Here is a 57671-nt window from a genome sequence, read left to right as displayed (position 1 = left end):
TCGCCGGCTTCGCGGGCCTTGCGGTAGTAGGGTTCCAGCGGAATGGCATCGAGGGTGGCGAAGCCGAACACCAGTTTTTTGACCTTGCCGGCGGCGCACAGCATGCCCACTTCCGGACCGCCGTAGGCGACCACGGTCAGGTCCTTCACCGGTGAGCGCAGGATCTCGCGCACGATCGCCATCGGCTTGCGCCGCGGGCCCCAGCCGCCGAAACCGATGGTCATGCCATCGCGCAATTGAGCAACCGCATCGGCCGCTGTCAGTTGTTTGTTCATCATGACAATTCCTTAGTGTTGGCCGACCGAAAAGTCGTGCCCCCAAATGCTCACGCGGGTGAACTCGAAAGCCGAATGCTCGGCCCAGTCGACTAGCAACCCGCCAAAGCCGTACTCCAGATCGAAGCCGGACGGTGTCTTCATGTAAAAACTGGTCATGCGGTCGTTGAGGTGCTGGCCGAGGGTGGCCGACAGGTTCACCGCATGGGCGTGCAGACGGTCGTGGGCGCGGCCGACTTCGGTCATCGAGTCGACCTCGACCATCACGTGCACGCAACCGGACGGCACCGGGTACTCGGCCAGTGCCAGGCTGTGGTGGCGAGCGTTCTGGCAATGCAGGAAGTGAATGCGGATCGGTGCTACCGAAGGGTCGGGACGGAAGTTGAAAATGTCCGACAACTCGAAGCCGAGCACATCCTTGGCGAACGCCAGGGTGGCGTCGAAGTTCGGCGCCGGCAGCACGGTGTGGCCCAGGCCCATGTCGCCGGTGATGAAACGCGGCACGCCCTGGGGCGACACGAACGGCAGGCAGTCGGAGCGATGGCCCCAGCTCAGCTCATGGCAGTTGCCCGACGGGTCGGTCACCTTGATCAGCGCCTGGACGCCGCGCTGCTCGATCTCGGTGGCGGAGCCTGGCTGCCATTCGATGCCGGCAGCGCTCAGGTGCTCGAGGGCGGCCGTGAAGGCTGTCTCGTTGGCCAACTCCCAGCCAGAGGCCAGGTAACGCGCCTCGCTACCTTCGACGATCAGCATGCGAAACGGACGCTCGTCCATTTTCACGTACAAGCCACCGCCCGGCGCCGGGTTCACTTGCATGCCGAGCACGTCTTCGGCGTAACGCTGCCAATGACTGAGGTTTTCGATCTGCGAGACGAAATAGCTCAAACCGCGAATGTCGATCATGCCTGGGTCCTCGTTGGCTGAATGACTTTTGTGGGGAGCATTGTGCGAAGCACTGGCCGAGGCTTCATCGTCCGTTGAGACTAAGCAGGCGAAGGCGTGGAGTAGATGCCACATTGGCGGGCAGGATGGACGCCCACTGTAGGAGCTGGCTTGTCGGGTCGCCGCATCGCAGCGAAAGCGCCGGGTCAGGCAACACATGAGTTGCCAGGACGGACGCCTTCGCTGCCGTTCAGCGCACGCGAATCTTCGGGTCATCCGCCCCGCGGCGCAGGGTCTTGAGGAAGCCCTCCAGCGGTGCGGGTTCGGCGATTTGCGGCAGGGCGTCCTTGTCCGGGCGTTGCGCCCAGAAGGCATCCCAGGACGGAAACAGCTCGTGGAAGCTGCCGGCGTACGGCTCGCGCCCTGGCCAGCGCATTTTCAGGCCGCCGATCGGTGGTTTGTTGAGGTCGGTCGCGTACCAGTAGCACGGTAAGCGGCGACGGAAACACCAGCGCCCGTCGATCCGTTCGTAGTCGTCCCAGTACAGCATCTGCATGATCACCCACTCGGGACCGGTCTCATGTTCGTTCTTCGAATAGACCACGCCGGTGGCGTGATCGGCATCGCTGAACTCGATGATGTGCTGCCCCAGGTGATGGGAGGTGCCATGGAACTGCTTGCGCATGGTTTCGTCCAGCCATGCCTTGAGGTGCACACGACCGCTCTTGTCGCGACCCACGCGCACATCCGGGGCGAAGCAGTTGGCCATGGCATCCATGTCGCGCATGTCCAGGGCCAGGGCGTACTTGCCGGCCAGTTGGCGGATCGCGTCCAGCGACTCCAGGCGATCGATGCGCTCAAGTAAAGCGTTGGCGTCCTGGCTCATCAGTCGAGCACCGTGTACAGGTCCGAACCGCGTCCGCCGTCCACCGCCAGGCTGGCACCGGTGACATACGAAGCCTCGTCGCTGGCCAGGAACACGATGGCGTTGGCCAGCTCCACCGGCAGGCCGACCCGTTTCATCGGGATGACTTTTTCGGTGTTGCTGCGGGTCTTGGCGTCGGCCAGCATGCCGGCCGTGGCCGGGGTGTCGACCACCCCGGGAATGATCACGTTGCAGCGGATGTTGTGCGGTGCGCCTTCGCTGGCCGCCGCCCGGCTGAAGTTGATCACCGCCGCCTTGGCCGCCGAGTAACCGGCCATCCAGGCCGTGCCGAACAGGCCGCAGATCGACGCGATGTTGACGATCGAACCGCCGCCCTGGGCTTTCATCAACTGCATCGCGGTGCGGGTGCCCCAGAAGGTGCCGTCGACGGTGGTGCCAAAGTTGGCGTGCCAGTCGGCGGTGGTCATGCTGTCGATACCGCCCCAGGTGTAGGCCATCGCGTTGTTGACCAGGATGTCCAGGCGACCGTGACGTTGCGCGGTGGCTTGCAGCGCACCGACGTAGGCCTGTTCATCGCTGACGTCGGCCACGGCAATCTCGGCCTGCCCGCCTTGGGCACGGATTTTCTCCTGCACGCCTTGCAGCGGCTCAATGCGCCGCCCGCACAGCACCACCGTGGCGCCCTCTTCGGCGAACCGCAGCGCAGTGGCTTCGCCGATGCCGGAACCGGCGCCGGTGACGAAGGCGATTTTTCCTTGTAGACGCTTGCTCATGAGTGACTCCCTGATCAGATAAAGGCCATGCCGCCGTTGACGGCGATGTTCTGCCCGGTCATGAAACTGGCGTCTTCGCTAGCCAGGAACACCGCGACCCTGGCGATCTCGTCGGTCTCGCACATACGGCCCAGGGGCACGTTTTTCAGCAGCGCCTGCATGTAGTCATCGGGAATGCCGGCCATCATCGGGGTGTTGGTCGGCCCTGGTACCAGGGTGTTGACGCGGATGCCGCAGGCGGCCAGTTCACGGGCGATCGAACGGGTCAGGCCCATGACCCCGGCTTTCGAGGCGCAGTAGTGGCTCGGGCCTTCGCCGGTCAGCGCGGCGGTGCTGGAGAGGTTGATGATCGCGCCCTTGCGGCCACCCTTGACCATCAATTTGGCGCCTTCACGGCAGCACAGGAAGGTGCCGCCCAGGTTCACACCGATCACCCGCGCCCAGCTCTCGTCCGTGGTTTCGAGAAAGCTGTCCAGCCCGCCCACGCCGGCGTTGTTGACCAGGATGTCGAGGCCACCGAAGTGCTCCTCGGCCTGCCCCATGGCATCGGCCACGGAGGCGCCGTCACCGACGTTGCAGGCCAGGGCGAGCACCTTGTCGCCCAAGTCTGCCAGGCTCTCGGCCAGGGCCGCCTGGTTCAGGTCAACAGCCACCACCTTCGCGCCTTCGGCGACAAAACCACGCACGATGGCCTGGCCCATGCCTTGGGCGGCACCGGTCACGAAGGCCACTTTATCGAGTAACTTCATAGCAATCTCCAAGTGTGCGAATACGCTGCGGCCCGCTGTAATGGAGCCGTCACTTGCATGATTAGCGGCCAGGGCCTCGGCCCACATCGTCCGATGGGACTAGCGCCGCGTGGTCTGAACGGACGATGTAAATGACGGCGTCAGCGCCCAGCATTCGCTAGCGCGCACCACGCCAGGCGCTGTATTCCCCTTCAATTCACTGCAGCAATCTGCCGCAGCGCCTGGTGCGGTTGTGCCTCATGAATCCGCAGACAATGGAGAACCCCATGAACCAACCCGTAGACCTGCCCCTGCCCGTCGGCCATTACGCGACCCTGCCCAACGGCCTGCGCCTGCACTATCTGGATGAGGGCGCCGGCCCCGTGGTGCTGTGGCTGCACGGCAGCGGGCCGGGCGCCAGTGGCTTCAGCAACTTCAAGGGCAACTACCCGCAATTGGTCGCTGCCGGCTATCGCAATATCGTGCTCGACCTGCCGGGTTTCGGCCGTTCGGACAAACCGGAGGACGTGCAGTACAACCTGGACTTCTTCGTCGACTGCGTGGCGGCGTTTTTGGAGTCCGTCGGTGTGCGGCGTTGCACGCTGCTGGGCAATTCGCTGGGCGGCGCGATCGCCCTGGGCCTGGCCCTGCGCCTTCCACAACTTGCCCAGAGCCTGATCCTGCTGGCACCGGGTGGTGTCGAGGAGCGCGAGACCTACTTCAAGATGGAGGGCATCGTGCGCATGGTCAGCCTGTTCAGCGCCGGCCCCATCGGCATGGAGGAGATGCGCAGCATGATGAGCTTGCAGTTGTTCGATGCGTCGATCCTGCCGGAAAGCCTGCTGCAGGAACGCGTGGCGGTGGCGGTGACACAGCCGAAGAACCTGTTCAGCACGATGATGGTGCCGAACATGGAAGCGCGCCTGGGCGAGATCCAGTGCCCGATCCTTGGCTTCTGGGGCAGCAACGACCACTTCAACCCAATCAGTGGCGCCCAGCGCATCATCGACGGCGCACCGAATGCGCGGTTCATCGTGCTCAACCGGTGTGGGCATTGGGTTCAGGTGGAGCATCGGGAATTGTTCAACCGTAGCTGCATTGAGTTTCTGCAGCACGGTTGAACCGGCGACGCGTTGTGCGAGGCTTGCCATCGATGGTGGCATAAGCGTCACCACCGCCATCGCCGGCAAGCGGGCTCCTACAGATGTGTGTCACACCACAAACCCGACATACCCCCACAAAACCTGTAGGAGCTGGCTTGCCAGCGATGACGGCATAACGGCCACCACCGCATCGCCAGCAAGCCGGCTCCTACAGATGTGTGTCACACCACGAACCCAACATACCCCCGCAAAACCTGTAGGAGCTGGCTTGCCAGCGATGACGGTATAACGGCCACCACCGCATCGCCAGCAAGCCGGCTCCTACAGATTTTCGTACCGCCAACAATCCGCGTACACCCGCAATCCTGTAGGAGCTGGCTTGCCAGCGATGACGGCATAACGGCCACCACCGCATCGCCAGCAAGCCGGCTCCTACAGATGTGAGTCACACCACGAACCCAACATACCCCCGCAAAACCTGTGGGAGCTGGCTTGCCAGCGATGACGGCGTAACGGCCACCATCGCATCGCCAGCAAGCCGGCTCCCACAGGCAAACCAAACCCTGGTGTATCTGTTACCCTGCCGCCTTCTGGCTGTTCAACACTGCGTCGCCGGGCTTACCCAGTACGCAGGAGGTGCCGCCGGGGGTATACATCATGGCCACGCAGCGGTTGCAGGCGGTGCAGATCGAGTCGCGGCTGGCGCCAGTGGCGAGTTTGTTGACGTAGTCGTTTTCGGCCAGCAATACCCGACCCATGGCGACCAGGTCAAATCCCTCGGCCATGATTTTCTCGATGCTCGCCAGGCTCTTGGCACCGCCCAGATAGGCCAACGGCATTTTCACCGCCGCACGTACCTTGCGTGCATGTTCCAGCAGATACAGCTCGCGGAATTCCACGGTCGGCTCCTTGCGACGCTGGATAGCCATGGCCAGGGCGATGATCTTGTTCTTCTGCTGCACGCGGTTTTCCTTGGGGAAGGAGGAACCGAACATGGTGGTGATCGACTCGGCATTCATCCCCGCGCTGAGCACCAGCAGGTGCGCGCCCTCCTCTTCCAGCATGCGTGCGATCTGCGCGCCGTCTTCGGCGCTGTTACCGGCGCGCACGCCTTCGGTCACGCTGTATTTGCAGATGACCGCCATCTCCTTGCCGACTGCATCCAGCACCGCTCGCAACACCCGACGCGGAAAGCGCAGGCGGTTTTCCAGGTTGCCGCCGTATTGGTCGCGACGCTTGTTATACATCGGCGAAATGAACTGACTGAGCAGGTAGCCGTGGCCCATGTGGATCTCCACGGCATCGAAACCCGCCTGACGCGCCAGGCGTGCGCCTTGGGCGAAGTCGCGCACCACTTGTCGCATGTCGTCTTCGTTCATCGCCTGCTTGAGGAACATGCCGCTCATCAAGCCGATCTTGTTGAAGCCGCCGCTGGCTGACAGTGGGCGCTTGGTCGAGCGTTCGCGGATGAAGGTGAAGCAACCACCATGGGTGATCTGTGCGCTGGCCAGGCCACCGGCCTGATGCACCCCGTCGGTCAGGGCCTTGAAGTGCGGCAGGCTGGATTGGCTGAGGGTCAACTGGTTGGGCAAGGTGCGACCATCGCTGCTCACCGCGCAATAGGCCACAGTGGTCAGGGCGGTGCCGCCTGCGACCAGGGCCGAGTGCAGCTTGACCAGTTGTTTGGACGGCACGCCCTGGGCACTCATGCCCTCGTTGGTGGCGGCCTTGATGAAACGGTTTTTCAGGGTCAACGGACCAATTGCGATCGGGCTGAACGGTGATGGCGTCGGACGAGGATTCATGACAGGCCTCTCTTTATTGTTATCAGGCTAAAAGCGAACGACTGCGGCACCGGATCGCGACGCAGCCATGATCATCAGAAGGTGTACTTGGCGTTGAACGACAGGTAGTCGCGGTCGGCCAGCAAGCGGCCCTGGGCGACGTCCGGCGAGCTCAGGTAGGCGACATAGGTCATGCCGACCTGGAAGTTGCCCAGGTACTTGAAGTCGCCACCCACGGTCAGGCGCTTCTCGTCGCGCCCCAGGCCCTGGTAGGCGCTGCCGTCGACGTTCTGCGTCCACACTACCTTGGTGTTCAGGTCCAGGCCCGTGGCGATGGACGGGTAGTCCATGTAGGCGCCGACGCCCAGCAGGGTCGAGCCACGGGTCTGGGTCTTCGATTCGAACTGGTCGAAGGTGCCATCCACGCCGACTCCGCCGCCGGTGATCGTCAGGCTGTCCACTCCGTCGATGTGTTGATGCACCACTTCACCCATGAAGGTGGTCTGCTGGGCGAGCAGGCTGGGGCCGAGGATGTACGAGGCGTTGAGGTTGCCCTGCCAGATCTGCCCAGTGGTCGGCGCGCCATTGTTGAGGTAGACCGAGGCGCCATCGCGATAGCTCAGGTCACCGGCGTACTGCACCGAATCGCCGACCTTGGAGCTGAAGCTGACACCCGTCAGCTTGACGTCTTCGAAGTAGCCCAGGCGATAGGACGGCGCAGTGCCGTCATGCCCGATGCCCTTGAGCGAGGAGTATTGGGTGGTGCCGGTGAAGTCGAAGAACAGCGAGCCGACGCGCTCGTTATAGCGGTAATGAAACAGCCCGACTTCGGTGTTCTCGGTGATCCGGTAGCGCACACCCAGGCCCCATTGGCCGCTGTCCTTGGCGTCTTTCTCACCGGCGTAGCCGACTGCCAGGCCGTTGGGCAGACGGTCGACCTGGCCGGCACCCAGACGGAAAAACTCGGCGCCGGGACCGAAGGTGTCGCTGCCGAAATAATCGCCCACTGGATTGAGCTGGGTCTTTTCCCACTCGTACTGGTAGTAGCCCACCAGCGCCAGGTCTTCATTCAGCGACCATGATCCGGACACCTGCCCCACGGGCAGGTACGAGTCCTTGGCCTCGGTGCCCGGCACGTTGAACTTGGTCGCATCCACCGGGGCCTGGCCCTGGCTGATGTTGGCCCAGAACAGGCTCTCGCCCCAGGCCACCAGGTGCCGCCCGGCCTTGAGCGACAGGTACTGGGTCTCGCCGAGCTCGAAGTTGCCGTACACATACGCATCGAGCAGTCGCGCCGCGCTGCCGCTCATGCGCCGGGTCTCGTCGCTGAAGCCGTCGTTGTGGCCGGTCTTGTTCACCGTTTCCGGCGAGTCGTTGGCATTCTTCTGGTTGTAGACATCGTCGTAGAACTGACTGCCGCGCAGCACCGCCCCCAGGTTGTCGTGCCGAAGTTGCAACTCGCCGAACAGGCTCAGGCGGTTGTTGATCAGCGAGCCGCGCTTGAAGTTGCGTGTGCCGTCGTCGTTGTTCGGGTCGTTGAGGTATTGACTGGCCTGCTTGGCAGTGCGCATGGAGGCGGTGTAGTTGACCGTCAGCGACGAATCCAGGGTGGTGTTCTCCCCCAGTTCGATACTCGGTGCGGCGCTGGCCGTGGCGCTGGCGATGGTGATGGCCGTTGCCAACAGGCAGCGGCCACCGCTCAGGTTCCGCGAACGGCGCGCGACAGTATTTCCCGTGAACATACTCCTCTCCTTTTGTTGTTGTTTTTTTCGTGTTGGCGAGATGGCTGCGCCTTACGCCGGAACGCTGTTGGCCAGCGCCGCGCGCAGTTCGTTCTTCGCCACCTTGCTCGACGGATTAAGTGGCAAGGCGTCGAAGAAACGCACCTGGCGCGGCACCTTGTAATTGGCCATTTGCTCCCGGCTCCAGGCGATCAGTTGCGCCTCGTCGAGTTGCCGCCCTTCACGCAGCACCACACAGGCACAGCCGACCTCGCCCATGCGCTCATCGGCGATGCCGATCACCGCCACCTGGGCAATGGCCGGGTGCCTGATCAGCGCGGCTTCGATTTCCGCCGGGTAGCAGTTGAAGCCGCCGACGATGTACATGTCCTTGAGGCGGTCGGTGATGATCAGATTGCCCGCCTCGTCCAGTCGCCCGACGTCGCCGGTATGCAGCCAGCCTTCGGCGTCGATGGCTTCGCGGGTCGCTTCGGGGTTCTGGAAATAACCCTGCATGATGTGGAACCCGCGCAGGCAGATCTCGCCGGTCTGCCCGGCCTCCAGCACCTGGTTGTGCGGGTCGCGGATGCTCACTTCGGTGCCGGCGATCGGCCGTCCGCTGGTGCCGGCAATAACCTTCGCCGAGTCTTGGGGATCGCATATCGTCGCCAGCCCGCCGCATTCGGTCAGGCCGTAGGCGGTGGTCACCACGGCGAACCCCAGCTCGTTGCGCATGCGCTCGATCAGGCTCGGCGGGATGCTCGCCGAACCGGTCACCGCGATGCGCAGGCTCGACAGGTCGGTCTGCTGCAGCTGCGGATGGGCCAGCAGCGAGAGATACAGGGTCGGAGCACCGGGCAGCACGCTGATGCGTTCTCGGGCGATGCGCTGGAACACCTGCTCGGCGTCGAACACCGCATGGGGCAGGATGGCCGCTCCGCCGATCAGGCAGGTCAGCCAGCCGGCCTTGTAGCCGAACGCATGGAAGAACGGGTTGACGATCAGGTAGCGATCTTCCGGCAGCAGGCCGATGACCTTGACGTATTCGGTGAAGGCCCGCAGGTTCTGGCCATGGCCGCTCATCACGCCCTTGGGTTTGCCGGTGGTGCCGGAGGTGAACAACAGGTCGCACATGGCCTCGGGCTTGATCTCCATGGCCCGGCGCCTGGCGCTGTCTGCATCGATGGTCGCCGCGCCGAGCAGGAACTGGGCAAGGCTCAGGTCCGAAGGCAACCCGGGGGTGTCGCCATCGAGCAGCACCAGGTGTTCGAGGCTGGCCGGCCGATGGGGCGCGAGCAACGCCGGGTAGTCCACGTCGAGAAAACGCTGCTGGACAAACAATACTCGGCAGCCGCTGCGCTCCAGCACATCGGCGGCCTCAAGGCCCTTCATGCGCGTGTTGATCGGTACCAGCACCGCCCCGGCGCACTGGATGCCCAGCGCCGCGAGGATCCAGTCGCCGCTGTTCGGCGCCCAGATGCCAATCCGGTCGCCGGCCTGGATGCCCAGGGCCAGCAAACCCCGGGCAAAGCCCATGACGCGCTCGGGCAGCTCGGCGTAGTCGATGCATTGGCCGTTGTCCTCGATGGCCGTGCGCCCGGCAAAACGTTCGGCACTGCTGAAGACCAATTGGGCAAGGGTGGCAGGGGCGGCGCTCAGGGGCGCGGCAAGGTTCAGGCTCTGATTCATCGTGGGCTCGCGCTGGGCATAATTGAAGGCATCAATCGGGAAAGCGGATACGCAGTTGCGCGCTGGTGGGCACCGCCTGGCAGGCCAGGATCCAGCCTTCGGCCAGGTCGCCCGCGTCCAGTGCATCGTTGTGCAGCAGCTCGACCTCGCCGCTTACCAGGGTGCACATGCACGAGGCGCAGCCACCGACTCGGCAGGCGCTGGGCGGGTTTAGGCCGGCACGCTCCATGGCGGCCAGCACGGTCTCGCCGCTGTCGCAGGCCAGTTGGTGGTCTTCTCCGTCCAGGCGCACCGCCAATTGCGCGGCCACGGCCGCTTCGCTGCTGGTCGCCAGCGGCAGCTCGCCTTCACCGGGCAGCGAGACGAAGCGCTCGACGTGCACCCGGCGATCCGGCATGCCCAGGCCCTTGAGCGCGCTGACCGCCGCGTCCATGAACGGGCCAGGGCCACAGATGAATGCCTGAGCATCGATGAACGGCCGCGCCAGCTCCGCCAGTTGCCCGACGCTCGGGATGCCCTGCACCGAATCGAGCCAATGGACGATCTGCAGGCGTTGCGGATGAGCGCTGGCCAGCTGGCGGAGTTCGTCCTTGAAAATCACCGAGGACTCATCGCGGTTGGCATAGATCAGCAGCACCCGACCAGTTCCCGCGAGCAACGCCGAACGCAGGATCGACAGCACCGGGGTCACGCCACTGCCGCCGCCAAACAGCAGCAAGTCGCCGTCGAGACTGCGCGGCACGAACACCCCGGCCGGTGGCAGCACCTCCAGGGTCTGGCCGGCCTGCAACTCGCCGCACAGCCAGTTCGAGGCGCGGCCCTCGTGCACGCGCTTGACCGTTACCCGCAACGGCTCATCCAGCAACGGCGTGCTGGACAATGAATAACAACGGGGCAGCCAGCCGTCCTCGAAAGGCACGCGCAAGGTCAGGAACTGGCCTGGTTGATAGCGAAAACGTTCGCCCAGGTGCTCCGGCACGTCGAACACCAGGGAACGCGCATCGGCGGTTTCCTCGATCACGCGGGCCACGCGCAGGGCAAGATAATTGTTCATAGGTCAGCTACTCATGACCACCTGGCCGTGCAGCACGGACAGGTGTAAACCAGGGGTGTCGAAGCGCTCGCCATGGCCTCAGACGTAAGGGTCCGGGTTGGGCAGGCCGAGCAGCACCGCGCCGTAGCTGCGCCCGTAGGCCATGTAGTTGTTGGCGATGTGCCCGCGGGCCTGGTGCAGGTCGCGGAACAGCCGCGCCACCGGGTTTGTGTTGTACAGGCCGGAGGCGGCCATGCTGCGCAGCAGGTCGTTGGCCCGTTCGGCGCAGATGTTGGTCACATAGGCCGACTGGTAGCGATACAGCAGGCGGGTCTCGGTGTCCGGGTACTCGCCGGCACATGCCAGACTCATCAGGTGGTCATAGTTGCGCTCGAGCACCAGGCGCAGGCTGTCGACGGTGATCATCGCTTCGGCCACGGCGGTTTGCGCCACCGGATCGTCAGCGGTCCGGGCGCCGTGCTTGCCGATGTGTTTGGCGGCGTTGTCTCGGAACTCGTTGATCGCGCCCTGCAGGGCACCGAGGGCCGAGGTCGAGACGGCGCGGGAGAACACCTGGGCGAACGGGATCGCGTAGATCGGATTGGTGTTGACCAGACGCCCGGGAGTCGCTTCGAGGGTGCAGTTGTTGGTGCGTTGCACGCGATGGGCCGGGACGAATACATCCTCGACCACGATGTCATGGCTGCCGGTGCCGCGCAGGCCCAGCACGTCCCAGTTGCGTTCGATCTGATAGTCGCTGAGCGGCAGCAGGAAGGTGCCGTGCTCGGCGGGCATGTCGCCATCGGGCGGCAGGATGCCTCCCAGGAACACCCATTGGCAGTGTTCGCTGCCGCTGGAGAAACCCCAGCGCCCGCTGATGCGGTAACCACCTTCAACCACCGTGACCTTGGCCGCCGGCATGTAGGTCGAGCAGATCAGCGCATTGTGGTCATCGGCCCAGACTTCGCGCTGCGCTTCGATCGGGTAACGCGCCAGTTGCCAGGGGTGAACCCCCATCACGCCGTAGATCCACGCCGTGGACATGCAACCCTCGGCGAGGATGGTCTGGATTTCGAAGAAGGTCCGCGGATCCACTTCATAACCGCCGAACGCCCTTGGCTGCAAGGCCCGCAACAAGCCGGCGGACTGCAACTCGAGGACGCTCTCCACCGGCACCTTCAAGTCCTTGTCGGCCTGCGCCGTGCGCGCCTTGAGTGCCGGCACCAGGCTGCGTGCACGTTCCAGCAGATCATGTTCGTCCTGGGTCTTTTCTCGCATGCTGTGCATCACTCAATTCTCCCGATCTCACTGCGCCACTGCGCGAGTTGAGACGGATCATCGGATCGAGCGGGTAATCCTTCATCGTCAAAGCGGACTAGGGGTGGGGTTGGGTATCGGGGTTTGGCGGGTATATCCGTTTCTTCGGTAACGACGGCTCATGGTTGCGCCCTGACGGCGGGTCACTTGTAGGAGCGAGCTTGCTCGCGAAAAACCTGAGAACACCGCGGGGTGTCAGGCTGCCCGCGTCATCGTTAACCTCCATCGCGAGCAAGCTCGCTCCTACAAAGGGCGAAACCCTGGGTGGCCGTTACCGCAGGAATGGATATGCACACACCGCCCGCTAGTCCATTGAGACGATGCTGGCCACGGCCGTTGCGGCGATATTCAATCCATCGACAATCGACCCCACGGAGCAAGGGCCCATGAGTATTTTGCAGCGTTTCCAGATGCACGGCAGCGTCGCCATCGTCACCGGCAGCGGCCGGGGTATCGGGCGGGCGATTGCCCTGGCGTATGCCGAAGCCGGCGCCGATGTGGTGTGCTCGGCGCGTTCGCTGGACGAGGTAGAGGCCGTGGCCGAGGAGGTTCGCGGCCTGGGCCGGCGCGCGCTGGCCATCGCCTGTGACGTCAACGATGCCGGGCAACGCCAGGCACTGGTGCGCCACAGCGTCGAGCAAATGGGCCGCATCACGCATCTGGTCAACAACGCAGGCGGCGGCGGTCCCAACGATCCGCTGGCAATGACCCCTGAGCAGTTCGCCCAGGTGCTGAATTTCAACGTGACCACCAGCTACGACTTCTGCCAGTTGTGCGTGCCGCTGATGCGCGAGGCCGGTGGCGGCAACATCATCAATATCAGCTCGGTGGCGGCGCGTTATGCCCAACGCCATTTCAGCGCCTACGGTACAGCCAAGGCGGCCCTCAGCCACTTGACCCGCTTGCTGGCCCAGGACTTCGCGCCGCAGATCCGCGTCAACGCCGTCGCCCCCGGCCCGACCCTCACCGAAGCACTGAACGGCGTGATGCCCACCGCCATGCGCGAGGCCATGGAAGCCAACACCCGCTCAAATGCCTGGGCACCCCGCAGGACATCGCCGCCGCCGCGCTGTACCTGGCCAGCCCCGCTTCGGCCTGGGTGACCGGCAAGATCATCGATGTCGATGGCGGTGCCGACTCGTCGGTGTGGCCAGGCTGAACCACTCCTTTGGGCTCGCCCCTGATGATGTCGGGGCGGGCCTTTTTTTTCTCCCACCCCACTGGAGCCCTCGCCATGGACGCCCATTTGATCACCGCGCTCGGTGACGAACTGTTCAACGCCCTGCGCAGCCGGCAGACGCTGGCCCCCCTGACCCGCCGTTATCCGCAGATCACCCTGGAGCAGGCCTACCGGATTTCCCTGCACTTCCTGCAACGCCGCGAAGCCCTCGGCGAGCAAGTGATCGGCAAGAAAATCGGGGTCACCAGCCGCGCCGTGCAGGAAATGCTCGATGTCCACCAACCGGATTTCGGCTTCCTCACCAACGCCATGCAGGTCGAGGACGGCTGCGATGTCAGCCTGGCCCTCTACAACCTGATCCAGCCGCGGGCCGAAGGCGAAATCGCCTTCATCCTCGGTGAAGACCTGCAAGGCCCGGGCATCAGCGCCGAAGACGTGCTGGCCGCCAGCCAATGGGTCGTGCCGTGCTTCGAGATTGTCGATTCGCGGATCGACGACTGGCAGATCCGCATTCAGGACACCGTCGCCGACAACGCCTCCTGCGGCGTGTTCGCCCTCGGCAGCCAGCACATCGACCCGCGCTCGCTGGACCTCGCTGCCGTGCACATGCAAATGAGCAAGAACGGCCAACCGGCGGGTTCCGGCCTGGGCTCGGCGGTGCAGGGTCATCCCTGCGCGGCAGTGGCCTGGCTGGCCAATACCCTGGGCGAGCTGGGCATCCCGTTCCGCCGTGGCGAAATCATTCTGTCCGGTGCCCTGGCGCCGCTGGTGCCTGTGGTCGCCGGCGACCATATCAGCCTGTCCATGACCGGGCTCGGCGAAGCCAGCCTGCGCTTTGTCCCGTGATCGCCCTTCCCTTTCCAGGAGCCAGAAAAACATGAGCAAGAAGATCAAATGCGCGCTGATCGGGCCGGGCAACATCGGCACCGACCTGTTGTACAAACTGATGCGCAGCGAGGTGCTGGAGCCGGTGTGGATGGTCGGCATCGACGCCACCTCCGAAGGCCTGGCACGGGCCCGCGAGCTGGGCCTGAAAACCACCGCCGACGGGGTCGACGGCCTGCTGCCCCATGTCCTCGAAGACCAGATCCAGATCGCCTTCGATGCCACCTCGGCCTACGTGCACGCGCAGAACTCGCGCAAGCTCAATGCCCTGGGCGTGTTGATGATTGACCTGACCCCGGCAGCCATCGGTCCGTACTGCGTGCCACCGGTCAACCTCAAGGCGCAACTGGGCCTGGGCGTGATGAACGTCAACATGGTCACTTGCGGTGGCCAGGCCACCATTCCTTTGGTGGCCGCAGTGTCCAGCGTGCAGCCGGTGGAGTACGCCGAGATCATCGCCACCGCCGCGTCGAAATCGGTCGGCCCCGGCACCCGGAAAAACATCGACGAATTCACCCGCACCACCTCAAGCGCCGTGGAGAAAGTCGGCGGCGCGAAGAAAGGCAAGGCGATCATCATCATCAACCCCGCCGAGCCGCCGCTGATAATGCGCGACACCGTGCATTGCCTGACCGAGAGCGAACCCGACCAGCCGGCGATCACCGCCGCCATCGAGGCCATGATCGAGCAAGTGCAGCGCTACGTGCCCGGCTACAAGTTGGTCAACGGCCCGGTGTTTGAAGGCAACCGGGTGTCGATCTTCATGGAGGTCGAAGGCCTGGGTGACTACCTGCCCAAGTACGCCGGCAACCTCGACATCATGACCGCCGCCGCGGCGCGCACCGCCGAGATGTTCGCCGAGGAAATCCTCAAGGGCGAGCTGGTGTTGCAAGCCACCGTCCAACCCGCCCACGCATAAGGAGCCGACCATGGATCTTCGCGGCAAAAGCATCACCGTTCACGACATGTGCCTGCGTGACGGCATGCACCCCAAGCGCCATCAGATCAGCCTGCAACAGATGAAAGACATCGCCTGCGGCCTCGACGATGCCGGCGTTCCGCTGATCGAAGTCACCCACGGCGACGGCCTGGGCGGCAGTTCGGTGAACTACGGTTTCCCGGCCCACACTGACGAGGAGTATCTGTCGGCGGTGATCCCGCTGATGAAAAAGGCCAAGGTCTCTGCCCTGCTGCTGCCGGGGATCGGCACCGTCGATCACCTGAAAATGGCCCATGAATTGGGGGTCAACACCATTCGCGTGGCCACCCATTGCACCGAGGCTGACGTCAGCGAGCAGCACATTTCCCACGCCCGCGGCCTGGGCATGGACACTGTCGGCTTCCTGATGATGGCCCACATGAACAACCCTGAAGGCCTGGTCAAGCAGGGCTTGCTGATGGAAAGCTACGGCGCCAACTGCATCTACCTGACCGACTCGGCGGGTTACCTGCTGCCCCACGACGTCAGCGCCCGTGTGGCGGCGATGCGCGCGGCCCTCAAGCCGGAAACCGAGATCGGTTTCCATGGCCACCACAATCTGTCGATGGGCGTGTCCAACTCCATCGCCGCGATCGCCGCCGGGGCCAACCGCATCGACGCCGCCTGCGCGGGCCTCGGTGCCGGTGCCGGCAACACGCCGATGGAAGTGCTGGTGGCGGTATGTGACCGCATGGGCATCGACACCGGCGTCAGTGTGTTCGGTATCCAGGACGTGGCCGAAGACCTGGTGGTGCCGATCATGGACTTCCCGATCCGCAGCGACCGCGATGCCCTGACCATGGGTTACGCCGGGGTCTACGGTTCGTTCCTGCTGTTCGCCAAGCGCGCCGAGAAGAAGTACGGCGTGTCGGCCCGGGAGATCCTCGTTGAAATGGGTCGCCGCGGCATGGTCGGCGGTCAGGAGGACATGATCGAGGACACCGCCATGACCCTGGCCCGGCAGCGGCGGCAGGCATAAGACCCTGCTGGCAGATCCACCGCTTTCGCGAGCAAGCCCGCTCCCACATTTGATTCGCGGCGCACGACACAAACCTCCTGTGGGAGCGGGCTTGCTCGCGAAGAGGCCATGCCAGTCACCCTCCAGGGCGACTGGCACACCGCTTTCGTCAACGCCAATCGGCGACGATGCCGTGCTCCAACGCAAACGGCTGCGCCGCAATGGTCCGCCGCTGAAACCCCGGTGCCTGTTCGTCTGTAGCCAGCCACAACATCACCGCCGCCGGTACATGGGGCGGCGCACTGCCGGCGCGTAAGGCAATCAGCCCCTTGTCGCCGATGGTGGCCTTGAGCGATTCGGTGGTCACCACGCCCGGATTGAGGGTATAGGCGCGCACGCCAGCCTCGCCCAGTTCCGTGCTCAATACCCCGGACAACCGCGACACCGCCGCCTTGCCCGCGCCATACGCGTAACCCCAGCCACCCTTGCCCGCCGCCACCGGTGGGTCGCTTTCGCCGGCGCCGGAGGTGACGTTGATCACCACCCCGCCACCGCGGGTCACCATGTGTTCGGCCACCGCCCGGGTCAGCAGGAACGGGGTGAGGATGTAGCCCTTGAACATCCGCTCCAGGGTCTGGGCCTGCAGGTCCATGAACTCGGCGTTGAGGTCGCTGCCCTGGTAGATCGCATTGTTGATCAGCACGTCGATGCGCCCGTACTCGGCCAGCACCGCCTGGCAGGCATGCAGCGCCGAATCGCTGTCGAGCAGGTCCATCGGCACTACGAGCACCCGGCAACCGAGCTCGCGCAAGGTCTGGGCAGTGCCGTTGAGGCTACCGGCCAGCGGTGCTCCCGCGGCATCGCGCAGGGCATGCTCATGTTGTTCGCCCTCGTTGAGGGTACGGGCGCTGATCGCCAGGTCGAAACCGGCGCGGGCGAACGCCAGCGCCGCCTCGCGACCGATGCCACGGCTGGCGCCGGTGATGAATGCCACCTTGTTCATGCAAGTTCCTTTTTAGAAGCGTGGGGCGCGGACCATGGCGTCCATGCCGCCGTCGACGAACACGACGCTGCCATGGACAAAAGATGCCTGGGGCGATTGCAGGAAGGCTACCACTGCGGCAATTTCTTCAGGGTGCCCAGCGCGGCCCAGGGGCGCGACGAAATCGCGGGTCGCCTGGCCAAATCGGGCATCGTCCAGCGAGGCCTGGTGCAACGGGGTTTCTACCGCGCCCGGCGCCACCACGTTCAATCGCAGGCCCAGCTTTCCCCAGCTCACCGCCAGGCTGCGCACATGCTGGCTGATGGCATATTTGGAGGCGGCATAAGCGACGTGAGGCTGGCCGAGGGTGTTGGCCAAAACCAGCGCCTGGGCCTCATCGCCAGCGATCATCGCTTCGATCTGCGGTTGGCCGTCGGGGCCCGAATGGGTCGCCGCAACGGAACCGATCACCAGCGCCGCCGGTTGTTGGCCCTTGGCCAACGCCCCTTGCAGGCCGTCGAGCAACCCGCTGACGCCGAAGTAATTGACCGCCAGAATCAGGCCGCAGTTTGGCGCGGTGACACCGACGCCGGCGCAGCAGACCAACCCGTCGAGGACCCCGCCGCTGAGTTCAAGCACTTGCCCGATGGCGGCGTCGCGCCCTTGGGCGGTGGACAGGTCGGCGATGACTTCGGCGTTGCTGCGATCGATCCCGATGACCTGGTGGCCGGCGGCGCGCAGGGCGGCGGATACGGCGGCGCCGATTCCCGAGGCACTGCCGGTGATGGCTGTAATTGGCATGGTGGTTCTCCGTGATGGGTCCGCCCAGTATCGACAGGGCGATCACGGGACGGCATCGTCCGTGCGGACTAAAATCAAGCGGCGTCAACGACCGCGCCGCAGGGCAGGATGGCCCGGCGGCGGGTCTGCAGGCTCAGGCCTGGCGATAGATCGGCACGGCCAGTTGCAGCGGGGGCACCTTGATTTTCTCGGTCATTTTCAACGCCAGTTGCGGCTTGCCCAAGGCCACCACGCTGTTGAGCATGATGCGCACCAGTTCGGTCTGGCGCCGCACGCCGGTCTTGGAGAAGATCGAGCGCAAGTGCGCCCGCGCAGTGTTACGGCGGATATTCAGGACCTCGGCCGCTTCCTCAAGGGACAAACCGTTGGCCAGCTCCATGGCCAGGGCGGTTTCGGCCTTGGTCAGGTTGAACAGCTGCTTGGTCACCACTTCGCTGGCCAGGGATTTGCTCGAGGCATCGCGGATGTACACCAGCGCCGCCGGCTGGCCCTTCTCCTCGGCCCAGTCCAGGGACGGAATCGATTCGACCACCACGCCAAGGTTGACCAGCCCCGACGGCCGCGTTACCGACATGGCCTCGGCGCTTTTCGGCGCGTCCGGGCAGAATGCGCCGCGAATCAGGCGCTGCAATTCACGGTTGTCGCTGGGATACGTCGCTTCCAGGCGCCCGCCCACCAGTTTCAAGCCGTCGGAGCGGGCCAGGATTTCCTGGGCCACCGGGTTGATCTGCAACACGCTGCCGCTCTCGTCGAGCACCAGGGTCGCCACCGATAAGCGGCTGATGGCCTGGGAGTACAACTCACTCAGCGATTCGCTGCGATCCAGCAGGTTATGCAACTGCGAGGCACGCCTCAGGTGTGGCAGGAAACTGGCGCACACTGCCCGGTCATGGGCCGAGAAGTTGGGAGCCCGTTTCGGGCGGGTTATGCGAAAGCGCAGCTTGCCCCCGTCCGGGGTTGAAATGTCGGCCAGCATCAGGTGGTACACGTCATGGGGCTCGCAGAATGTCTTGAAGTAGCCGTTCTGCTCCCACTGTGAGGAACTCATGATGTCGTCCACGGTGAATACGTGGTCCAGCGGCTGATTGGAGAAAGGCGAATTGGTTTGCGGGTAGGTCATGTAGCAGACATCGCCGGCACCTTCGATGTCGCCGACGATGATCATCACACCGACATCGGGTTGATCCGGCACCCGCAGGATCAGGGTGACGAAGTTGGCATCGTAGAGTTTGAGAAAGCTCCTGAGGGCCGTGGCCATCAGTTTCGGATCGAGGGCGCCTTCGTAGATTTCGCCCACCAACTGGTTGTAGCGCACGAGGTCGAGGCCAAGACTGGCCAGGGCTTCATGGGTCAAGTCAGCGTTCTGCATAGTCTTATCTCGCTCGGGTAAGGACTGCGCCCTTCCCTTGTTATTTTTATAATTTCGGCCGGGGGAACCCTGGGTTCCCCCCTCTCGACTGCTACTTGCCTGCCAGTTTTCACTAGCGCCTGCGGACTCCACAATAGGTCCGGCAGGTTTATTTTTCGTGCGCGGTATCACGCGCCGCCGGGCTGTTTTTCAGGCGGAACTGCCCTTGTGCCGGCGCAGGCGCGTGTACCCGTTCAGTCACCAGTGGGCGCCCGCGATTGAACCAGGCGGCCAATGCCGGCAGGAGGAAAATCGCTCCCAGCACGTTGACCAGGAACATGAACGACAACAGCACACCCATGTCGGCCTGAAACTTCAGCGGTGCGAACGCCCAGGTGCAGACGCCGATCGACATGGTCACGGCCGTGAACACCGCCGCAGTACCGCGTTGGCACATGGCCTCGTAGAACGCCTCCCGCAGGTTGGCGCCGCGCAGCATCTCGTGCTGGATACGTTCGTACAGGTAAATGCCGTAGTCGACGCCCACGCCCACCCCCAACGCCATCACCGGCAAGGTTGCGACTTTCAGGCCGATCCCGAGCATTGTCATCAGCGCGTTGCACAGGATCGCGACAATCGCCAGCGGCACCAGAATGCACAGCACCGCGCGGATCGACAAGAAGGTCAGCCAGCAAAACAATGCCACCGATCCGAATAATGCGCCGAGCATGATCACTTCGGCGCGCTTGACCGCCTCGTTGGAGGCCGCCATCACCCCGACGTTGCCGCCGGCCAGGAGGAATTCGACTTGCGGCGAGCTGACTTCGGCAATGATCCGCTTGGCTTCGGCGATCGCATGGCTGACGGTGCTGCCTTCGTGATCGGCCAGGAACACCAGGATCTGCATCTGCTGGCAACCGTCGGTAACCAGTCCGTCATCCGGCATATAGGCCCGCGCGCCCTGGCTCAGGCCCCTGGGCGATCCCGGAATCGCCGCCCAGCGCGGGTTGCCTTCGTTATTGCCGGCGATCACCCGCTTGCCCATGTCCGCCACACTCTGGATCGACTGCACGCCGGTGACCGTGCGCATGCGGAAATCGAAAGCTTCCACCGCACGCATCACATCCGGCGACAGGCAACCTTCTTCGACGCCATTGACCTGGACGAACACCGACATCACATCAAGCCCGATGGAGTAGCTGCTGATGATCCTGGCGTTGTCCTGGTTGTAGCGCGAATCGGCCCGCAGCTCCGGCGCACCGGCGCCAATGTCGCCCACCGCCAGGTCGCGGGCCTTGTAGGCCCCGGCCGCCAGCAGCAACAGGCTGACCACAAACACCCCCAGGGCCGGCCCCGGTTCGGCCAGCGCCGACAGGCGCCACCACAGGCGGTGCCTGCCCGCCGGACGCGATTGCGCCCGACGCAACAGCGCAGGTTCCAGGCGCAAGTACGAAATGATCACCGGCAGCATCAGTTTGTTGGTGATGATCATCAACATCACGCCGATGCAGGCCGTCACCCCCAGTTCGTGAACGATGGGAATGTCGATCAGCATGATCACCGCGAAGCCCAGGGCGTTCATCAGCAAGGCCAGGGAACCGGGGATGAAGATCTTGCAGAACGCCGATCGCGCCGCGTCCTTCGATGTACTGCCGGCCAGCACGTCCTGCTTCCAGGCGTTGGTCATCTGCACCGCATGGGACACGCCGATGGAGAAGATCAGGAACGGCACCAGGATCGACATCGGATCGATACCCAGGCCCAGCAGCGGCAACAGGCCGAGCAACCAGACCACCGGAAGCAACGCCACCACCAGCGCCACCACCGTCAGGCGCAGGGAGCGCGAATACAGCCACAGCAGCAACCCGGTAATGACGAAGGCCACCACAAAGAAGCCGATCACCGTGTTCAGCCCTTCGACCACATCCCCCACCAGCTTGGCGAAGCCGACGATGTTGATCTCGATATCCGCGCTGTTGTATTTGGCTCGGATGTCTTCCAGGCGCTTGGCGATCTCGACATAGGACACCGGCTGGCCGGTCTTGGGGTCGATGTCCTGCAAGTCGGCGCGGACCATGGCCGACTTGAGGTCGTTGGCCACCAGGCGACCGACCTGTCCGGAGGCAGCGGTGTTGCTGCGCACCTGCGCCAGGTCCTCCGGGGTGCCGGCGAAGCGCGGTGGCACCACCACGTCGCCGAAGAAACCTTCCTCGGTGATTTCGATGTAGCGCACGTTGGCGGTGAACAGCGACGTCACACTGGGGCGGCTGACCCCGGAGATGAAAAACACGTCGTCGGTGACTTTGCGCAGGGTCTCGAGGTACTCGGTGTTGTAAATGTCACCCTCGCCCTTCCAGCGTACGCTCACCAGGAAGCGGTTGGCGCCGGTGAAGTAATGGCTGAACTTGAGGAAGTTGATCATGAAGTCATGACGTACCGGGATCTGTTTGTTGAAGCCCGGATCCAGTTGCGTGTGGGTGGCGCTGTAGCCCAGGCCCAGCGTTACCAGAACGAATAGCAACAGCAGTCCCTTGCGCCAGGCCATCAGGTAGTCCGCGCACGTTTCGACGCAGCGCGTCACCCAGTGTTTACCTTGATTCATTGCCCCGCCTCTCATTTACTGGGTGGCCTGTGTGGCCACTAGGGCAGCGACGCTGCCACTTGAACCCTGCAATACGCCGCGCTCGCCACCGACCAGCAGCCGCGAGCCGACCATCGTCGCCGAGGTCAACGTACCGAGGCCGGCCAGGCGTCCGACGCCGACCAGCGCACCCTGTGCATCCAGGCGCACCACCGAGCTGCCGGCACCGACGATCACCAGGCCCGATTGGTCGGGCAGCAATGCATGGCCATACAACGGCAGTTGATTGCCGACCTTGACCTGGGTCCAGCTATCGCCGAAGTCGTGGCTGACGAACACGTGCCCGCGCATGCCATAGGTCACCCAGTCCTTCGCGCTCAAGCGCACGATGCCGAACAGCGAGCCGCTGTAGAACGCCGGCAAGCTCTGCCAGTGCTGGCCGGCGTCGGTAGTGCGCAGGACCAGGCCCTGCTCGCCCACCAGCATGCGCCGGCCATCGTCGCCACCGGCCATGCTGTTGAGGTGGGCGTTGTCGATGTCCAGGGATTGCGGCGTCCAGGTCTTCCCGGCGTCAGCCGATTGATAGAACTTGCCGAAGCTGCCGAACGCCATGACGCTGTCGCCACCGCCGGTCCAGATACCCAGCAGCGGTTCGCCCAGGTCGCTGTCGTAGCGCATTTCCTGCCAGTTGCTGCCGGCATCCTCGGAACGCAGGATCCAGCCGTCATGCCCGACGGCCAGCAAGCGCTTGTCGTCCAGTGCCACCACGGCGGTCAGGGTGGCGTTGCGCTGGGTGGCGACGCTCGCAGGCTGCCAGCTGACGCCCTGGTCATCGCTGAGCAGGACGCTGCCCCGCTCGCCCACGGCGACCACGCGCGCGCCAAGATTGAGCAGGCCGTTGATCTGCACACGGTCCGGGCGCGTGGCCAGCAGTTCCGCTTGCGGTGGGGATTTGGGGGAGAAGGTGTAGCCAATGGTCAAGGCGACCACCAGGCAAACCGCGTAGCCGATCACCGAGCGCATGGGCAGCGCTCCTGCTCGGGGTTGGCGTGGATAAGGCAAGTCATAGGGCCGATCCTCTTGTTTTTGTCACGCGCCAGGGCATGCGAGGCAATCGAGATGGGCGTTGCCTCTGGGGCAATAGTCGGCGCAAGGGAGGGGGGGCACATCGTCCAAATGGCTTATGCAATGGCGGGAATGGCGTGGGGTGGGATGTTGTGTTCGGCGCAGGACAACTGTGGGAGCGAGCTTGCTCGCGATGGGGCCATACCTGCCTGCATCATTGCCGACTGGTCTACGGATGCCATCGCCGGCAAGCCGGCTCCTACAGGGGATCTTCGGCGGGAATCAGGCCATGTACAGGATCACCAAATCGTTGATCACCGACGGCCGGTCCTGGCCCACCACATGGATGTTGAGCTCCAGGGTCAGTTGGGTACCACGGGCGAGGATTTCGACTTTTTTCACCCGCGCCCGCGAATGGATGCGCGAGCCGGCCGGTACCGGCGCCGGGAAGCGCAGGCGGTCGGAGCCGTAGTTGATCTGGGTGCTGAAACCGCTGATCTCGAAGCCCAGCGCCAGTTTCATCCGCGACTGCAGCACCTGTACCAGCGCGCCATGGGCGATGGTGCCGCCGAACGGGCTTTGCAGGCGCGCCCGCTCCGGATCGGTATGGATCCAGTAATCGTCGCCCGACAATTGGGCGAAGGCGTCGATCAGTGCCTGGTCGACCACCACCACGTTGCTCCAGTCACTGAACTGCTCGCTGACCAACTCTTGCAGGGCCGGGCCATCGTTGAGGTCAATCTGCCGGGCGACAGGCTGTTGCGAGGTCGCAGGTTCCGGTTCACTGTCCTGCGCAGGCAGCGGCTCAAATGCTGCTGCCTCCTTGTCCACGCCAGTAAAGCGCAGCAGGCGATTGCCCTTGGCGTCGACTTCGGCAAACACCGGCCGCAAGGGCATGCCGATGCGGATCTCGGTTTCGTCGAGGCCGACCAGGTTGGTGTTGATGCGCACCCCTTCGGCCAGTTCGACCACCGCCAGTTTCTGCGGCATCTCATCGATGAAGTCGGGCAAGGTGGCGATGCGCGTCACGGTGTAGCTGTACAGCGTTGCGGCGCCGTCGACTTCGCGCCAGGCCAGGTCATGCTCCAGGCATACCGGGCAATGCCGGCGCGGGTAGAAGTTCCAGTGCGCACAGGCGTTGCATTGCTGGATCAGCAGGCGGCGAGCCTTCAGGCCCTCCCAGAAGGGCGCGGAAATCGGCGTCGCAACCGGCATCGGTTTGTTGTTGGACATGTGCTTATGCTCCCTGAAGTATCAATGCGCCCTGCTCGCTCATCACGCCACCGGTGCCGGAGACGTAGACGCTGTCGCAGCGGCCCAGTTGGCGTTCACCGGCGGTGCCGGCGATCTGCGTCACCGCCTCGATCACCTGGCTCATGCCACCGGCGGAGGCCGACTGGCCGAAACTGAGCTGCCCGCCATGGGTGTTCATCGGGAAATCGCCACGCCAGGTCAGGTCGTGTTCGCGCACGAACGCCATACCCTCGCCCTTGCCGCAGAAACCGGCATCTTCCAGGGTGAGCAACGTGGTGATGGTGTAGCAGTCGTAGATCTGCGCGGCATCGACGTCCTTGGGCTTGAGCCCGGCCATGGCAAAGGCCCGCTGCGAAGCCGGGCCGATGGGCGTGTGCAGCATGTCCTCGGCATAGGACGGCGACTTGAATGCCAGGTGTTCGCCAAACCCGGTAATGAACGCCGGACGCTTGCGCGCCCTCGCCGCCACTTCCTTGCTGGTGATAATCAGCGCGGCACCACCGGCCACCGGCATGACGATTTCCAGGACGTGCAACGGGTCGGCGACCATTTTGCTGGCCAGCACCTGCTCAATGGTCAACGGCTGGCCATAGAACATCGCTTGCGGGTTGGCCAGGGCGTTGGTGCGCTGGTCGACGGCGATCTTGGCCATCGCCCGCTGGTCGTAGTCGTACTGCGCGGCATAACGCTGGGCGATCATGGCGTAGCCGGTGTTCTGGCCCATGTGCCCGTATGGCAGGTCGAATTCGGCTTCGGGCGCACCGAATGCCGTGCTGTGCCCACCAAAGCGCATGGAGCGGGCCATCCAGCCAGGATCCTCGTCGGGGCCAAATGGCGCCATGCGCGCGGGGATGACGCACAGCACGGCCTGGCACAACCCCAGTTCGATGGCGGCGGCGGCGCGCCAGACCATGCCCACCGAGGTACAGCCACCCAGGTCCACCACTTCGGCGAAGTTCAGGCGCAGGCCCAGGTACTCGGCAGCCATAGCCGGTACGAACACCGAGGCTTCATGAAAATGCGGGCCGTTGATCACCAGCCCGTCGAGGTCCGAGGCCTTGAGCCCGGCATCGCGCAGCGCCTGGGCCGCGAGGTCGGCGACTTGTTCAAGGTGAAACATCTTGGGTGCGGTGGAGTACTTCTCCGGTTTGTACTGTGCGCTGCCAACAATGGCCGCATGCCCCTTGAGCCCCATAGTGCCTCCATGCCGAAGCGTTACGCTGCGGCTTTTTCCAGGTTGTATTTGAGGTCCGGGCGCCATCGAGCGCCGCGGAGCTTGAGTGGTCGGTCAGAAGGTGTATTTCATCGAGAACGTGGCGTAGTCGCGGTCGGCGAACGGACGGTCGATCGCATCGGCTTCACCCAGGTAGGCGATGTATCTCAAGCCGAGTTCCAGGTTGCCCAGGTACTTGAAGGTCGTGCCCGCGCTCAGGCGTCGGTCGCCGGCGACGCCGGAGATGCTTCCGGCCATTGGCGTGGAGCCGCTGAAGACGTTGGAGAAGCTGAGGGGGACTTCCAGATCCCAGCCTTGGAAAACTCCCGGATAACTGAACGATGCGCCCACGGTGTAGGCACTTGAAGACTTGGTGCGGTAACCCGCGGCTGTGCTGTAGGTATAGTCATCGGAAGGAGCCACCAGGGGTGCCAGGGAAGGTAACAGGTTGACGCCTTGCAGGTTGGGCGCCGCCGAAGTGGACTCGACGCTGTCGACCTGCACGCGGATGATTTCGGCAGTCAGGCTGGTCTGGCTGGCCCACGGGCGATCGCCGAGGATTCGGATCGCCGACAACTGCATCTGCTGGCCCTTGCCCTTGGCCGGCACCGCGCCGAGGCCGGTATTGACCATCACCGGCGCCCCGTCGCGGTACGACCATTCGGCGCCGACCTGGGTGTCGCCAATCTTGGTCGAGGCGCTGATACCGGTCAGCTTGATGTCTTCGAAATACTTGATCTCGTAACCATTGCTGACGAAGGCGTTGCGGCCACCGCCCACTGGCAGCGGGTCGTAGCCGACCAGGGCGGTGGCCGGGTTCTTGTCGTGGTAGTTGACGTGAAACAGCGACAGCTCGAGGGCCGGTACCGGGCGGTAGCGCATCTGCACGCCCCACTGACCACCATCACTCGGCTTGTCGGTGCCACGGTAGGCGATCTTCTGGCCGTTGGCGTAGATAAACTCGCGACCTGGCCCAACCACGTCGCTTCCCGACAGGTAGCTGCCCACCGGCGGCAGTTCCGTGCCCTTCCATTCGTATTGCACGTAGGCACCGAAGGTCAGTTGGGGGTTCAGTCGGAACGAGCCGGAGAACTGGCCCACCGGCAACAGGACTTCCTTGACCTCGACACCCGGCTGCGACGCTTTTACCGCGTCGGAAGGGTTTTGTACGCCGTTCACACCCGGGTAGAACAGACTCTCGCCCCAGGATTCGATGTGCCGCCCGGCCTTGACGTCGAGCATGGTGTCGTTGTCAAAGCGCCAGCCGCTGAACACATAGACGTCCAGCAGTTTGCTGCGGCCGCCACTGTAGTAGCGGGTGTCACTGGTGAACTCGTCGTTGTCGCCGTTCTTGTTCACAGTGGCAGGCGAGTCGTTATCGTTCTTGCGGTGGTAGACGTCGTCGTAGAAGGTACTGCCGCGCACCACGGCGCCGTAGTTGTCCTTGCGCAGGATCATTTCCGCCAGCGCACCCACGCGGTTGGTGGTCAGGCTGCCACTGTCGAAGTTGCGGTTGGCATCGTCGGCGTTGACCGTCAGCAAGCGATCGCTCTGACTGCCAGTGCGCACACCGATGCCGTAGCTGGTGGTCACCGACCAGTCGATGGTCGCGCCATTGTCGAACTCGATCGTATCGCCCGCCCACACCGGTGTTGACACCAGCGCAATGGCCGCCGCCAGGCTGGTGAGCTCAAACGCACGCGAACCGATGACCGTGGAGTTATTGTTGTTCTTGTTGATCACACTGACTCTCCTCAATGACAACCGGCTGGCTGCCTGGAATGTTCAACACTGCTGCCGTGCTGCCCGCTCAAAAAACCTTGAGCGGGGTAACAGCGCACGCTCCCCTTACAGCACGCCGAAAGCGATATCGCCCCCGGTCCTCTTCCCGTTCCAGCGACCCTTCGGCCACCAGGTAGTTGGCATGGGCCAACGTTTCGCCCAGCGCCATCAGTTCGTCGAAACGACCCGACAGCTTGGGAAACAACACGGCCATCAGTTCGAGCACGGTGCGCGGCTCGTCACAGTTGGCCAGCACCTGCGCCAGATGCCCTTGGTGGTGGGCATGCAGTTGATCCAGGCGCTCATGCAAATTGAAAAACGGCCGCTCGTGCGCCGGCAGCACCAGCACGCTGTCGGGCAAACTGCGCAGGTGCTCGATGGAATCGAGCCAGTCACGCAGCGGGTTGGCCAACGGCTCCGTGGCATGCACGCCGACGGTGGAGGTAATGCGCGGCAGCACCTGGTCGCCGGAGATCAGCAAGCCGTCATCGGCGGCGTACAGGCAGGCATGTTCCGGCGAGTGGCCGCGACCGATGACCACCTGCCAGGTGCGGCCCCCGATAGCCAGGACGCTGCCCTCGCACAAACGGCGGTAATGGTTGAGTGGCGCCGGCAGGAAATGCGCATTGCTCATCACCGCGAACATCTCGCTGCTGTGCTCGTCGGTCACGCCGGCCTTGCGGTAGAAATCGAGGAAATCCCAGCCCGGTGGCTGTTCGGCGGGAAACTTGAGATGCAGTGAGTGGAACTCGCTGGCGGTCATGTACACCGGGCAATGAAAACGTTCGCTGAGCCAGGCGGCGACCCCGGCATGGTCGGAGTGAAAGTGGGTGCAGACCACCGCCAGCACGGGCAGCCCGCCGCACACTTCACTGAGCACCCGGTCCCAGACCTCCCGGGTTTGCGCGGTGTTCATGCCGGTGTCGACCACCACCCAGCCATCGGTATGGCGCAGCAGATAGAGGTTGATGTGGTCCAGGCGAAACGGCAGCGGCATGCGCAGCCACCACACGCCCGGCGCCACTTCACGCACCTGCCCGGAGTCCGGCGCCTGCGGCCAGGGGTACCGCAGGCCGCTGCGCAGTTCGTGACCGTTGGCGTCGAGATCAGCCATGGTCGGCCACCGCGAAGGGGGTCAGGCCGGCACGAGCCAGGGCTTCTGGCGAATAGGGCACATAGCTGCGGGCCTGTTCGTCGCGGATGAACAGCGGATCGCTGCATCGAGTCGGGCAGTAACCCTGGCGCTGCAGATCGACCTTGCGCAGCTTGTAGCTGGCCGTCAGGTCTGCCGCCTGGGTGACCCGTACGAACACCGGTGCCGCATAACGCGGCAGGCGCGCTTCACTGAGGGCGTACAGGGCGGCGGGATCGAAAACCTGGCCTGCCTGCATCAGCACGGCGGCCATGCCGGCGCGTCCTTCATGGCCCGGCACCTGGACGCCATAGATGTTGATCAGCTCCAGGCCCGCCAGATCGCCCAGGGCGTCGGCCACTTCCAGGGTCGAAACGTTTTCGCTTTTCCAGCGATAGGTATCGCCGATGCGGTCGACGAAGTAGCAGTAACCGTCGGCGTCCTCACGCACCAGGTCGCCGGAACTCCAGTAGGCATCGCCTTCGCGAAACACATTGCGGCGGATCTTGCTCTCGGTCGCCTCGGCCGAGGTGTAACCCTCGAAACGCCCGCCGCCGATCTCTGGGTGATCGACGATAAAGCCCATGGCCTCGCCAACCTCACCCACTTTGCAGACTTGATAGAAGCCGTTTTCATCCCGTGGATGGCAGTCGTTTTCAATGTCGTAACGCACCAGCCGCAGGTTGGTCTTGTTCCAGTCCGGCACCCGTCCGCAGGAACCAAAATAGTTGTCGACGTTGATCAGTGCCGAATTGGCTTCGGTGGCACCCCAACCCTCGTACACCTGGATCGGGCCGAAGCGTTCCAGCCAGCGCTGCCAGGAGTCCGGCGACAGCCCGGCGCCGAGCATGCAGCGCAGGCTGTGTTCGCGCTCGCCCGCCTGAACCGGCTGATTGAGCAGATAGCGGCAGATCTCGCCGATGTACTGGAAGATGCTGATCTGGTGTCGCGCCACATCCTTCCAGAACTCGCGCACGCTGAACTTGCGGCGCACCACGATGGCGGCACCTGCGCGCAGCGCGGTAGAGGTCACCGAGGTGGCCGCGGCGCCGTGGTACAGCGGCAGGCAGCAATAGAACACGTCCTTGCAGGTGGCTTGCAGGGTGACTTCCATCACATCGCCCGAGGACATCCAGCGCATGTGGCTGTAGCGCGCAGCCTTGGGCAAGCCGGTAGTGCCCGAGGTAAAGATCAGCAGCATCGCGGCCTGGGCTTCGATGCGCGCGCGGATATCCCGGGGAAACGGCGTGCGCGGGGCTTTCTCCAGGCGTGCAGCGAAATGCCCGTCGATGCCCTTGGGCAGCGGGCCGCTCCAGGGATTTTCCGCGTCGCGAATCAGCCAGCACGGCAGGTCCGGAAAACCTTCGGTGGCCTGCACATTCGCCAGGCATTCCTCGCCGATCACCAACGCCCTGGCGTCGGTGGTTTGCAACGCATGCAACAGCGCACGGCCGTTGACCTGGGTATTGATGAAGGCCACCACCACCCCGAGCTTGACCAGGCCGAACCAGGTGCAGAAGAACGCCGGGCGGTTTTCCATGGCCAGGGCGCAGACATCGCCGGCGCGCAGGCCATTGGCATAAAAGGTGTGGGCCATCTGGTTGGCCCGGGCATCGACCTCGGCGTAGCTCAGGGTCTGCTCGCCGTAGATCAGAAACGTGCGCTCACCCTGCTCGCTCGCCCGTTGTTCCAGGCGGTCGGCCACGGTGTAGTGATCACCCGGCTTGATCAGCCCGGCGGCGGCCGAGCGCTGGTCGAGCAGTGCCTGGGTCTGTTCCCGTGGGACCGCGCGTGTCGGCAGGCCGTGGCTCAAGTCATTCAGGTTCATTGCGCCACCTCCTGGGCATTGGCTTGATAGGTGCTGTAATCCGAGTAGCCCGCCGGGCCCGGCGTGTACAGGGTCTTGCGGTTGAAACCCGACAGCGGCAGGCCACGCCGCAAGCGCTCCACCAGATCGGGGTTGGCAATAAAGTGACGACCAAACGACACGGCAGCCCCCTCGCCCGACGCGAGAGCGGCACTGGCCGAAGGGCCGTCGAAACCATCGTTGAGGATCAAGGCATGGGGACTGTGCTGGCGCGCCAGGGCGAAGGCATCGAGCTCGGCCAGGGGCGAGCGCATGATGTGCAGGTACGCCAGGCCCAACGGTGCCACGGCTTCGCACAGGGCGGCCGCCGTCTCGGCCGGATCGCGGTCGTCGATGTCGTTGTAGGGGTTGCCGGGGCACAGGCGAAAACCGACACGGCCGGAGCCGATGGCGCTGGCCATGGCCTCGATCACGTCCTTGGCGAAACGCACCCGCCCCGTCACATCGCCGCCGTAGACATCGCTGCGCTGGTTGCTGCCGGAGGACATGAACTGCATCGGCAGGTAACCGCTGGTGCAGTGCAGTTCAACGCCGTCGAAGCCGGCCAGGCGCGCATTCAATGCAGCCTGGCGGTAATCTTCGATGACCTCACCGATGCCTTGCAGGGTCAGCGCCTGTGGCTCGTCAGTGTCCACCAGCCCGGCAGCGTCGCTGAACACCTGGGTGCGTGCACGCAATGCCGAAGGTGCTACCGTGGCCGCCCCGGCCGGCTTGTTGTGGCGGCTGGCGGCGCGGCCGACGTGCATCAGCTGCAAAACGATGCGCCCACCCTCGGCATGCACCGCCTCGGTGACCCGTCGCCAGCCGACGATCTGCTCGTCGCTGTAGATGGCCGGGGTGCGACAATAGCCCAGGCCGCTGGCGGACGGCGCAGTGCCTTCAGCCACGATCAAGCCGGCACCGGCCCGCTGGCGGTAGTATTCGACCATATCGCCGCCGGGTATCGCATCGGCAAGGGCACGGCTGCGGGTCATGGGGGCCATGACGATGCGGTTGGCCAATTGCAGTTCGCCCAGGGCGATCGGCTCGAACAAGACGCTCATTTCAATTCCTCAGCTTCTTATTGTTTTCAGGCTGTCCCAGGGCTTGCCACAACGTGGGCAAACGCTGGCAAGGCAGCGGATACGGGCTGAATGATTGACGTTGGGCGCGAGCGAAACATCGTCCGACAAGACTAGGTTTGCCAACGTGCGCGGCGGCTTGGCTGCAAAGCCGAAAATGGTCTGAATGGACGATGAAAAAAACCCGGTGCACGTAGAGCATCGCGCCAACTAGAACAAAACCGGGAGCACCCGCAGTGAACCAGTCCACCCCCGTCACATGGCGAACGCACTACGCGCTGTTCGTGCTCGCCAGCATCTATGTGTTCAACTACATCGACCGTCAGTTGATGGCGATCCTGATCGAGCCGGTCAAACTCGAGTTCGGCATTTCCGATACCGGCATCGGCTTGCTGTCGGGGGTGACTTTCGCGGTGTTCTACACCGTGTTCGGCTTCCCGCTGGGACGCCTGTCGGACCGCATCGGGCGCAAGCCGGTGATCGCCTTCAGTTGCATCGCCTGGAGCCTGATGACCATGCTTTGCGGCATGGCCGGCAACTTTCTGACCCTGGTGCTGGCGCGGATCGGCGTGGCTGTGGGTGAGGCCGGCGGCACGGCGCCATCGGTGGCGATGGTCTCGGATTTGTATCCGGCCAATCGCCGCTCCACAGCCCTGGCATTCCTGATGCTCGGTTCCAGCCTGGGGGCGGTTGTCGGCCTGGGGCTGGGCGGCTGGATCGCCCAACACCATGGCTGGCGCTACGCCTTCCTGTTGATCGGCGCTCCCGGCATTTTCCTCGGCCTGCTACTGCTGTTGACTGTGCGTACGCCCAAGCGAGTCGTACCGCTGAGCAGCGCCACATTGCCACATGACGGCTGGCTCAAGACCCTCACTGAGCTGTTTCGCATGCCCTCGTTCCTGTGGCTGGTGCTCACCGGCGGCGCGGCGGCGATTGCCGGCTACGCCATCGGTACCTGGAGCCCGAGCTTCCTGATCCGTTCCCACGGTCTGAACATGCAACAGGCCGGATTCCTGGTCGGCGTGGTAGGCGGCGGTGGAGCGGCCATCGGTACGCTGGTCTGCGGCATGCTCACCGACCGCATGGCACGGCGCGATGTCGGCTGGCAAATCGGCGTGCCGCTGCTGGGCACGTTGATCAGCATCCCGTTCGCCCTGGCGTACTTCCTCTGGCCGCAAGGCACGGCGTTCCATATCGGCAGCATCGCCGTGCCGCAGGCGTTCCTGTTCTACAGCGCGTTCGCCTTCTTTGGCGTGTGGTGGGCAACACCCTGCCTGAGCGCCATTACCCATCTTTTCCCGGCGACACGCCTGGCCCAGGCCACGGCGATTTTCGTCATGTCCATGACCCTCCTGGGCGTGGGTATCGGGCCGCTTTTCGTTGGCATGCTCAGCGATTTCTTCGTGCCCACCCTGGGCAGTGAATCGTTGCGCTACGCCCTGGCCTCATCGGTGTCGATGCTGGCGCTGGCCAGCGTATTCCTGGCCCTGGCGTTGCCGCGTTATCGTCAACAGATGAAGAGCCCCGCTGCGTCCCTCGCGGTGATCCGGCCCGTGACTGCCTGACCGCCTTCGCGCATCACCACGCCGCTGCAACCCTTGCCCGGTTGCAGCGGCTTTTTAATGGTTCCTCACGTATTGGCGGGAAACTTGGATGACGCCATTTCTGTAGGAGCGAGCCTGCTCGCGAAAAACCTGAGAGCACCGCGGGGTGCCAGGCTCCCCGCGTCATCGTTGACCTCCATCGCGAGCAAGCTTGCTCCTACACGGTCTTCGTTCCTGTTCAGCACAGTGGGTTTCTGTAGGAGCGAGCTTGCTCGCGAAAAACCTGAGAGCACCGTGGGGTGTCAGGTTCCCCGCGTCATCGTTGACGACCATCGCTGGCAAGCCAGCTCCTACAGTGGATCGAGTGAGGCCGTGGGAGATGGGTTGGCTGTCAGGCCGCCATCGCCGGCAGGCCAGCTCCCACAATGGATTGGGTATAGCCGCGAGAGATTGGTTGGCTGCCAGGCCGCCTTCGCTGGCAAGCCGGCTCCTACAAAAAAGAGGATCACCATGAGCACCAGCGCCATACAGATCAGCAACCTGCTCTACCGTTACGCTGAATACCTGGACAGCGGCCAACTGGTCGAGGCGGCCGAGCTGTTTCGTCATGCCCGGATCAAGCTGCAAAGCCAGGACGCCTTCCTCGATCACAGCGCTTTGCTGGGCGTCTGGCAACAACGAATCAAGCGCTACCCCTGCGGCACACCCCGCACCCGACACATCATCAGCAACCCGATCATCGACCTCGACGAAGTCGCAGGTACCGCTAAGGTGCGCTCCTGCTACACCGTGCTGCAAGCCACCGACACCCGTCCCCTGCAACCCATCGCCAGCGGGCGCTACCTCGATGAGTTTGAACGCATGGACGGCGTCTGGCGCTTCAGCTTTCGTGATTATTCGCATCTGGACATGATGGGGGACTTGAGCGCGCATCTGTCGATGTAGATCGCGCAATCGCCAACACAAAGGGCCTGCTTCCATCCCCGGAAACAGGCCCATGCACAAGCAAATTGCGGCTATAACCCGTGAGCATAGAAATGCGGGTTGTCCAGGCCGGGCTTGCCATAACTCAACGCATCGCCGCCAAGGGTGCGGATCTGTCCACCGGCAGCCACCAGCACCGCATGCCCCGCGGCGATATCCCATTCCATGGTGCGCCCCAGGCGTGGATAAAGGTCGGCCTCACCGCAAGCGACCAGGCAAATTTTAAGCGACGAGCCTGCGCTTTTCAGTGATCGCACCTGGCGCCCGTCGAGGAATTTATCCAGCGCCTGGGCATCGCCATGGGAGCGGCTGGCGACCACGTCCAGGCCCTCTTGCGTCACTGCACGGCAGTGGATTGGCTGGCGCTGCCCGGCCTGTTCGATGAAGGCTCCACAACCACGGGCACCGGCGAACAGTCGCGCAAGCGCAGGTGCGAGAACCACCCCAAGCACCGGCTCACCGTTGTCGATCAGGGCGATATTGACGGTGAACTCACCGTTGCGCTTGATGAACTCCCGGGTGCCGTCCAGCGGGTCCACCAGCCAGAAACGCCTGCCGACCTCGGGCACCTTGCCTGCGGCGGCAGCCTCTTCCGAAATCACCGGAATCTGCGGCGTGAGCGCCGCCAAGGCCTGCAGAATCAAAGCCTCGGCACGCTCATCAGCCTCGGTCACTGGCGACGCATCGTCCTTGCCGCGCACCTCGAAATCCGAACGGTACACCTCCAACACCAGTTCGCCCGCCTGGCGGGCAATCCCGATGACGTCTTCAAGCAGAACAGTCATTGACTCGTTCATGGCAATTCTCCTGTTTTTTGTTCTTCCCATGGTCCATTCGGCCTATGCGCGATTTTCCGGATCCGGGAACAGTACAGACATCCACTCCAACGCCACTGCGCAAATGGATGTTTAACAGGAGCTCCCGTGTCCCACGGCAATCAGCTGTCCGTTCCACAGATCAACAAGCTTCGCCTGCGTGCCGTGCAATTGCGCATCGCCGGTAGCACGCTCAAAGCGATCAGCCAGGACACCGGACTCTCCTCGCCGACCATCATCGCTGCCTACAAGGCGTGGCAAGCCGGTGGATGGAAGGCGGTACCCGTGCGCGAGCGCGGGCGCAAGCAAGGTGAAGGCCGCAGCCTGTCTGCCGAGCAGGAACAGAACATCTACCAGCTGTTGGTGAGCACGCCGCCGGAACGGCACCAGTTACCGTTCCTGCTCTGGCACCTGGAAGCGATGCAGGCACTGGTCAAGCGCCTGCACGACATCGACTTGCCCGAACGCACCGCCGCCCATTATCTGCAACGCTGGCAGCTCAATGCCGAGCGCCCGGCCAAGCGTGTCGCCAATGCTTCGCTGGCGGTACAGCGCTGGTACCGCAGCACCTACCGGGACATCCTCGAACAGGCTCGTACGCAGAATGGCGAGATCCACTGGATCGATGACTACGGTGCCCGCAACGATCAGGGCAAGCTCAGTCACGGGGTGCTGCGCGCGGTGAGCAATCGCGGCAAGGTGCTCTGGCTGCCTTATGAAGACGGCTTGCGCGCGCCCCACCTGCAAGCGTTCTTCGACCGCCTGCATCGCTCGGCAGACCGCAAAGTGTTTGCCCTGCTCTCGGGCATGCACTGGCAACGCGCCGCGACCTTCATCACCTGGGCCGGCGAACGCGCTGAGCGGCTGCAGCTGTTTCATCTGCCCGAAGCCAGCGCAATGCTCAGCGGTGCCCGCGAACTGGCGACCCAGATCGGTCAGCAAGCCGCCCACGTCAACCCTGACGACACACCTGCCGCGGTTGCCAGCACCCCGCCCCGTAACCCCATGCTGCAGATGCTGCGCCTGATGTTAAAACATCAAGTCGCGCATAAGTCCGAATCGCAGCGGTTGTACGTTGATAAACGACAACAACAAAAAGCGAGAGGCAAATCCATGACGCTTACCCATCTGCAACGACTGGAAGCGGAAAGCATCCAGGCAATGCGCGAGGTTGTCGCCGAATCCGACAACCCGGTCATGCTCTACTCCATCGGCAAGGACAGTGCGGTCATGCTGCACCTGGCCATGAAGGCCTTCTACCCGGCCAAGCCGCCCTTCCCTCTGCTGCATGTCGACACCACCTGGAAGTTCCAGGAGATGTATCGCTTCCGCGATCAGATGGTGGCCAAGCTCAACGTCGACCTGCTGACCCACACCAACCCCGAAGGCATTGAAATGGGCATCAGCCCGTTCAAGCACGGGTCGCAGATCCACACCGACATCATGAAGACCGAGGGGCTGAAACAAGCGCTCGATCACTACGGTTTCGACGCGGCCTTCGGCGGCGCACGTCGCGACGAGGAAAAATCCCGGGCCAAGGAGCGGATTTTCTCCTTCCGCTCCGACCAGCACCGCTGGGACCCGAAGAACCAGCGCCCGGAGCTCTGGCACCTGTACAACACGCGCAAACACAAGGGCGAGTCGATCCGCGTGTTCCCTTTGTCCAACTGGACCGAGCTGGACATCTGGCAATACATCTACCTGGAAAACATCCCGATCGTACCGCTGTATTTCGCCGCGCCGCGCCCGGTGGTCGAGCGTGACGGGATGCTGATCATGGTCGATGACGCACGCATGCCGCTGAACCCGGGTGAAGTGCCGATGATGCGCAACGTGCGCTTTCGCACGCTGGGTTGCTACCCGCTCACCGGTGCCGTGGAGTCCGATGCCGACACCCTGCCCAAGATCATTCAGGAAATGCTCCTGACCCGCACGTCCGAGCGCCAGGGGCGAATGATCGACCACGACGCGTCCGCATCGATGGAGAAGAAAAAACAAGAGGGGTATTTCTAATGGCACACGTATCCGACCTGATTGCCGAGGATATCGGGCAATACCTCAAGTCCCACGAGCACAAGAGCCTGCTGCGCTTCATCACCTGTGGCAGCGTGGACGATGGCAAGAGCACGCTGATCGGACGCCTGCTCTACGATTCGAAAATGCTCTTCGAAGACCAGATGGAAGCGCTGGAAGCCGACTCGAAAAAAGACGGCACCCAGGGTGGCGAACTGGACTTCGCGCTGTTGGTGGACGGCCTGGCCGCCGAGCGCGAACAAGGCATCACCATCGACGTGGCCTACCGTTTTTTCTCCACGGAACTGCGCAAGTTCATCGTGGCCGACACCCCGGGCCACGAGCAGTACACCCGCAATATGGTGACCGGTGCCTCCACCGCCGACGTGGCCGTGGTGATGATCGACGCCCGCCGCGGCGTGCTGACCCAGTCCAGGCGTCACAGCTACCTGGCTTCGTTGATCGGCATTCGCAAGGTGGTGCTGGCCGTCAACAAGATGGACTTGATGGACTACTCGGAAAAAGTCTTCAACGCCATCGTCGATGACTACCGCGCGTTCGCCAAGCAGATCAATCTTCAGGATGTCATCGCGATCCCGATGTCCGCGCTGCGCGGTGAGAACATCACCGAGCAGAGCGAGCACATGCCCTGGTATCGCGGAACCACGCTGATGGGCTACCTGGAAACCGTCGAGATCGACGAGGCGCACCAGCAGAAACTGGCGTTCCGCATGCCGGTGCAGTGGGTCAACCGCCCCAACCTGGATTTCCGTGGTTTCACCGGCACCATCGCCAGCGGCATGATTCGTCCCGGCGACCGTGTGCGTGTGTTGCCGGCCGGGCAAGAGAGCCGGATTTCGCGCATCGTGACCCTCGATGGCGACCTGCAACAAGCCGTGGCCGGCCAGTCCATTACCCTCACCCTGACCGACGAAGTCGATTGCAGCCGTGGCGATGTCCTGTCCACTGCAGAAGATCCGGCCAGCGTCGCCGACCAGTTCCAGGTCAGCCTGATCTGGATGCACGAGCAGGCCATGCTCGCCGGCCGCCCCTACCTGATGAAGATCGGCGGCAAGACGTTGCCGGTCACCCTGGCAGTGCCCAAGTACAAGATCAACGTCAACTCCATGGAGCACCTGGCAGCCAAGGAACTGGCGCTGAACGAGATTGGCGTGTGCAACCTCTTCACCAGCCAGCCGATCGCTTTCGATCCCTACAAGGACAACCGCGAAACCGGCAGCTTCATTCTCATCGACCGCCTGAGCAACGCCACCGTCGGCGCCGGCCTGATCGAGTTCTCCCTGCGCCGTTCGCAGAACATCCACATGCAGCACGTGGATGTGAACAAGAAGGCACGCGCCGAACAGATGGGCCAGCAGCCGGTGCTGCTGTGGTTCACCGGTTTGTCGGGCGCCGGCAAGTCGGCCATCGCCAACCTGCTGGAAACCCGCCTGTACGCCCGCGGCCGCCATACCTACCTGCTCGATGGCGACAACGTGCGTCACGGCTTGAACCGCGACCTGGGCTTCACCGATGCCGACCGGGTGGAGAACATCCGCCGGGTGGCCGAGGTGTCCAAGTTATTCGTGGATGCCGGGATGATCGTGTTGACCGCCTTCATCTCGCCGTTCCGCTCCGAGCGCGAGATGGCGCGTGGGCTACTGCAGGATGGCGAGTTCATCGAGATCTTCGTCGACACGCCGCTGGCGGTGGCCGAGGAACGCGACCCCAAGGGCCTGTACAAGAAAGTCCGCCGCGGCGAGCTGAAAAACTTCACCGGCATCGACTCACCTTACGAGGTGCCGAGCAAGCCGGACATCCATATCCAGACCAGCAAGCTGACGCCGGAGGGTGCAGTGGACCGGATCATCGAGGTGCTGACCGAGCGCGGTTTCATCGGTCAGGAACGCTAGCCCCGACGCCCGGTTCACGCCTCTGCACAGGCGCTCGAGCTGGGCTCACCCCATCAAGAGAGTCCAACAATGACAATCAGCTCTATTGACGAACAACAGCTGTCGAGTGGCCAGACCTGGGCCACGTTCTGCGATCACCTCAAGCGCTGCGGCGAGCAGATCCTGCGTCCCGAAGCACCTGCCGATGCGGCCACCCGCGCCGAAGGCTTCCGCTACCTCACACGCCTGCTGCGCATCGGCCTGGAGATGCACATCGAGTTTGCCGACCCGGCGTTTCCCAGTTTCTTCAAGACCTCCCACGAGACCGCGAAGATCGGTGCCGACAACCCGGACAATCTCTACGAGTACTCGCGCCTGGACGGCTCGCTGGACTATCGCATCACAGGCCAGCGCGGCAGTGTCGCCTACCTGAGCTTTGGCACCCAGAAAGGCGGTTATGAAACCGACGGCACCCTGATCCAGACCGGCTTCATCGATGCCAGCCAGTTACAACTCGATGACCAGGGCAACTTCGAAATCATCCTCAGCCGCGAACCGCAAGCGGGCAACTGGTTGAAAATGGAAGGCGCCACCAACGCCTTGATCGTCCGCCAGACGTTTCTGGACCGTCGCAGCGAAGTGCCGGCCAAGTTGAGCATTGAACGCATCGGCACCGATGCCAAGCCACTGGCCCTTGACCCGGCGACGTTCCAACAAGGCCTGGCGCGGGTATCGAGCTTCGTCGAGAACACCGCCCGGCTGTTCGCCGACTGGAGCCAAAGCTACCTGCCGCACAGCAATCAGTTGCCCCCGGCCAACCAGGTGCTCTGCCAATCGGTGGGCGGCGATCCAAATATTTTCTATTACCACTCGCACTGGGCGCTGGCCGAGGACGAGGCGTTGGTCATCCACATCGATAAGGTGCCGGACTGCGACTTCTGGAACCTGCAGATCAACAATTACTGGATGGAGTCGCTGGACTACCGCTACCACCGCATCTGCTTCAACAAGCACCAGGCCCGGTACGACGACAACGGCGGGGTGACGCTGGTGCTCAGTGAGCGGGACCCCGGAGTGAGCAACTGGCTGCAAACCGCCGGCGTCCGCCAGGGCACGTTCTGCCTGCGTTGGGTCGGCGCCCGGGAGCAATGCCACCCCACCACTCGCGTGGTAAACGTCGCTGCCGTCGCGGAGGTCGTATGAACGCGCCCAGCCGAATTGAAGATTTGACCGTCGACAAGCTGTTGGCCAGCGCAATCGCTCGCACCGACGGCCTGAGCCATTTTGGCGATGATAACTACCGGGCGTCCCTGCAGGCGCTGCTCGATGCCCTGGCCAGCGAGGCCGGGCTGTCGCAAACCGGCTTGCATCTGCTGGAAGAACGGTTGGTCGGGCAACTGGTCAACCGCCTGGTGATGGAAGACTACCTGAGCCGTTATCCGGAAATAACCCGGATAGAAATCGACGACCCGCTGGTCATCGTCGGCCTGCCGCGCACCGGCACCACCATGTTGCAGCGCACGCTGGCGGTCGACCCACGCTTCTACTGCGCCGCCTGGTGGGAAACCCGTTTTCCGGCACCGCTGGCTGGCGAAACCCTGGCCGCACCGGCCAAGCGCATCGCCCAGGCCAAGGCAGAGGTCGATCTGATGGCCGAGGTGATCCCGCAGATCCTCGCGATCCACCCGCTCGATGCCCTGCTCTGCGATGAAGAGTTCATGCTCATGGAGCATTCCTTCATGTGCGCCATGGACGCCTACGTGAATGTACCCAGCTACACCCGCTGGCTGGATCAGCAGGACCAGCGGCCGGTCTACACGCAACTGAAGAAGATGCTGCAGTTCCTGCAGTGGCAGAAACAGCAACGGGGTGAGACGGCGGCTCAACGCTGGCTGCTCAAGGCGCCACAACACCTGCACACCCTGGATCTGCTACTGGATGTCTTCCCCGGGGCGCAGGTGATCCTGACCCACCGTGAACCGGCCCAGACCATCCCGTCGATGGCCAGCATGGCCCACACCCTGTGGCAGATGTACAGCGACAACCCGGACCCGAAAGCCGCCGGTGAGCAGTGGAACCACCGCATGGCGCGCGGTATCCGCCACACCATGCAGGTGCGCGAGCAGCATGCGCCCGAGCGCTTTCTCGACATCCACTTCGCCGACACCGTGAAGCAGCCGCTGCTGGTGCTGGAAAAGGTCTACGCCTTCGCCAACCTGCCGTTCACCGATAAAGCCCGCACCGACGCGCAGGGCTGGCTGGCGCAAAACAGCCGGGAAAAACGTGCCAGCCACGACTACAGCCTGGAACGCTTTGGCCTGAACGAGGCGCAGATGACCCAGGACTACAGCGAATATCGCGCCCGTCACCTGGGCGTCAATCACTGAGCGTCAATCCTGAACAAGGGCTGGAGAAATCATGGAAAAAATCATGTTGACCTTGTGGAAGCCGGCGCGACTCGACGCCGGGCAATGGCGTGCGGTTTTGCTCGGGCTGCGCGACGCATTAGCCGCAGCCGGTGGAGAAAACATCCGCGTCATGCTGGTCGATGAGGCGGTTGCCAGTGCATCCGCGCAACGCATCACCAACAGCACAGCGCCCCTGGACGGGATGCTGTCGTTGTGGCTGGACAGTGCCTCGCAATGGCCCGCGATCAAGACCATCGTGGCGCCGTTGAGCAGCCGCCTGGAGGCGTATCTGGTGGTGGAATCCGAGCCCTACCCCGAGGAACGCCAGACCCGTGCCGCTCGGTACCGGGTGCCGCTCGGCGAGCGCACACCCGGCATGAACCAGGTGGCGCTGCTGCACAAGCCAGATCGGATGAGCTACGAGCATTGGTACGATACCTGGCGCAACGGGCACGGCCCTAATGCCTATCCACTGCAATCGATCTTCGGCTACCGACAGAATACCGTGGTACGGGCGCTTTCCTTCGGTGCGCCGGTGCTGCACGCCATCGTCGAAGAAAACTTCCCGCCCGAGGCCCTCGGCAATCCGCAAGGTTTTTTCGCCGCCCTGGGCGACCCGGAAAAATGCGTGCAGCGCCAGCAGGCCATGTACGAATCGACCAGCACATTCATCGACTTCGAGAAGATCGACTGCATCCTCACCAGCGAGTACCAGCTCAGTGCCTGAATGGCCCCAAGGAGGTTTCACATGTTGGACCTGCAAGCTATCGAGCTGATCAAACAGCTCAAGGCGCGTTATTTTCGCGCCATCGACACCGGCAATATCGAGATGCTCCAGGGCATGCTCACCGAGGACGTCGCCCTGTCGTTCAAGAGCCCTGCCTACGAGTTCCACGTCAACGGTCTGGGCGATGCGCTGGACTTCTACCGCACCTCATTCACCAAGACCCGCCTGGCCACCCACAACGGTCACACCCCGGAAATCGAAGTCGCTGGCGATCAGGCCACAGCCCTCTGGTACCTGAGCTACGTGTTCATCAACCTCGAGGACAACACCCACATGCACGGCAGCGCGATCTACCAGGATCGCTACATCAAGCGCGGCGAGCGCTGGATGATCGCCGAGACGGGCTACGAAACCCTGCTCGAGACTCTCCAGCCCTTGAGCGAACAGCTGCAGATCACCTCCAGACCCATCAACTGAATGCACGACAGGAGACCTTCATGGCCAGAGCAGAAAACATAGTGACCTCCCACACGGTGGAAATTAATGCCCCCGCCCGGGTGGTCTGGGAAGTGCTCATCGATCTGGACAACTACCACCAGTGGAACAGCTTCTGTCCGCACATTCGCTGCGGCCTGCAGATCGGCGACGAGGTGCATATGCAGGTGCTTTCCCCCGAGACCGGCGAAACCGTTCCGGTGTTCGAATACCTCGTGGCCTGCGACCCCGAGCAACTGTTGTCCTGGGAGCAGCGCCCCGTCCCGGAAAACATGGACGCCGCCCGCCGCGACCAGTACATCAAGGCCATCGATGCCAACCGCTGCAGCTATTTCACCACCGATATTTTCCTGGGCCTGAACCAGGACACGATCATGCGCGAGCACGGTGCCTGGGTAAAAACCGGCTTCGACCAGATGGCCCTGGACCTGAAACGACGTGCTGAAGCACTGCACGCCAGTCGCACCTGAACGACCCACTCCTTACCAGAACAATAAGAAGGTAATCACCATGTTGCTCAAAGATAAAGTCGTCATCATTTCCGGTATCGGTCCAGGCCTTGGCATCAAGCTGGCCGTGCGCGCCGCGGAGTATCAGGCCAAGGCCGTGGTGTTGGCTGCACGTACCCCGGCCAAGCTGGATCAGGCCGAGCAAGCGGTCCGCGACGCGGGCTACAGCACCCCTATCCTGAAAGTCCCCACCGACATTTCCCGGGTCGATCAGTGCCAGACGCTCGCGGACCTGACGATCGAGCACTTCGGCCAGATCGACGTACTGATCAATTCCGCCTACGCCCACGGCGCCTGGGGCAGTTCCTCCGAGTCGTCAATGGCCGACTGGCGCAATGCGATGGACGTCAACCTGTTCGGCACCATGCACATGACCCAGGCGGTGCTGCCGCAGATGAAGAAACAGAAGTCAGGCAGCATCGTCATGATCAACACCATGGCCACCCGCACCCCCAACCAGCTGGAGTCCGGTTATGCCGTCTCCAAAGGCGCGCTGAAAACCGCCGTGCAATACCTGGCCCAGGATCTCGGCCCGTTCGGCATCCGCGTCAACTCCACCTTCATGGGCTGGATGTGGGGCGCGCCCGTCATCGGTTACTTCGAGAGCGAAGCCAAGCGCCTGGGCGTCCCGATAGAGTCGCTGGTGGACCAGGTCGCGCAACAGATTCCACTGCGCAAGATTCCCGAAGACAGTGACTGCGCCATGGCCGCCCTGTACCTGGCCAGCGACTACGCCAAGGTCATTACCGGCGCGCAACTGGACGTCAACGGCGGCCACTACCTGCCCTGCTAAGCCCTTGAAGGCGACAAGCCTGCGTATCAGCTACAAACGGCTGCTGGAGATGATCGCATTACCCTGTAGGAGCGAGCTTGCTCGCGAAAAACCTGAGAGCACCGCGGGGTGTCAGGCTGCCCGCGTCACCGTTGACCTCCATCGCGAGCAAGCTCGCTCCTACAGGTAACGCGTTACCTATTGCTCCCGGGATTCCGTGAAGAACCAAAAAAAAGCCCCACCGAATACCGATGGGGCTTTTGTCATTGCAACGACCCGAAGCTTAACGCCCGATCGCCCGCGCCGCATCCGCGGTGTATTGGTCCGGGGTGAACTTGCCTTCGTTGAGGATCGGCCCCTTTTTCGCTTCGTTGGTCATGCCATAGCCGGTGTACTGGCCGGAGTTCAGGTCCATGAAGAACTGCGAACCGGCCTGCCAGCCGCTCATGTCGGGGTGGTAGTAGTAGTTGATCATGGCGTGCTTCCACAGTTGCCCACGGGCGTCGTAGTTGTCGGCCAGGACCGCGTTCCAGGTGTCTTCGTCGATGAACAGCACACGCTTGCCATAGACATGGCGATAACCTTCCTTCAAGTCGGCCTCCAGCACCCACACCCGGCGCAATTCATAACGCATGAGATCGGGGTTGGGATGGTTGGGGGTCAGCATGTCGGCGTGCTTGACGGTGCCGGCGTTGGGCTTGAAGGCGTTGGCCGGGGTGTAGATCTCGCGCTTGCCGATCAGCTTCCAGGTGAAACGCTCTGGAGAGCCGTTGAACAAGCGGTCTTCGTCGATGGTCATGGTGCCGTTGGTGCCGATCATCGGCTGATCGAAACCGTAGCCCGGCAGTTGCCGTACGCGCCGGGTCGATGGGCTGTAGGTCCAGGCCTGGCGGGCATCGGTGCCGAAGTTGTAGGGTTCATGGGAAATGCTGATGGTGCCGTTGTCGCGGGCCGGCTTGAGGGTCATGTTGTTGCTCATGGCCGCAATCTTGTCTTCGGTCCTGGAGTCGGCGCCCGGTGAGTTACCCAGTGCCAGGTTACGTGCGTAAGCTCGCCCCCAGCCAATGCTGCCGTTGGGCAGGACCGAGGCCAGGTCGGAGGTTTTTTCCTCGGTGTAGGCACGTGCCGGCAACTGGTGGTTCCACAGCAATTCCATGCCGTTCTTGGGGATCGGGAACGGCACCTGGCCGATCCCGGTGAAACCGGCACCGTCGTTGACCAGTTGGGCGTGCAGCGCATTGTCCATTACCCGGCGACAGACATAATCGGGGTAGCGAAAATCCCGATGGCCGGGGTAGATGTTCATCTTGTAGGTGGTCGGGTATTTCTTCAGCAGGGCTTTCTGCCCTTCGGTCAGGTGCGACTCGTACTGGCTCATGTTCTGCGCGGTGATCACCAGGATCGGCTTCTCCGCGGCATAGGGATCCACCGGCTGGTCGCCGGAGAATTTCACATGATTCCAGCCTGGCACTTCACCCAGGTATTTGCCGGTGTACGGCGGAATGGTGCCCTCGGCATTGCCGGCCTGCTCGGCGCCGACACAGGTCAGCTCCTTGCCCAGTTTGGCTGCTTCCTGGGGTGACACCGCGGCGTGCGCATAACCCATCAGCCCGCTATTGGCTGTGACTGCGACCGCGAGCATGAGACCTGTTCTTGTTATTTTCATGTGATGCCTCCTACGCTGATAAGGCTGTGTGGAATGGACCCATTGTTCGTGTTCTGCCGGCCCGGACATCGTCCGGAAAGACTAAGGCGGTGTTACGCGCCCAACTTTTCTTGCAGCTGTGCCTTGAGCACCTTGCCGGTGGCATTGCGGGGCAAGGGTTCGCGAACCCGAAAGACCTGCGCCGGCACTTTGTAAGCGGCCAGGCGCTCGGCGATGAATGCGCAGATCTGCGCCTCCTGGGGCAGTGTCGAGGCCTGGCCATGCACGGCCAGCCCTACCGTCTCGCCCAGCAGCGGGTCGGCAATGGCGAACGCCGCCGCCTCCAGGACTCCGGGCATATCGAGGACGCAGGTTTCGATTTCCGCGGCGGAAATCTTCTCGCCACCGCGGTTGATCAACTCCTTGACCCGGCCGGTGATGTGGAGGAATTGCTCTTGGTCGAGGTAACCGATATCGCCAGTGTCCAGCCAACCGTCGCGCAGGCTTTGCGCAGTGGCTTCGGGCAGGTTCCAGTAGGCGCTCATCAAGGTTGGGGAACGCAACCAGATCACCCCGCGAGTACCCGCCACCTGTGGCTGGTCAGGGCTGTCACCGATACGAATATCGACGATCGGCAGCGCCCAACCTGCCGTCTGCGGCTTGTACACGAACGGGTCGCCGCCGATAGCCGCGCCGATGCCATTGCTTTCGGTCAGGCCGTAGCCGGCACCGCCGATGACGTCGGGCTTGAGCTTGAGCATGTTGTCCAGCACCCCGGCGGACGACGCTGCACCGCCCAGACCAAGACCGAACAGGCTGGCGGTGTGCTCGCTGCCAAAGCGTGGCGACGCAAGCAGTTGCTGCATCATCACCGGCGCCCCGTTGAACTGGGTACAGCGCTCATCGCGAATGAGGTCGATGGCACGTTCGACATCCCACTTGTACATCAGCATCAAGCGCCGACCGCCGCGCAGTGCCGACAGGAATTGCGCATGCAAGCCGCTGACATGGAACAGCGGCACGGCCGCCAGCGTGGTGGGTGGATAGCCGCTGTTGATCACCACGCCGATACGCTCGGGCGAGCTCATGGCGCAAAACGCGCCCTGGAAATCCAGGGCAAACAGCGCCTGGCAAATGGCCCGGTGACTGGACACGGCGCCCTTGGCGCGGCTGGTGGTGCCCGAGGTGTAGAGGATCAGTGCCGGCGCCTCAGGATCGATTTCCAGCGTGGGCACAGGTTGTGCCGGGGCGCTGATCAAGTCCTCGAAACGCAGGCAATTTTCGGGCAAGCTTGCTTCCCCGGCCCCGACGACGATCGTGGCGCGCTGCTCGCGGGCCAGGTCTTCGCGCAGGGTATCGAGGCGCGCTTGGTCGCATAGCAGCAGGCGCGAACCGCTGTCCTGCAACGCGTATTGCAACTCGTCGCGCAGGCCCCAACTGTTGAGCGGCACACACACCGCGCCACAGCGCACGATCGCGGCGAAGGCCACCAGCCAAGCCGGCTGGTTGCGCATGGCAATCGCCACCCGCTCGCCCGGTTGCAGGGCAAAACGGGCGACCATCTGCCCGGCCAGGCGGTCGACCTGATCGAAAAACTGGTTGAAGGTCAGGCGCTGCGATTGCCAGACCAGGAACTCCCGGTCACCGTGAACCCGACCGGCGTCGAACACCTGCAGCAAGTCGTGCGCGGCGTGACGAAAGTAACGTGGAGCGCCGTCATCGGGCGTCACCACTTCGAACGGCGCACCGGGGGCGATCAGTTCGCGCCATGCGGTTTGCCAGCGTTCAATGCTCATGTTTGTTTTCTCCAGAACGGGCGAAAGACCTGTGGGGGCGACCAGCACATTCAATATCTTCATGGCCTGACACTCCGCCTTCGCGGGCAAGCCCGCTCCCACAGGGGTGTTGCGTCGTACTCAAGTGCCGGGTACCCCTGCGACTCCATGTGGGAGCGGCACATTCAACATCCTCGTTGCTTGACACCCGCCTTCGCGGGCAAGCCCGCTCCCACAGGGTGGTGCGTCGTGCTCACATGCTGGGTACACCAGCAATTCTTGTGGGAGCGGGCTTGCTCGCGAAGAGGCCGGTACATTCAACATCCTCTTTGCCTGACACTCCGCCATCGCGAGCAAGCCCGCTCCCACAGGGAGGGGGTTACGCGTTAGAGGCGTAGCGTTCGCAATGGAAATCCCGATCGCCCAGGCTGCTCTGCGCCACGCGCACGCGCTTGAGATACAGGCCGACATCCAGTTCGTCGGTGACGCCAATGCCGCCGTGCATCTGCACCGCTTCGTTGGCGACCTTGATCGCCGTGTCGCCGGCCTTCCATTTCGCCAGGCTGACCAGTCGGGCGCGTGCCCCGGCGTCGAGGCTGGCGTCGTCCAGGGTCGCCAGCGCGGCCATCAGGGCGCTGCGGCTCAGCGCCAGGTCGACATAAAGTTGCGCGGCGCGGTGTTGCAGGACCTGGAAGGTGCCAATCGGCGTGTCGAATTGCACGCGGGTCTTGAGGTACTCCAGCGTGGTTTCGAACAGTTGCTCGGCCATACCCAACAGCTCTGCAGCCAGGCAGGTGCGACCACGGTCCAGCGCGGTTTCCAGCGCGGCCCAGCCTTCGCCCAAGGTCCCCAATAGCGCATCGCTGCCCAGTTGCACGCCGTCCAGTTGCAGGCGTGCGCTGTTGCGCGAATCGATCAGCGCCAGGGCGCTGACGGTCAAACCCTTCGCATCGGCCGGCACCAGGAACAGGCTGATGCCCTGGGTCTCACCCGACTGCCCGGACGTGCGCGCCGCCACCACATAGGCGTCGGCACCGAGGCCATCGACCACCCAGAACTTTTCTCCGTGCAGGCGATAGCCCTGCCCTTCGGCCTTGGCCTCGAGGGCAATACGACGCGGGTCGTGGCGCGACTGTTCGTCCACGGCCAGGGCCAGGCGCTGTTCGCCACCGATCAGCGCCGGTAACCACTGCGCCTGCTGCGCCGAATTGCCTGCAACTTGCACCAGCGAACCACCCAGTACCACGCTGGACAACAGCGGTGTGGCCGACAGGTTGCGGCCCATGGATTCGAAGATCGGCCCGAGGCCCTTGCAACCAAAATCCAGGCCACCGAACGTTTCGGGAAAGGCGATCGCGCTCCAGCCCAACCCCACCGCGTCACGCCACAGTTGCGGGTCGAAACCCAAGGCCACCGCCTCGTCACGCAGTCGACGCTGGGCACTCACCGGACTGCGGGCGGCGAGAAAATCCCGGGCGCTGTCGGCCAGCAGGCGCTGGTCATCGTTGTAACGCAGGCTCATGGGGTGACTCCTTTTTTAGCGTCGGGCAAGCCCAGCACGCGCTTGGCGATGACGTTCAACTGGACCTCCGAGGACCCGCCGGAAATGGTCAGCGCATAGCTGTTCAACCAGGAGCGGGTCACCGCCAGTTGCTGCTCGCTGAACGCCGCACTGTCCCAACCGAACGCGTGCCCGGCCATGGCATCGAGCAGCACTTCGAACTTGTCGCGCTCCTGTTCGGTGTGCACCAGCTTCATGATCGACATCAGGCCGCCGATGTCATCGCCGGCCCGCGCCTCTTCACCCATGCGCTGCACGGTCAGATTGTAGGTATGCTCGTTCATCGCACAGGCCGTGGCCCGCGCCTGCAGTGCGTGTTCGCTCTGAGTCCGTGGCGCCGGCACGTACTCGCGCATCAGCGCCAGCAGGTCGAAGTGCGACGGCAGGCTGAACTCGCCGAATTTCGACATGGCCTTGCGTTCGTGCTGCAACAGGTACTTGGCCAGGTTCCAGCCGCCGTTCAACGGCCCGATCAACTGGCTCTTGGGCACCTTCACGGCGTCGAAGAACACCTGGCAGAACGCCGACTTGCCACTGATCAGATCGATCGGCTGCGGCTTCACGCCGGGACTGCGCATGTCCAGCACGATCAGGCTGATGCCCTCGTGTTTCGGCGCGCTGAAGTCGGTGCGTACCAGGGCGTACATCCAGTCGGACTTGTCGCCGTAGGAGGTCCAGATCTTGCTGCCGTCCACCACGAAATGGTCACCGGCATCGCGGGCGGCCATTTTCAGGCTGGCCAGGTCGGAGCCGGCGTTCGGCTCGGAGAAGCCCTGGCACCAGCGCACTTCACCGCGGGCAATCGGCGGCAGAAGATCGCGCTTCTGTTGCTCGCTGCCGTAAGCCAGCAGCACCGGACCGAGCATCCAGATGCCCAGGTTGATCTGCGGCGGTCGGCACTTGAGGCGGCGCATCTCGCTTTCCAGCACCGCCAGTTGTTCGTCACTCAGGCCGGCGCCGCCGTATTCCTCGGGCCACTCAGGGCAGAACCAGCGCTTGTCGCGCATGCGTTCAAACCAAAGGCGTGCGTCTTCACAGGGAAACTGCGGGTTCTGGCTGCCCCACACCACATCGCCTTCAGCCATGCCGGTGCGCATCGACGGCGGGCAGTTGGCCTCCAGCCAGGCACGAGTGTCCTGGCGAAATTGCTCGATAGTGCTCATGAAAGTCCCCTTCGACCCGCCCCGGATCCGGGGCGAGTGCGGTTCTTGTTGTTGATGGACGAGCGTCAGCGTTGGGTGCGCGGCATACCGAGGCCAAACTGGGCGATCAGTTCGCGCTGGATTTCATTGGTGCCGCCGCCAAAGGTCAGAGTCGTTGCAGAGCGCAATTCATACTCCAGGTCACCTTCCAACAGCGTCGCCGCCGAACCGCTGCGCATCGAGCCATTGGCACCGACGATCGCCGCCAGCTTGCGCAGGATCTCGATGGCCGACTCCGAGCCGAACACCTTGGTGGTCGAACTCAGCGCGACGCTCATGCGGTCGAGCTCAAGGTCGGCGGCAATGCGCATGTTGATCAGGCGCATCGCCTCCAGGCGCGCATAACACTCGGCCAGCGAGCTGCGCACCCAGGCCTTGTCCATCGCCCGACGGCCCTGTTCATCGCGAGCCCGCGCCCACAGGTAAACCCGGCGAAACAGCGCCACCACCTTGTCCGACCAGGTACCGAGGCCCAGGCGTTCGTGGTTTAACTGCGAGGTGATGAGTTTCCAGCCACCGTGCAACTCGCCCACCAGCATGTCGTTGGGCACCCGCACGTTGTCGTAGTAAGTGGCCGCCGTCGGATTGCCCACGGTGTGAATCAGGGTGTGGGAGAAACCCGGCGTCGTGGTATCGACGATCAGCAGCGAGATGCCTTTGTGCCGCGCCTGGGTCGGATCGGTACGGGCCGCCAGCCAGACGAAATCGGCCGATTCGGCTCCCGAGGTCCACAGCTTGTTGCCATTGACCACGAAGCCTTCTTCGTCCTGGCGCGCACTGGTTTTCAGCACGGCCAGATCGCTGCCGGCGTCGGGTTCGGAGTAACCGATGGCGAACATGATTTCGCCCGCGGCGATCCCGGGCAGGAAGCGCTCTTTCTGCAGCTCACTGCCATGGGCCATCAAGGCCGGGCCCACGGTGCTGATGGTCACGAACGGCAGCGGCGCGCCGGCGATGTTGGCTTCTTCGAAGAAGATCAACTGTTCGGTGGCGGCATAGCCCTGGCCGCCGTGGGCCTTGGGCCAGCCGACCGCGAGCCAGCCGTCGCGGCCCATCTGGCGGATGGTCTGGCGATACAGCTCGCCGCCTTCCTTGCCGCGCAGCTGCTCGCGCATGTCCTTGGTCATCAGGGCCTGGAAATAGTCCCGCACCTTGTGGCGCAGGGCATGTTGTTCGGGAGTGAGGTCGACGAACATCTGCTGCTCCTTAGGCTGCGCCGAGAATCAGGCCGCTGGTGGGTACGCCGGTGCCGGCGGTGACCAGCACGTTCTGCACATCTGCCACCTGGTTGACCGCCGTGCCACGCACCTGGCGCACCGCTTCGGCGATGCCGTTCATGCCGTGGATGTAGGCCTCGCCCAGTTGCCCGCCGTGGGTGTTGATCGGCAGTTTGCCGCCACGGGCGTGGTGCCCGGCGCGGATGAACTCCTTGGCTTCGCCGCGTTTGACGAAGCCGAACTCTTCCAGCTGCGGCAGCACGAACGGGGTGAAGTGGTCGTAGATGATCGCGGTCTGGAAAGATTCGGGACCTAGGCCCGACTGGCGATACAGCTCGCGGGCGACCACGCCCATTTCCGGCAGCCCGGTAATGTCGTCGCGGTAGAACGAAGTCATGCTCTGCTGGCCGTGGCTGATGCCCTGGGAACCGGCCTTGATGGTCACCGGTTTCTGCCGCAGGTCACGGGCGCGCTCGGCCGAGGTGATGACCATCGCTACCGCGCCATCGGACTCCTGGCAGCAATCGAGCAGGTGCAGCGGTTCGCAGATCCAGCGCGAGGCCTGGTGTTCTTCCAGGGTGATCGGCTTGCCGTGGAAAAACGCCTGGGGGTTGGTCGCGGCGAAATCCCGCGCGGCCACCGCGATCCGGCCGAAGTCTTCGCTGGTGGCGCCATAGGTGTGCATGTAGCGCTGGGCGAACATGCCGACCCAGGCGGCCGGCGTATGGAAGCCGTGGGGCATGTACCAGCCATAGTTGACGTTGTCGAAGATCGGCGAAGCCGCGAAGCCGTAGTTGCCGGTGCCGAAGCGGTACCAGGAACGCTCGTTCATGGCCCGGTACACCACCACTACTTTCGCCACGCCGGTGGCCACCGCCATCGCCGCGTGCATCACCGGCCCGCAGGCCGCGCCGCCGCCATGGGGCACCTGGGAGAAGAACTTGACGTCCTTGCAGCCGAGCAGGCGGGCAATTTCGTACTCCGGGACCTTGTCCACCGAGTAGGAGCTGAAGCCCTCTACTTCGGAGGGGTCGATGCCGGCATCCTTGAGCGCACTCAAGGTGGCCTCCATGGCCAGGCGCAATTCGGTGCGTCCGGAGTTCTTGGAAAATTCGGTCGCGCCGAGGCCAACGATCGCGGCGCGCCCGGAAATCGATGAATCAGTCATCTGTGTCTCTCCGGCTGTCAGGGCAGGATCAGCGCGACCGTGCCGGTCACGTGGTTGCCCATGGAATTTTTGCCGCTCAAGGTGATTTCCACCGAGCGGGTTTCGGCGTCGAGTGCGCTGACGCTGCCGTTGAAGGTCATGCAGTCGCCGGGATAATTCGGCGCGCCGAGCTTGATTTTCAGCGCGGTGAACTGCGCCAGTGGCCCGGCCCACTGCTCGATGAACCGCTGCACCAGCCCGTTGGTGGTGAGGATGTTCATGAACACGTGGGGCGAACCCAGGGCACGGGCCGCCTCGGCGTCGTGGTGACCGGGGAAGTAATCACGGGTGGCAATCGCGCCGCCGTTGATCAGGGTCACCGTGATCGGCACCGCAAGCTCCGGCAGTGCTTCGCCGGGGCGCACGTCTTCAAAGCGCTTGGTGTTCTTCGAGGTCATATTTCCATCCCAGCTTGTCGTTATCGTTGAGCCAGTCGCCCAGGCGTTCCAGGCTTGCCGCCGAGCCACCCAAGGCAAGGGACAGGCCGCGACTCCAGTAGAGAAAACGGTGGATCGGGTACGTCAGGTCGACGCCGATGCCGCCATGCACGTGTTGTGCGATATGGCCGATGCGGTGCCCCGCTTCACAGGCCAGCCAGGCCGTGGCCAGTGCCTCGCTGGGTGCCGTCAAGCCGGCATCGATGCGGTAGGCCAGTTGCCACAGCGTGGTGCGCAAGGCTTCGACGGCGATATGGGTGTCGGCCATGCTCATCTGCACCGCCTGGAAGCTGCCGATGACGCGCTCGAACTGCCGGCGCTCGCTGACATAGGCCACGGTGCGGCGGATCTGCTCTTCGCTGACCCCCAGTTGCAGGGCCGCCAATGCCGCTGTGCAACGCTGCTCCAGCCAGGCGACGGCCTCGGCCGGCAGTAGCGCGGTGGCGTTCACGGTCAAGCCTTCGATGTGCAGGTCCGTGGCGGCTTCGCCATGGGTCAGCACTGCCGACACCCGCCGAATTTCAGGCGCCGCCAAGTCGAGCAGGAGCAAGCGCGGCTGCCCTTCGGCCTGTACCAGCACCAGTGCGGCACTGGCCTGGTCACCCAGGGACAAGGCCGCGACCCGGCCACTGATCGACCAGCCCCCGGTGTTCGTCTGCGCCTGCAACTCAATGCCCCGAGCACTGCTCAAGCCATCCAAAGAAAGGCTTAGCAATGCCTCGCCGGAAGCCGCTTTGGCCACCCACCCGGCACTGTCGCCGGCGTCGAAACGGGCCAGGGTCGCGGCCGCCAATTGATGACGCCACAACGGCACCTGGGCCAGGGCCTTGCCTTGGGCCTGCAGCACCAGCATCAGTTCGGTCATGCCCAGGCCGCTGCCACCGTGCTCTTCGGGAATCGCCAGGGCGTGCAGCCCGGTCTCGATGCACAACGCCCACAGAGGCGCCATCATCGATTCGCCGCTGGTGTCCCACTGGCGCATGTACTCGTCATGGCAATGGTCGACAAACAGGCCGTCGGCCATCTGCGCAATGGCGCGCTGGTCTTCGCTCAATTCGAAATCCATGGGTGGCTCCTATGCCTCTACCGGCCGGAACATCGGCAGGGTCTGTTGGTCATCGAAGGTCTGGAACTCGACCTGCAGGCGCTGGCCGATCTGCAATTGCTCACGCTCGATACCCACCAGCCCGGCGATCAGGCGCACGCCCTCCGCAAGCTCGATCAGGCCGATCGGGTTGGGGTAATCGAACGGCGGCACTTCGGGGTAGTGCATCACCACGAACGAATACAAGGTGGCGCGGCCGCTGGCCTCAAGGGTGTCCCAGTCGAAGCTGTGGCACTCGATGCACACGGGCGCCGGTGGATGGCGCAGGGTCTGGCAGGCGGTGCAACGCTGGATCAGCAGCTGACCCTTGGCGCAGCCTTCCCAGAAGAACCGGGTGTCGTCGCTGATGCCTGGCAGCGGGCGCTTGGTCTTGACCGGCGCCGCTTCAACCTTGGCCGGTGCCTGGGCATTGGCCGCGCGGAACTTGAACACGCGAAACAGCAACTGACCCACCGGCTCGTCGCCGCCGGCTTTTTCGACGAAGTGGCTCATCACCAGGGTGACGAAAAAGCCGGTGCCCAGGGCGGTGGTTTTCTCATCGCCCACCGAATCCAGGCGCGTGGTGTAGTAGAGCTTTTCACCCAAACGCAGCGGGCGGGTGAAGCTCAGTTCGGAGTTCACCGCCACGGTGGAGGCATAGCCGTAGGCTTCCATTTCCTTGAGCACCTCGTACGGGTTCTCGTCGGTGGAGCCAGGCGGATAGTTGTTGGCGTGCAGGCCTTCCATGGTCCACACCTGCAGCATCGCAGGCGGCGCGATCAGGCCCTCGTGCCGGGTGCCCAGGGCAAATTCCGCGTCGGTGTACAGCGGGTTGTCCACGCCCATGACTTCGCACCACTGGCGAATCATCGGGGCATTGACCTCGTCCCAGGCGTACACGCGGCCGTACTCGCGCCCCACCAGGGCGCGCACATTGGATAGCAATTGTGGATCAGCCAAAGTCGTCTCCTTCACATTGAAGGCGGCCACCGAACCCGGTCGCCGCAATAGGTCGATCAGGTGGGCAGCACCTGCGCGGCGCCGAGAAATGCCGGGCGTTCACCACCGCCATGCAGCAACAGGTTGCAACCGCTGGCGTAACCGGCCAGCGGCGATGCGATATAGAGGCAGGCGTTGGCGATGTCTTCGGCCACCGCCATGCGGCCGGCCGGAATGCCCGCAGCGACGGCGGCGATACCGGCCTCGGAGCCGTAGTGCAGGTGCGCCTGATCGGTCAGCACCAGTCCCGGACTGACCGTGACCACCCGCACCTTGGGCCCCCACTCCACCGCCAGCGATTGCACCAGCGCCAGCACCCCGGCCTTGGCCGCGCCGTAAGCGGCGGTACCCGGCGATGAGCGCAGCGCACTGATGCTGCCAATGAAGACGATGCAACCGCCCTGGGTCTGTGCCTGCATCAGCCGGTTGGCGTGCTGGGCGACGTTGAGCGGCGCGATCAGGTTCAGGCCGATGATGCTTTCGTGGAACCTCGGCGAAGCTGTGGCCGCGTCGGTGGCAGGGCTGCCGCCGGCGTTGTTGATCACCACGTCGAGGCGGCCGAAGTCGCGCTCGATGGTGGCGAACAGGCGTTGCAGGGAATCGTGGTCGCGCACATCGGTGGCAATGAAGGTCGCGCGCTTGCCACCCACTGTCGGCACCTGTTCAGGTTCGCGCCGGGCACAGACGATCACCCGTGCGTTCGCGGCCAGAAATCCAAGCGCGATACCGGCGCCGATGCCCTTGGTGCCACCGGTGATCAGCACCACCTTGCCGCTGTAATCAAGACCCGAATGCAGCTCCATCATGTGCTCCTTTTCTACTGACAAGAGCCACTCTAGGGACGAACCGCGGGCCAAACTACGTCTGAACGGACGATGAAAATTCAACGCCGTGAACAGGACACTGGCGCCTTTCACACCTTGCCTGGTCTTCGAAGATGCCCATGTCCGACTCCTGCGCTGCACCGGTCCTGCTCGAACGCCCACTGCCCGGCGTGGCTCTGCTGCGGCTCAATCGCCCGCAGGCGACCAACGCCTTGAGCCTGGAATTACAGGCGCTGCTGTCGCGCTATTTCAGTGAGCTGGCGCTTGATCCCGAAGTGCGCTGCATCGTGCTGACGGGCGGCGACAAGGTGTTTGCCGCCGGTGGCGACATCAACAGCATGGCCGGGGTCGGCGCCATCGATATCTACAAGCGCCACACCGAACGGGTCTGGGGCCCGATCCAGCACTGTCCGAAACCAGTGATCGCGGCCGTCTGTGGCTACGCCTACGGCGGCGGTTGCGAACTGGCAATGCACGCCGACCTGATCGTCGCCGGGCGCAGCGCGCGCTTCTGCCAACCGGAAATCCGCATCGGCATCATGCCCGGCATCGGCGGCACCCAACGGCTGGTGCGGGCGGTGGGCAAGGTCAAGGCGATGCGCATGGCGCTCACCGGGCAACCGATCAGCGCCGAGGAGGCCTGGGTCGCCGGCTTGGTCAGCGACCTGGTGGACGACGACCAGGTCCAGGCCCACGCCCTGGAGCTGGCACGCGTCATCGCCGCGATGCCGGCCCTGGCCGCCGAGCAGATCAAGGAAGTGATCCTGGCCGGCATGGACGCCCCGCTGGAAGCCGGCCTGGCTTTGGAGCGCAAGGCCAATGCATTGCTGTTCGCGTCACGGGATCAGAAGGAAGGTATGCAGGCGTTTATCGAAAAGCGTCCGGCGCAGTTTGAGGGGTTTTAGCAAAAAACCTGTGGGAGCGAGCCTGCTCGCGATAGGGCCAGCCATTCAACTTCTCTGCTGACTGACCCGCCGCCATCGCGAGCAGGCTCGCTCCCACAGGGGTTTCTGCAGGTTTTGCGTTCCCCTGCAGGAGCTAGCGCAGGCTGCGATCTTTTGATCTTCTAGACAGCCCGATCAATCCGATCCAGCGCCCGATTCACCGCCAGTTCCCCCAGCATGATGACCTGGGCAATCCCCAGCAGGGAATTGCGACTGGTCCCTGCCATATGATCCGCCAGATCCAGCGTCATGACATTGGCCGAAGCCAGCGACTCACAGGCGTGGGCCAGCAAGGTTTCGGTATCGAGCTCCGGGTTGACGATGAACATGGTGCAAAGCTTGCGCGGAGTGGCCTGGATATCGGCGGCTGAGGGGATGCGTTCGGAGGGTGTTACCGGATCGGTGTCCGGCGGGTTTGGGGTCGGCTTGATCATATGCTGTGTTCTCTAGTTGAGTGCCGCCCTTCTGCTACTAAACGAAAAGGGAGGCAACTGTACGCAGGTTAGTAGACCGGGGAACTCAGCTAAGCCGGCGCGCCCGAAAGCGCCCTACGTACAGCCACCATCAAAATACAGGTATGGAAATACCTGTCAGACGGATGCACGTGCAGCCAAATTACCGCGGGCTACTAAACCCGATCACTGACCATCAGTGACGCGAACCAAGTTACCGAGCAGCTCCAAGGCGCACAAGCCGGCGGATTCTGGCGTAACCGTAGGCAACGGCGCAAGGCGCTGTGGCTTTCGGGAAGTAACCCGGGTAGCTTTTAAACACGTTGCACATTGCTCGCAAAAGCGCTGCCAATAGAGGCAGGACAACCCTCGCGCCAAACGCTTGAATGCCGTGGGATACCGCCGCGCCCCTCCCTTCCTCAAACCCGCAAAAAAATCCTACAGATCCGGCGCACCGGCATCTCGGACGCATCCTACGCGCGCATCAGAAGCATCCGATTCCAACCTTTGTCAGATTCTCGAAAGCTGTCGGGTGCTTGAACGAGGGTGGAAAACCAAGCCTCCCCGTATGCCCAGCCAGCCCAGGGAGGACTGATTTTGTCCAACACACCGCGCATTTTCTTCAACCAAACTCGCCACAAATTTGCCATCCGCTGGTTCGACGCCGTCTTCGACGTCCTGGCCTTCGAGGGCGAAGAACACCTCAGCCAGCCCTTCAGCTACCGCATCGAATTCACCTGCACCGAGCAGGACCTCAGCGCCGAGCAGATGCTCAACAAGGACGCCTGTTTCAGCCTGTACCCCTCGCCGCCAAAGCCACCTTACCCAGGCTTTCCAGCGCCCGAGTACAAGCCGTTGCGCAGCCTGTACGGCATGGTCAACAACT

Annotated in this window: 48 protein-coding genes and 2 pseudogenes (1 of these 50 running past the window's edge); 17 read left to right on the top strand and 33 right to left on the bottom strand. The window is 63.5% G+C overall.

Going from position 1 to position 57671, the window contains the following annotated elements; genetic code table 11:
• The 5 genes from SOP85_RS19185 to SOP85_RS19165 form a co-directional block, all read right to left on the bottom strand.
• A protein-coding gene (locus SOP85_RS19185) for a CoA transferase subunit A (RefSeq protein ID WP_274074798.1) crosses the window boundary here: on the bottom strand, window positions 1-275 show its 5' end (the start). The gene continues 601 nt to the left of window position 1, outside the view; 275 of the gene's 876 nt are visible here — the first part of the coding sequence; the start codon lies at window positions 273-275; its stop codon lies off the left edge, out of view.
• Between the two features lie 12 nt (window positions 276-287).
• A complete protein-coding gene (locus SOP85_RS19180; protein WP_323627869.1) occupies window positions 288-1178 on the bottom strand; it encodes a VOC family protein in 891 nt (296 codons plus the stop codon).
• Window positions 1179-1407: 229 nt separating this feature from the next.
• A complete protein-coding gene (locus tag SOP85_RS19175) occupies window positions 1408-2043 on the bottom strand; it encodes a nuclear transport factor 2 family protein (protein WP_274074687.1) in 636 nt (211 codons plus the stop codon).
• Entirely contained in the window at window positions 2043-2816 is a 774-nt protein-coding gene (locus tag SOP85_RS19170; RefSeq protein ID WP_274074686.1) for an SDR family NAD(P)-dependent oxidoreductase, read from the bottom strand. Before SOP85_RS19170 ends, SOP85_RS19175 begins: the two co-directional genes overlap by 1 nt.
• Window positions 2817-2830: 14 nt before the next feature.
• Window positions 2831-3565, bottom strand: a complete 735-nt coding sequence (locus SOP85_RS19165) for an SDR family NAD(P)-dependent oxidoreductase (RefSeq protein ID WP_323627868.1) — start codon at window positions 3563-3565, stop codon at window positions 2831-2833.
• 266 nt (window positions 3566-3831) lie between these two features.
• Between SOP85_RS19165 and SOP85_RS19160 the strand changes: the two genes are divergently transcribed.
• Window positions 3832-4665, top strand: coding sequence for an alpha/beta fold hydrolase (locus SOP85_RS19160; RefSeq protein WP_274074684.1), 834 nt, complete (start codon window positions 3832-3834; stop codon window positions 4663-4665).
• 557 nt (window positions 4666-5222) lie between these two features.
• Here SOP85_RS19160 and SOP85_RS19155 read toward each other — a convergent pair.
• The 5 genes from SOP85_RS19155 to SOP85_RS19135 all read right to left on the bottom strand — a co-directional run bounded on the left by SOP85_RS19155 (window position 5223) and on the right by SOP85_RS19135 (window position 12161).
• A complete protein-coding gene (locus SOP85_RS19155; RefSeq protein WP_274074683.1) occupies window positions 5223-6452 on the bottom strand; it encodes an NADH:flavin oxidoreductase in 1230 nt (409 codons plus the stop codon).
• A 74-nt stretch (window positions 6453-6526) separates the two neighbouring features.
• The gene (locus SOP85_RS19150; protein ID WP_323627867.1) at window positions 6527-8173 is read right to left on the bottom strand and encodes a DUF1302 domain-containing protein; all 1647 of its coding nucleotides are present in this window, start codon (window positions 8171-8173) and stop codon (window positions 6527-6529) included.
• 51 nt (window positions 8174-8224) lie between these two features.
• Window positions 8225-9841 (bottom strand): FadD3 family acyl-CoA ligase, encoded by a 1617-nt coding sequence (locus SOP85_RS19145; RefSeq protein WP_274074681.1) that lies wholly within the window; start codon window positions 9839-9841, stop codon window positions 8225-8227.
• 31 nt (window positions 9842-9872) lie between these two features.
• The gene (locus tag SOP85_RS19140) at window positions 9873-10895 is read right to left on the bottom strand and encodes a ferredoxin--NADP reductase (protein ID WP_274074680.1); all 1023 of its coding nucleotides are present in this window, start codon (window positions 10893-10895) and stop codon (window positions 9873-9875) included.
• 78 nt (window positions 10896-10973) lie between these two features.
• Window positions 10974-12161, bottom strand: a complete 1188-nt coding sequence (locus tag SOP85_RS19135) for an acyl-CoA dehydrogenase family protein (protein ID WP_323627866.1) — start codon at window positions 12159-12161, stop codon at window positions 10974-10976.
• A gap of 416 nt (window positions 12162-12577) precedes the next feature.
• Between SOP85_RS19135 and SOP85_RS19130 the strand changes: the two are divergent.
• The 4 genes and pseudogenes from SOP85_RS19130 (at window position 12578) to dmpG (ending at window position 16214) form a co-directional block, all read left to right on the top strand.
• Window positions 12578-13350 (top strand): annotated as a pseudogene (locus SOP85_RS19130) (glucose 1-dehydrogenase).
• Window positions 13351-13425: 75 nt separating this feature from the next.
• On the top strand, window positions 13426-14217 hold the full coding sequence (locus tag SOP85_RS19125; RefSeq protein WP_274074677.1) for a fumarylacetoacetate hydrolase family protein: 792 nt from the start codon (window positions 13426-13428) through the stop codon (window positions 14215-14217).
• Between the two features lie 31 nt (window positions 14218-14248).
• Window positions 14249-15175 carry an acetaldehyde dehydrogenase (acetylating) gene (locus SOP85_RS19120; RefSeq protein ID WP_323627865.1) on the top strand — a complete coding sequence of 309 codons (927 nt, stop codon included), beginning with the start codon at window positions 14249-14251 and terminating at the stop codon, window positions 15173-15175.
• Between the two features lie 10 nt (window positions 15176-15185).
• Entirely contained in the window at window positions 15186-16214 is a 1029-nt protein-coding gene (gene dmpG, locus SOP85_RS19115; RefSeq protein ID WP_323627864.1) for a 4-hydroxy-2-oxovalerate aldolase, read from the top strand.
• A gap of 148 nt (window positions 16215-16362) precedes the next feature.
• Here the strand turns inward: dmpG and SOP85_RS19110 are convergent, their stop codons facing one another.
• From SOP85_RS19110 to SOP85_RS19060, 11 genes are all read right to left on the bottom strand, one after another.
• Window positions 16363-17196 carry an SDR family NAD(P)-dependent oxidoreductase gene (locus SOP85_RS19110; protein WP_274074674.1) on the bottom strand — a complete coding sequence of 278 codons (834 nt, stop codon included), beginning with the start codon at window positions 17194-17196 and terminating at the stop codon, window positions 16363-16365.
• 12 nt (window positions 17197-17208) lie between these two features.
• A complete protein-coding gene (locus SOP85_RS19105; RefSeq protein ID WP_323627863.1) occupies window positions 17209-17976 on the bottom strand; it encodes an SDR family oxidoreductase in 768 nt (255 codons plus the stop codon).
• A gap of 133 nt (window positions 17977-18109) precedes the next feature.
• Complete coding sequence (locus SOP85_RS19100; RefSeq protein WP_274074672.1) at window positions 18110-19345, bottom strand: helix-turn-helix transcriptional regulator; 1236 nt, start codon at window positions 19343-19345, stop codon at window positions 18110-18112.
• Window positions 19346-19493: 148 nt separating this feature from the next.
• Window positions 19494-21926 (bottom strand): efflux RND transporter permease subunit, encoded by a 2433-nt coding sequence (locus SOP85_RS19095; RefSeq protein ID WP_274074671.1) that lies wholly within the window; start codon window positions 21924-21926, stop codon window positions 19494-19496.
• Window positions 21927-21941: 15 nt separating this feature from the next.
• Window positions 21942-22928, bottom strand: a complete 987-nt coding sequence (locus SOP85_RS19090) for a WD40/YVTN/BNR-like repeat-containing protein (RefSeq protein WP_274074670.1) — start codon at window positions 22926-22928, stop codon at window positions 21942-21944.
• A gap of 324 nt (window positions 22929-23252) precedes the next feature.
• Window positions 23253-24203 carry a bifunctional OB-fold nucleic acid binding domain-containing protein/MaoC family dehydratase gene (locus SOP85_RS19085; RefSeq protein ID WP_274074669.1) on the bottom strand — a complete coding sequence of 317 codons (951 nt, stop codon included), beginning with the start codon at window positions 24201-24203 and terminating at the stop codon, window positions 23253-23255.
• A gap of 4 nt (window positions 24204-24207) precedes the next feature.
• Window positions 24208-25419 (bottom strand): thiolase family protein, encoded by a 1212-nt coding sequence (locus SOP85_RS19080; protein WP_274074668.1) that lies wholly within the window; start codon window positions 25417-25419, stop codon window positions 24208-24210.
• Between the two features lie 93 nt (window positions 25420-25512).
• Window positions 25513-27180, bottom strand: a complete 1668-nt coding sequence (locus SOP85_RS19075; RefSeq protein ID WP_274074667.1) for a DUF1302 domain-containing protein — start codon at window positions 27178-27180, stop codon at window positions 25513-25515.
• A gap of 67 nt (window positions 27181-27247) precedes the next feature.
• Window positions 27248-28333 (bottom strand): MBL fold metallo-hydrolase, encoded by a 1086-nt coding sequence (locus SOP85_RS19070; RefSeq protein ID WP_274074666.1) that lies wholly within the window; start codon window positions 28331-28333, stop codon window positions 27248-27250.
• Window positions 28326-30179, bottom strand: a complete 1854-nt coding sequence (locus SOP85_RS19065) for a long-chain-acyl-CoA synthetase (protein WP_274074665.1) — start codon at window positions 30177-30179, stop codon at window positions 28326-28328. Before SOP85_RS19065 ends, SOP85_RS19070 begins: the two co-directional genes overlap by 8 nt.
• The gene (locus tag SOP85_RS19060; RefSeq protein ID WP_323627861.1) at window positions 30176-31261 is read right to left on the bottom strand and encodes an alkene reductase; all 1086 of its coding nucleotides are present in this window, start codon (window positions 31259-31261) and stop codon (window positions 30176-30178) included. Before SOP85_RS19060 ends, SOP85_RS19065 begins: the two co-directional genes overlap by 4 nt.
• Window positions 31262-31515: 254 nt before the next feature.
• Between SOP85_RS19060 and SOP85_RS19055 the strand changes: the two genes are divergently transcribed.
• Window positions 31516-32844, top strand: a complete 1329-nt coding sequence (locus SOP85_RS19055) for a spinster family MFS transporter (RefSeq protein ID WP_274074663.1) — start codon at window positions 31516-31518, stop codon at window positions 32842-32844.
• A gap of 489 nt (window positions 32845-33333) precedes the next feature.
• Entirely contained in the window at window positions 33334-33768 is a 435-nt protein-coding gene (locus tag SOP85_RS19045) for a nuclear transport factor 2 family protein (protein WP_323627860.1), read from the top strand.
• Between the two features lie 71 nt (window positions 33769-33839).
• On the opposite strand, the gene cysQ is transcribed toward SOP85_RS19045, so the two are convergent.
• A complete protein-coding gene (cysQ, locus tag SOP85_RS19040) occupies window positions 33840-34604 on the bottom strand; it encodes a 3'(2'),5'-bisphosphate nucleotidase CysQ (RefSeq protein ID WP_323627859.1) in 765 nt (254 codons plus the stop codon).
• Between the two features lie 438 nt (window positions 34605-35042).
• Here cysQ and cysD point away from each other — a divergent pair, with 438 nt between their 5' ends.
• The 8 genes from cysD to SOP85_RS19000 all read left to right on the top strand — a co-directional run bounded on the left by cysD (window position 35043) and on the right by SOP85_RS19000 (window position 43459).
• The gene (gene cysD, locus SOP85_RS19035; protein WP_323627881.1) at window positions 35043-36635 is read left to right on the top strand and encodes a sulfate adenylyltransferase subunit CysD; all 1593 of its coding nucleotides are present in this window, start codon (window positions 35043-35045) and stop codon (window positions 36633-36635) included.
• Complete coding sequence (gene cysN / locus SOP85_RS19030; RefSeq protein ID WP_323627858.1) at window positions 36635-38548, top strand: sulfate adenylyltransferase subunit CysN; 1914 nt, start codon at window positions 36635-36637, stop codon at window positions 38546-38548. The genes cysD and cysN overlap by 1 nt, the downstream gene beginning before the upstream one ends.
• 69 nt (window positions 38549-38617) lie before the next feature.
• Window positions 38618-39730: a DUF1214 domain-containing protein gene (locus SOP85_RS19025; protein WP_323627856.1), complete on the top strand. Its 1113-nt coding sequence runs from the start codon at window positions 38618-38620 to the stop codon at window positions 39728-39730.
• Window positions 39727-40914: a sulfotransferase family protein gene (locus tag SOP85_RS19020; RefSeq protein ID WP_323607344.1), complete on the top strand. Its 1188-nt coding sequence runs from the start codon at window positions 39727-39729 to the stop codon at window positions 40912-40914. The genes SOP85_RS19025 and SOP85_RS19020 overlap by 4 nt, the downstream gene beginning before the upstream one ends.
• Window positions 40915-40945: 31 nt before the next feature.
• Window positions 40946-41662 carry a hypothetical protein gene (locus tag SOP85_RS19015; RefSeq protein WP_323627855.1) on the top strand — a complete coding sequence of 239 codons (717 nt, stop codon included), beginning with the start codon at window positions 40946-40948 and terminating at the stop codon, window positions 41660-41662.
• Between the two features lie 21 nt (window positions 41663-41683).
• The gene (locus tag SOP85_RS19010) at window positions 41684-42139 is read left to right on the top strand and encodes a nuclear transport factor 2 family protein (protein WP_323627854.1); all 456 of its coding nucleotides are present in this window, start codon (window positions 41684-41686) and stop codon (window positions 42137-42139) included.
• Window positions 42140-42159: 20 nt separating this feature from the next.
• Window positions 42160-42627 carry an SRPBCC domain-containing protein gene (locus SOP85_RS19005; protein ID WP_274074655.1) on the top strand — a complete coding sequence of 156 codons (468 nt, stop codon included), beginning with the start codon at window positions 42160-42162 and terminating at the stop codon, window positions 42625-42627.
• Window positions 42628-42667: 40 nt separating this feature from the next.
• Window positions 42668-43459, top strand: a complete 792-nt coding sequence (locus tag SOP85_RS19000) for an SDR family oxidoreductase (protein ID WP_323627853.1) — start codon at window positions 42668-42670, stop codon at window positions 43457-43459.
• 262 nt (window positions 43460-43721) lie between these two features.
• Here SOP85_RS19000 and SOP85_RS18995 read toward each other — a convergent pair whose 3' ends face one another.
• From SOP85_RS18995 to SOP85_RS18950, 10 genes are all read right to left on the bottom strand, one after another.
• Complete coding sequence (locus SOP85_RS18995) at window positions 43722-45080, bottom strand: DUF1329 domain-containing protein (protein WP_323627852.1); 1359 nt, start codon at window positions 45078-45080, stop codon at window positions 43722-43724.
• A gap of 116 nt (window positions 45081-45196) precedes the next feature.
• A complete protein-coding gene (locus SOP85_RS18990; RefSeq protein WP_274074652.1) occupies window positions 45197-46879 on the bottom strand; it encodes a class I adenylate-forming enzyme family protein in 1683 nt (560 codons plus the stop codon).
• A 358-nt stretch (window positions 46880-47237) separates the two neighbouring features.
• Complete coding sequence (locus tag SOP85_RS18985) at window positions 47238-48380, bottom strand: acyl-CoA dehydrogenase family protein (protein WP_274074651.1); 1143 nt, start codon at window positions 48378-48380, stop codon at window positions 47238-47240.
• On the bottom strand, window positions 48377-49582 hold the full coding sequence (locus tag SOP85_RS18980; protein ID WP_323627850.1) for an acyl-CoA dehydrogenase family protein: 1206 nt from the start codon (window positions 49580-49582) through the stop codon (window positions 48377-48379). Before SOP85_RS18980 ends, SOP85_RS18985 begins: the two co-directional genes overlap by 4 nt.
• Before the next feature lie 65 nt (window positions 49583-49647).
• Window positions 49648-50817 carry an acyl-CoA dehydrogenase family protein gene (locus tag SOP85_RS18975; RefSeq protein WP_323627848.1) on the bottom strand — a complete coding sequence of 390 codons (1170 nt, stop codon included), beginning with the start codon at window positions 50815-50817 and terminating at the stop codon, window positions 49648-49650.
• Window positions 50818-50827: 10 nt separating this feature from the next.
• Window positions 50828-52006: a lipid-transfer protein gene (locus SOP85_RS18970; protein WP_274074649.1), complete on the bottom strand. Its 1179-nt coding sequence runs from the start codon at window positions 52004-52006 to the stop codon at window positions 50828-50830.
• Window positions 52007-52023: 17 nt separating this feature from the next.
• Complete coding sequence (locus tag SOP85_RS18965) at window positions 52024-52443, bottom strand: MaoC family dehydratase (RefSeq protein WP_274074648.1); 420 nt, start codon at window positions 52441-52443, stop codon at window positions 52024-52026.
• Window positions 52415-53548: an acyl-CoA dehydrogenase family protein gene (locus tag SOP85_RS18960; protein ID WP_323607343.1), complete on the bottom strand. Its 1134-nt coding sequence runs from the start codon at window positions 53546-53548 to the stop codon at window positions 52415-52417. Before SOP85_RS18960 ends, SOP85_RS18965 begins: the two co-directional genes overlap by 29 nt.
• A 9-nt stretch (window positions 53549-53557) precedes the next feature.
• On the bottom strand, window positions 53558-54526 hold the full coding sequence (locus tag SOP85_RS18955; protein WP_323627847.1) for a bifunctional MaoC family dehydratase N-terminal/OB-fold nucleic acid binding domain-containing protein: 969 nt from the start codon (window positions 54524-54526) through the stop codon (window positions 53558-53560).
• Between the two features lie 56 nt (window positions 54527-54582).
• Window positions 54583-55368, bottom strand: a complete 786-nt coding sequence (locus tag SOP85_RS18950) for an SDR family oxidoreductase (protein WP_046817037.1) — start codon at window positions 55366-55368, stop codon at window positions 54583-54585.
• 140 nt (window positions 55369-55508) lie between these two features.
• Here SOP85_RS18950 and SOP85_RS18945 point away from each other — a divergent pair, with 140 nt between their 5' ends.
• Window positions 55509-56294 (top strand): enoyl-CoA hydratase, encoded by a 786-nt coding sequence (locus SOP85_RS18945; protein ID WP_274074645.1) that lies wholly within the window; start codon window positions 55509-55511, stop codon window positions 56292-56294.
• A 161-nt stretch (window positions 56295-56455) separates the two neighbouring features.
• On the opposite strand, the gene SOP85_RS18940 is transcribed toward SOP85_RS18945, so the two are convergent.
• Entirely contained in the window at window positions 56456-56767 is a 312-nt protein-coding gene (locus SOP85_RS18940; RefSeq protein WP_323627846.1) for a DUF6124 family protein, read from the bottom strand.
• A gap of 615 nt (window positions 56768-57382) precedes the next feature.
• Between SOP85_RS18940 and SOP85_RS18935 the strand changes: the two are divergent.
• Window positions 57383-57671, top strand: a pseudogene (locus SOP85_RS18935) (type VI secretion system tip protein VgrG); the annotation flags it as partial.

Origin of the sequence: Pseudomonas sp. YuFO20 (genome assembly GCF_035064975.1) — a bacterium.
GTDB lineage: Bacteria > Pseudomonadota > Gammaproteobacteria > Pseudomonadales > Pseudomonadaceae > Aquipseudomonas > Aquipseudomonas putida_AE.
The sequence above is the reverse complement of the archived record's forward strand: the minus strand, read 5'-3'. Positions and strand labels throughout refer to the sequence as shown.

Bases quoted from the DNA above. Each gene is read 5' to 3' on its own strand.
- SOP85_RS19180 (WP_323627869.1), bottom strand. From the start codon at position 1,178: ATGATCGACATTCGCGGTTTGAGCTATTTCGTCTCGCAGATCGAAAAC.
- SOP85_RS19175 (WP_274074687.1), bottom strand. From the start codon at position 2,043: ATGAGCCAGGACGCCAACGCTTTACTTGAGCGCATCGATCGCCTGGAG.
- SOP85_RS19170 (WP_274074686.1), bottom strand. From the start codon at position 2,816: ATGAGCAAGCGTCTACAAGGAAAAATCGCCTTCGTCACCGGCGCCGGT.
- SOP85_RS19165 (WP_323627868.1), bottom strand. From the start codon at position 3,565: ATGAAGTTACTCGATAAAGTGGCCTTCGTGACCGGTGCCGCCCAAGGC.
- SOP85_RS19160 (WP_274074684.1), top strand. From the start codon at position 3,832: ATGAACCAACCCGTAGACCTGCCCCTGCCCGTCGGCCATTACGCGACC.
- SOP85_RS19155 (WP_274074683.1), bottom strand. From the start codon at position 6,452: ATGAATCCTCGTCCGACGCCATCACCGTTCAGCCCGATCGCAATTGGT.
- SOP85_RS19150 (WP_323627867.1), bottom strand. From the start codon at position 8,173: ATGTTCACGGGAAATACTGTCGCGCGCCGTTCGCGGAACCTGAGCGGT.
- SOP85_RS19145 (WP_274074681.1), bottom strand. From the start codon at position 9,841: ATGAATCAGAGCCTGAACCTTGCCGCGCCCCTGAGCGCCGCCCCTGCC.
- SOP85_RS19140 (WP_274074680.1), bottom strand. From the start codon at position 10,895: ATGAACAATTATCTTGCCCTGCGCGTGGCCCGCGTGATCGAGGAAACC.
- SOP85_RS19135 (WP_323627866.1), bottom strand. From the start codon at position 12,161: ATGCACAGCATGCGAGAAAAGACCCAGGACGAACATGATCTGCTGGAA.
- SOP85_RS19125 (WP_274074677.1), top strand. From the start codon at position 13,426: ATGGACGCCCATTTGATCACCGCGCTCGGTGACGAACTGTTCAACGCC.
- SOP85_RS19120 (WP_323627865.1), top strand. From the start codon at position 14,249: ATGAGCAAGAAGATCAAATGCGCGCTGATCGGGCCGGGCAACATCGGC.
- dmpG (WP_323627864.1), top strand. From the start codon at position 15,186: ATGGATCTTCGCGGCAAAAGCATCACCGTTCACGACATGTGCCTGCGT.
- SOP85_RS19110 (WP_274074674.1), bottom strand. From the start codon at position 17,196: ATGAACAAGGTGGCATTCATCACCGGCGCCAGCCGTGGCATCGGTCGC.
- SOP85_RS19105 (WP_323627863.1), bottom strand. From the start codon at position 17,976: ATGCCAATTACAGCCATCACCGGCAGTGCCTCGGGAATCGGCGCCGCC.
- SOP85_RS19100 (WP_274074672.1), bottom strand. From the start codon at position 19,345: ATGCAGAACGCTGACTTGACCCATGAAGCCCTGGCCAGTCTTGGCCTC.
- SOP85_RS19095 (WP_274074671.1), bottom strand. From the start codon at position 21,926: ATGAATCAAGGTAAACACTGGGTGACGCGCTGCGTCGAAACGTGCGCG.
- SOP85_RS19090 (WP_274074670.1), bottom strand. From the start codon at position 22,928: ATGCGCTCGGTGATCGGCTACGCGGTTTGCCTGGTGGTCGCCTTGACC.
- SOP85_RS19085 (WP_274074669.1), bottom strand. From the start codon at position 24,203: ATGTCCAACAACAAACCGATGCCGGTTGCGACGCCGATTTCCGCGCCC.
- SOP85_RS19080 (WP_274074668.1), bottom strand. From the start codon at position 25,419: ATGGGGCTCAAGGGGCATGCGGCCATTGTTGGCAGCGCACAGTACAAA.
- SOP85_RS19070 (WP_274074666.1), bottom strand. From the start codon at position 28,333: ATGGCTGATCTCGACGCCAACGGTCACGAACTGCGCAGCGGCCTGCGG.
- SOP85_RS19065 (WP_274074665.1), bottom strand. From the start codon at position 30,179: ATGAACCTGAATGACTTGAGCCACGGCCTGCCGACACGCGCGGTCCCA.
- SOP85_RS19060 (WP_323627861.1), bottom strand. From the start codon at position 31,261: ATGAGCGTCTTGTTCGAGCCGATCGCCCTGGGCGAACTGCAATTGGCC.
- SOP85_RS19045 (WP_323627860.1), top strand. From the start codon at position 33,334: ATGAGCACCAGCGCCATACAGATCAGCAACCTGCTCTACCGTTACGCT.
- cysQ (WP_323627859.1), bottom strand. From the start codon at position 34,604: ATGAACGAGTCAATGACTGTTCTGCTTGAAGACGTCATCGGGATTGCC.
- cysD (WP_323627881.1), top strand. From the start codon at position 35,043: ATGCAGGCACTGGTCAAGCGCCTGCACGACATCGACTTGCCCGAACGC.
- cysN (WP_323627858.1), top strand. From the start codon at position 36,635: ATGGCACACGTATCCGACCTGATTGCCGAGGATATCGGGCAATACCTC.
- SOP85_RS19025 (WP_323627856.1), top strand. From the start codon at position 38,618: ATGACAATCAGCTCTATTGACGAACAACAGCTGTCGAGTGGCCAGACC.
- SOP85_RS19020 (WP_323607344.1), top strand. From the start codon at position 39,727: ATGAACGCGCCCAGCCGAATTGAAGATTTGACCGTCGACAAGCTGTTG.
- SOP85_RS19015 (WP_323627855.1), top strand. From the start codon at position 40,946: ATGGAAAAAATCATGTTGACCTTGTGGAAGCCGGCGCGACTCGACGCC.
- SOP85_RS19010 (WP_323627854.1), top strand. From the start codon at position 41,684: ATGTTGGACCTGCAAGCTATCGAGCTGATCAAACAGCTCAAGGCGCGT.
- SOP85_RS19005 (WP_274074655.1), top strand. From the start codon at position 42,160: ATGGCCAGAGCAGAAAACATAGTGACCTCCCACACGGTGGAAATTAAT.
- SOP85_RS19000 (WP_323627853.1), top strand. From the start codon at position 42,668: ATGTTGCTCAAAGATAAAGTCGTCATCATTTCCGGTATCGGTCCAGGC.
- SOP85_RS18995 (WP_323627852.1), bottom strand. From the start codon at position 45,080: ATGCTCGCGGTCGCAGTCACAGCCAATAGCGGGCTGATGGGTTATGCG.
- SOP85_RS18990 (WP_274074652.1), bottom strand. From the start codon at position 46,879: ATGAGCATTGAACGCTGGCAAACCGCATGGCGCGAACTGATCGCCCCC.
- SOP85_RS18985 (WP_274074651.1), bottom strand. From the start codon at position 48,380: ATGAGCCTGCGTTACAACGATGACCAGCGCCTGCTGGCCGACAGCGCC.
- SOP85_RS18980 (WP_323627850.1), bottom strand. From the start codon at position 49,582: ATGAGCACTATCGAGCAATTTCGCCAGGACACTCGTGCCTGGCTGGAG.
- SOP85_RS18975 (WP_323627848.1), bottom strand. From the start codon at position 50,817: ATGTTCGTCGACCTCACTCCCGAACAACATGCCCTGCGCCACAAGGTG.
- SOP85_RS18970 (WP_274074649.1), bottom strand. From the start codon at position 52,006: ATGACTGATTCATCGATTTCCGGGCGCGCCGCGATCGTTGGCCTCGGC.
- SOP85_RS18965 (WP_274074648.1), bottom strand. From the start codon at position 52,443: ATGACCTCGAAGAACACCAAGCGCTTTGAAGACGTGCGCCCCGGCGAA.
- SOP85_RS18960 (WP_323607343.1), bottom strand. From the start codon at position 53,548: ATGGATTTCGAATTGAGCGAAGACCAGCGCGCCATTGCGCAGATGGCC.
- SOP85_RS18950 (WP_046817037.1), bottom strand. From the start codon at position 55,368: ATGGAGCTGCATTCGGGTCTTGATTACAGCGGCAAGGTGGTGCTGATC.
- SOP85_RS18945 (WP_274074645.1), top strand. From the start codon at position 55,509: ATGTCCGACTCCTGCGCTGCACCGGTCCTGCTCGAACGCCCACTGCCC.
- SOP85_RS18940 (WP_323627846.1), bottom strand. From the start codon at position 56,767: ATGATCAAGCCGACCCCAAACCCGCCGGACACCGATCCGGTAACACCC.